This is a genomic window from Flavobacterium panici (assembly GCF_024499525.1).
Lineage (GTDB): Bacteria > Bacteroidota > Bacteroidia > Flavobacteriales > Flavobacteriaceae > Flavobacterium > Flavobacterium panici.
In genome coordinates this window covers 5,882,486-5,940,156 of record NZ_CP100437.1, presented here as the reverse complement: position 1 = coordinate 5,940,156, position 57,671 = coordinate 5,882,486, and the positions used below count along the sequence as shown (strand labels likewise).

Annotated in this window: 50 protein-coding genes (2 of these 50 running past the window's edge); 18 read left to right on the top strand and 32 right to left on the bottom strand. The window is 34.4% G+C overall.

Annotated elements, in window-relative coordinates; all coding sequences use genetic code 11:
- Positions 1–574, top strand: partial view of a cytochrome-c peroxidase gene (locus tag NLJ00_RS24895; protein ID WP_256635816.1) — the 3' end only. It extends 1,205 nt beyond the left edge of the window; only the last 574 of its 1,779 coding nucleotides appear in the window; its start codon lies beyond the left edge, outside the window; the stop codon is at positions 572–574.
- 439 nt (positions 575–1,013) lie between these two features.
- Here the strand turns inward: NLJ00_RS24895 and NLJ00_RS24890 are convergent, their stop codons facing one another.
- The gene (locus NLJ00_RS24890; protein ID WP_180856395.1) at positions 1,014–1,538 is read right to left on the bottom strand and encodes a hypothetical protein; all 525 of its coding nucleotides are present in this window, start codon (positions 1,536–1,538) and stop codon (positions 1,014–1,016) included.
- A 190-nt stretch (positions 1,539–1,728) separates the two neighbouring features.
- Between NLJ00_RS24890 and NLJ00_RS24885 the strand changes: the two genes are divergently transcribed.
- From NLJ00_RS24885 to NLJ00_RS24870, 4 genes are all read left to right on the top strand, one after another.
- The gene (locus tag NLJ00_RS24885; protein ID WP_053474024.1) at positions 1,729–3,114 is read left to right on the top strand and encodes an MATE family efflux transporter; all 1,386 of its coding nucleotides are present in this window, start codon (positions 1,729–1,731) and stop codon (positions 3,112–3,114) included.
- A gap of 151 nt (positions 3,115–3,265) precedes the next feature.
- Positions 3,266–3,493 (top strand): hypothetical protein, encoded by a 228-nt coding sequence (locus NLJ00_RS24880; protein WP_073484329.1) that lies wholly within the window; start codon positions 3,266–3,268, stop codon positions 3,491–3,493.
- A gap of 272 nt (positions 3,494–3,765) precedes the next feature.
- Positions 3,766–5,709, top strand: coding sequence for an LTA synthase family protein (locus tag NLJ00_RS24875; protein WP_256635815.1), 1,944 nt, complete (start codon positions 3,766–3,768; stop codon positions 5,707–5,709).
- Positions 5,710–5,954: 245 nt separating this feature from the next.
- Positions 5,955–6,500 carry a hypothetical protein gene (locus NLJ00_RS24870; protein ID WP_256635814.1) on the top strand — a complete coding sequence of 182 codons (546 nt, stop codon included), beginning with the start codon at positions 5,955–5,957 and terminating at the stop codon, positions 6,498–6,500.
- Positions 6,501–6,528: 28 nt separating this feature from the next.
- Here NLJ00_RS24870 and meaB read toward each other — a convergent pair whose 3' ends face one another.
- The 5 genes from meaB to NLJ00_RS24845 form a co-directional block, all read right to left on the bottom strand.
- Entirely contained in the window at positions 6,529–7,620 is a 1,092-nt protein-coding gene (gene meaB / locus NLJ00_RS24865) for a methylmalonyl Co-A mutase-associated GTPase MeaB (protein WP_256635813.1), read from the bottom strand.
- A 935-nt stretch (positions 7,621–8,555) separates the two neighbouring features.
- Complete coding sequence (locus tag NLJ00_RS24860) at positions 8,556–9,860, bottom strand: peroxiredoxin family protein (protein ID WP_256635812.1); 1,305 nt, start codon at positions 9,858–9,860, stop codon at positions 8,556–8,558.
- Positions 9,861–10,092: 232 nt separating this feature from the next.
- A complete protein-coding gene (locus NLJ00_RS24855; RefSeq protein ID WP_256635811.1) occupies positions 10,093–13,185 on the bottom strand; it encodes an Ig-like domain-containing protein in 3,093 nt (1,030 codons plus the stop codon).
- A 304-nt stretch (positions 13,186–13,489) separates the two neighbouring features.
- Positions 13,490–13,705, bottom strand: a complete 216-nt coding sequence (locus NLJ00_RS24850) for a hypothetical protein (RefSeq protein ID WP_256635810.1) — start codon at positions 13,703–13,705, stop codon at positions 13,490–13,492.
- 64 nt (positions 13,706–13,769) lie between these two features.
- Positions 13,770–13,970, bottom strand: a complete 201-nt coding sequence (locus NLJ00_RS24845; RefSeq protein ID WP_180859655.1) for a hypothetical protein — start codon at positions 13,968–13,970, stop codon at positions 13,770–13,772.
- A 98-nt stretch (positions 13,971–14,068) separates the two neighbouring features.
- Here NLJ00_RS24845 and NLJ00_RS24840 point away from each other — a divergent pair, with 98 nt between their 5' ends.
- The gene (locus tag NLJ00_RS24840; RefSeq protein WP_256635809.1) at positions 14,069–14,446 is read left to right on the top strand and encodes a hypothetical protein; all 378 of its coding nucleotides are present in this window, start codon (positions 14,069–14,071) and stop codon (positions 14,444–14,446) included.
- Between the two features lie 572 nt (positions 14,447–15,018).
- Here the strand turns inward: NLJ00_RS24840 and NLJ00_RS24835 are convergent.
- From NLJ00_RS24835 to NLJ00_RS24825, 3 genes are all read right to left on the bottom strand, one after another.
- Positions 15,019–16,323, bottom strand: coding sequence for a peroxiredoxin family protein (locus NLJ00_RS24835; RefSeq protein WP_256635808.1), 1,305 nt, complete (start codon positions 16,321–16,323; stop codon positions 15,019–15,021).
- 206 nt (positions 16,324–16,529) lie between these two features.
- Positions 16,530–19,664 (bottom strand): fibrobacter succinogenes major paralogous domain-containing protein, encoded by a 3,135-nt coding sequence (locus NLJ00_RS24830; RefSeq protein WP_256635807.1) that lies wholly within the window; start codon positions 19,662–19,664, stop codon positions 16,530–16,532.
- A gap of 288 nt (positions 19,665–19,952) precedes the next feature.
- Positions 19,953–20,165 (bottom strand): hypothetical protein, encoded by a 213-nt coding sequence (locus tag NLJ00_RS24825; RefSeq protein ID WP_256635806.1) that lies wholly within the window; start codon positions 20,163–20,165, stop codon positions 19,953–19,955.
- A 483-nt stretch (positions 20,166–20,648) separates the two neighbouring features.
- Between NLJ00_RS24825 and NLJ00_RS24820 the strand changes: the two genes are divergently transcribed.
- Entirely contained in the window at positions 20,649–21,038 is a 390-nt protein-coding gene (locus NLJ00_RS24820) for a hypothetical protein (protein WP_256635805.1), read from the top strand.
- A 478-nt stretch (positions 21,039–21,516) separates the two neighbouring features.
- Here NLJ00_RS24820 and NLJ00_RS24815 read toward each other — a convergent pair whose 3' ends face one another.
- Together NLJ00_RS24815 and NLJ00_RS24810 are read right to left on the bottom strand one after the other, a co-directional pair.
- Positions 21,517–22,158 (bottom strand): NAD(P)-dependent oxidoreductase, encoded by a 642-nt coding sequence (locus NLJ00_RS24815; RefSeq protein WP_256635804.1) that lies wholly within the window; start codon positions 22,156–22,158, stop codon positions 21,517–21,519.
- A gap of 57 nt (positions 22,159–22,215) precedes the next feature.
- Positions 22,216–22,623, bottom strand: a complete 408-nt coding sequence (locus tag NLJ00_RS24810; protein ID WP_056201713.1) for an RrF2 family transcriptional regulator — start codon at positions 22,621–22,623, stop codon at positions 22,216–22,218.
- Between the two features lie 323 nt (positions 22,624–22,946).
- On the opposite strand from NLJ00_RS24810, the gene NLJ00_RS24805 reads away from it, so the two are divergent.
- Complete coding sequence (locus NLJ00_RS24805; protein WP_319800416.1) at positions 22,947–23,876, top strand: AEC family transporter; 930 nt, start codon at positions 22,947–22,949, stop codon at positions 23,874–23,876.
- A gap of 375 nt (positions 23,877–24,251) precedes the next feature.
- Positions 24,252–24,890 carry a peroxiredoxin gene (locus NLJ00_RS24800; RefSeq protein WP_053473776.1) on the top strand — a complete coding sequence of 213 codons (639 nt, stop codon included), beginning with the start codon at positions 24,252–24,254 and terminating at the stop codon, positions 24,888–24,890.
- A 224-nt stretch (positions 24,891–25,114) separates the two neighbouring features.
- Here NLJ00_RS24800 and NLJ00_RS24795 read toward each other — a convergent pair whose 3' ends face one another.
- The 3 genes from NLJ00_RS24795 to NLJ00_RS24785 all read right to left on the bottom strand — a co-directional run bounded on the left by NLJ00_RS24795 (position 25,115) and on the right by NLJ00_RS24785 (position 29,864).
- Positions 25,115–27,349: a cation:proton antiporter domain-containing protein gene (locus NLJ00_RS24795; RefSeq protein WP_180859670.1), complete on the bottom strand. Its 2,235-nt coding sequence runs from the start codon at positions 27,347–27,349 to the stop codon at positions 25,115–25,117.
- 282 nt (positions 27,350–27,631) lie between these two features.
- Complete coding sequence (purB, locus tag NLJ00_RS24790; protein WP_053473777.1) at positions 27,632–28,978, bottom strand: adenylosuccinate lyase; 1,347 nt, start codon at positions 28,976–28,978, stop codon at positions 27,632–27,634.
- Between the two features lie 196 nt (positions 28,979–29,174).
- Positions 29,175–29,864, bottom strand: coding sequence for an SIR2 family NAD-dependent protein deacylase (locus NLJ00_RS24785; protein ID WP_256635803.1), 690 nt, complete (start codon positions 29,862–29,864; stop codon positions 29,175–29,177).
- A gap of 533 nt (positions 29,865–30,397) precedes the next feature.
- Here NLJ00_RS24785 and cysC point away from each other — a divergent pair.
- The 4 genes from cysC (at position 30,398) to NLJ00_RS24765 (ending at position 33,436) form a co-directional block, all read left to right on the top strand.
- A complete protein-coding gene (cysC, locus tag NLJ00_RS24780; protein ID WP_256635802.1) occupies positions 30,398–30,931 on the top strand; it encodes an adenylyl-sulfate kinase in 534 nt (177 codons plus the stop codon).
- A gap of 117 nt (positions 30,932–31,048) precedes the next feature.
- Positions 31,049–31,732, top strand: a complete 684-nt coding sequence (locus NLJ00_RS24775; RefSeq protein WP_256635801.1) for an aspartyl/asparaginyl beta-hydroxylase domain-containing protein — start codon at positions 31,049–31,051, stop codon at positions 31,730–31,732.
- A gap of 12 nt (positions 31,733–31,744) precedes the next feature.
- Entirely contained in the window at positions 31,745–32,713 is a 969-nt protein-coding gene (locus NLJ00_RS24770; protein WP_256635800.1) for a sulfotransferase family protein, read from the top strand.
- Positions 32,714–32,773: 60 nt separating this feature from the next.
- On the top strand, positions 32,774–33,436 hold the full coding sequence (locus tag NLJ00_RS24765; protein ID WP_053473781.1) for a TrmH family RNA methyltransferase: 663 nt from the start codon (positions 32,774–32,776) through the stop codon (positions 33,434–33,436).
- 209 nt (positions 33,437–33,645) lie between these two features.
- Here the strand turns inward: NLJ00_RS24765 and NLJ00_RS24760 are convergent, their stop codons facing one another.
- From NLJ00_RS24760 to NLJ00_RS24720, 9 genes are all read right to left on the bottom strand, one after another.
- Entirely contained in the window at positions 33,646–34,548 is a 903-nt protein-coding gene (locus tag NLJ00_RS24760; RefSeq protein ID WP_180859638.1) for a YARHG domain-containing protein, read from the bottom strand.
- Positions 34,545–35,180: a DUF2306 domain-containing protein gene (locus NLJ00_RS24755; RefSeq protein ID WP_256635799.1), complete on the bottom strand. Its 636-nt coding sequence runs from the start codon at positions 35,178–35,180 to the stop codon at positions 34,545–34,547. The genes NLJ00_RS24760 and NLJ00_RS24755 overlap by 4 nt, the downstream gene beginning before the upstream one ends.
- A 299-nt stretch (positions 35,181–35,479) precedes the next feature.
- Positions 35,480–37,075, bottom strand: coding sequence for a PepSY-associated TM helix domain-containing protein (locus tag NLJ00_RS24750; RefSeq protein WP_256635798.1), 1,596 nt, complete (start codon positions 37,073–37,075; stop codon positions 35,480–35,482).
- A 116-nt stretch (positions 37,076–37,191) separates the two neighbouring features.
- Positions 37,192–39,351 (bottom strand): TonB-dependent receptor, encoded by a 2,160-nt coding sequence (locus tag NLJ00_RS24745; RefSeq protein ID WP_256635797.1) that lies wholly within the window; start codon positions 39,349–39,351, stop codon positions 37,192–37,194.
- A gap of 99 nt (positions 39,352–39,450) precedes the next feature.
- Positions 39,451–39,828: a hypothetical protein gene (locus NLJ00_RS24740; RefSeq protein ID WP_180859632.1), complete on the bottom strand. Its 378-nt coding sequence runs from the start codon at positions 39,826–39,828 to the stop codon at positions 39,451–39,453.
- Between the two features lie 251 nt (positions 39,829–40,079).
- Positions 40,080–43,427: a preprotein translocase subunit SecA gene (gene secA / locus NLJ00_RS24735; protein WP_256635796.1), complete on the bottom strand. Its 3,348-nt coding sequence runs from the start codon at positions 43,425–43,427 to the stop codon at positions 40,080–40,082.
- A gap of 87 nt (positions 43,428–43,514) precedes the next feature.
- A complete protein-coding gene (locus tag NLJ00_RS24730) occupies positions 43,515–43,736 on the bottom strand; it encodes a DUF2795 domain-containing protein (protein WP_007138072.1) in 222 nt (73 codons plus the stop codon).
- Positions 43,737–43,996: 260 nt separating this feature from the next.
- Positions 43,997–44,566 carry a cob(I)yrinic acid a,c-diamide adenosyltransferase gene (locus NLJ00_RS24725; protein WP_256635795.1) on the bottom strand — a complete coding sequence of 190 codons (570 nt, stop codon included), beginning with the start codon at positions 44,564–44,566 and terminating at the stop codon, positions 43,997–43,999.
- Positions 44,567–44,697: 131 nt separating this feature from the next.
- Positions 44,698–45,384 carry an ABC transporter ATP-binding protein gene (locus NLJ00_RS24720; RefSeq protein WP_053473789.1) on the bottom strand — a complete coding sequence of 229 codons (687 nt, stop codon included), beginning with the start codon at positions 45,382–45,384 and terminating at the stop codon, positions 44,698–44,700.
- Positions 45,385–45,674: 290 nt separating this feature from the next.
- On the opposite strand from NLJ00_RS24720, the gene NLJ00_RS24715 reads away from it, so the two are divergent.
- Complete coding sequence (locus tag NLJ00_RS24715; protein ID WP_053473790.1) at positions 45,675–46,340, top strand: DUF6565 domain-containing protein; 666 nt, start codon at positions 45,675–45,677, stop codon at positions 46,338–46,340.
- Positions 46,341–46,721: 381 nt separating this feature from the next.
- Here the strand turns inward: NLJ00_RS24715 and NLJ00_RS24710 are convergent, their stop codons facing one another.
- The 5 genes from NLJ00_RS24710 to NLJ00_RS24690 all read right to left on the bottom strand — a co-directional run bounded on the left by NLJ00_RS24710 (position 46,722) and on the right by NLJ00_RS24690 (position 51,298).
- Positions 46,722–47,573, bottom strand: a complete 852-nt coding sequence (locus tag NLJ00_RS24710) for an alpha/beta hydrolase family protein (protein ID WP_256635794.1) — start codon at positions 47,571–47,573, stop codon at positions 46,722–46,724.
- Positions 47,574–47,623: 50 nt separating this feature from the next.
- Positions 47,624–48,403 carry a class I SAM-dependent methyltransferase gene (locus tag NLJ00_RS24705; RefSeq protein WP_256635793.1) on the bottom strand — a complete coding sequence of 260 codons (780 nt, stop codon included), beginning with the start codon at positions 48,401–48,403 and terminating at the stop codon, positions 47,624–47,626.
- 21 nt (positions 48,404–48,424) lie between these two features.
- Positions 48,425–48,907: an FKBP-type peptidyl-prolyl cis-trans isomerase gene (locus NLJ00_RS24700; RefSeq protein WP_256635792.1), complete on the bottom strand. Its 483-nt coding sequence runs from the start codon at positions 48,905–48,907 to the stop codon at positions 48,425–48,427.
- A 68-nt stretch (positions 48,908–48,975) separates the two neighbouring features.
- On the bottom strand, positions 48,976–49,341 hold the full coding sequence (locus tag NLJ00_RS24695; RefSeq protein WP_256635791.1) for a four helix bundle protein: 366 nt from the start codon (positions 49,339–49,341) through the stop codon (positions 48,976–48,978).
- A 94-nt stretch (positions 49,342–49,435) separates the two neighbouring features.
- Entirely contained in the window at positions 49,436–51,298 is a 1,863-nt protein-coding gene (locus NLJ00_RS24690; RefSeq protein WP_256635790.1) for an ABC-F family ATP-binding cassette domain-containing protein, read from the bottom strand.
- Positions 51,299–51,835: 537 nt separating this feature from the next.
- Between NLJ00_RS24690 and NLJ00_RS24685 the strand changes: the two genes are divergently transcribed.
- Both NLJ00_RS24685 and NLJ00_RS24680 read left to right on the top strand, forming a co-directional pair.
- The gene (locus NLJ00_RS24685) at positions 51,836–52,267 is read left to right on the top strand and encodes a DUF6326 family protein (RefSeq protein ID WP_256635789.1); all 432 of its coding nucleotides are present in this window, start codon (positions 51,836–51,838) and stop codon (positions 52,265–52,267) included.
- A gap of 15 nt (positions 52,268–52,282) precedes the next feature.
- A complete protein-coding gene (locus NLJ00_RS24680; RefSeq protein WP_256635788.1) occupies positions 52,283–52,972 on the top strand; it encodes a DUF4386 domain-containing protein in 690 nt (229 codons plus the stop codon).
- Here the strand turns inward: NLJ00_RS24680 and NLJ00_RS24675 are convergent.
- Together NLJ00_RS24675 and NLJ00_RS24670 are read right to left on the bottom strand one after the other, a co-directional pair.
- Positions 52,956–53,927: a T9SS C-terminal target domain-containing protein gene (locus NLJ00_RS24675; RefSeq protein WP_256635787.1), complete on the bottom strand. Its 972-nt coding sequence runs from the start codon at positions 53,925–53,927 to the stop codon at positions 52,956–52,958. The two genes, NLJ00_RS24680 and NLJ00_RS24675, sit on opposite strands and share 17 nt — an antisense overlap.
- Positions 53,928–53,953: 26 nt before the next feature.
- Positions 53,954–54,691, bottom strand: a complete 738-nt coding sequence (locus NLJ00_RS24670; protein ID WP_256635786.1) for a tyrosine-protein phosphatase — start codon at positions 54,689–54,691, stop codon at positions 53,954–53,956.
- 127 nt (positions 54,692–54,818) lie between these two features.
- Here NLJ00_RS24670 and NLJ00_RS24665 point away from each other — a divergent pair, with 127 nt between their 5' ends.
- Positions 54,819–56,006, top strand: a complete 1,188-nt coding sequence (locus NLJ00_RS24665) for a DUF5009 domain-containing protein (protein ID WP_256635785.1) — start codon at positions 54,819–54,821, stop codon at positions 56,004–56,006.
- 249 nt (positions 56,007–56,255) lie between these two features.
- On the opposite strand, the gene NLJ00_RS24660 is transcribed toward NLJ00_RS24665, so the two are convergent.
- Both NLJ00_RS24660 and NLJ00_RS24655 read right to left on the bottom strand, forming a co-directional pair.
- Positions 56,256–56,600, bottom strand: coding sequence for a hypothetical protein (locus NLJ00_RS24660; protein WP_256635784.1), 345 nt, complete (start codon positions 56,598–56,600; stop codon positions 56,256–56,258).
- 50 nt (positions 56,601–56,650) lie between these two features.
- Positions 56,651–56,830 (bottom strand): hypothetical protein, encoded by a 180-nt coding sequence (locus NLJ00_RS24655; RefSeq protein ID WP_256635783.1) that lies wholly within the window; start codon positions 56,828–56,830, stop codon positions 56,651–56,653.
- Between the two features lie 120 nt (positions 56,831–56,950).
- Here NLJ00_RS24655 and NLJ00_RS24650 point away from each other — a divergent pair, with 120 nt between their 5' ends.
- Positions 56,951–57,671, top strand: partial view of a BamA/TamA family outer membrane protein gene (locus NLJ00_RS24650; RefSeq protein ID WP_256635782.1) — the 5' portion only. The gene runs 461 nt beyond the window's last position; the window shows 721 of its 1,182 coding nt (coding positions 1–721); the start codon lies at positions 56,951–56,953; the stop codon falls past the right edge of the window.

Genomic DNA, 57,671 nt, shown 5'->3' with positions numbered 1-57,671 from the left:
CAAAAAAGCTTTTCCAAAAGGGGAAATAAACGAATTTGCGATCAAAAATGCTTTGGCATCTTATATTCGTTCTTTGAGTCATTATGATTCAAAATTTGATGATTATATGCAGAATAAAACAACTTTTACGGCAGATGAAAAAGCAGGTTTTAATTTATTTGCCGGAAAAGGGAAATGCGCAACCTGTCATTTTATTCCGTTAACAAACGGAACTGTTCCGCCAAATTTTGACAGATCTGAAAGTGAAATTCTTGGTGTTCCTGATAAAAGTAAAAAACTAGATGGTGATTTAGGGAAGTTTGTAATTACTCAGGCTGCTATTCACAAAAATTCGTTTAAAACACCAACGATACGAAATATCGAACTTACAGCTCCTTATATGCATAATGGTGTTTATAAAACGCTGGAAGAAGTTATAGATTTTTATGATCAGGGTGGAGGAGTAGGTTTAGGATTTGATGTACCAAATCAAACACTGCCCGAAGACAAATTGAATTTATCTGATAAAGAAAAAAAGCAGCTGATTGCTTTTATGAAAACGTTGACGGATAAAAAGTTTTTGAATGAGAATTAGATAATGTGTCAATTTGATAATTAGATAATTGGTTTAACTTTAAAATTTATACGCACCTATCTTTGTCAAAGTTTAAAACTTTGACAAAGATTTCTCAATCAAAATCTTACCACGATCAACAACAAACCCGACAGGTTTTTAAAACCTGTCGGGTTTGTTGTAGGAAAGCAGAAACCTGTATTGTGTTATTTTTGCCACAGATTAAAGGATTTTCACTGATTGTTTTTTTAGAATAGCCTTTGCAAAAAATCTTTTTAATCTTTTTAATCTGTGGCAGAAAAATAAACGGAACAGTAATAAACTATTTGGTCTATGATAATTGAATGGAGATTTTTATAAAGTATTTTTTTCGATACTTTAATAAAATACAAAACCCGGAAGACTATGAAAACTTCCGGGTTTGTTACCAAAAACAAAAAAATAAAATAAACCTTTCTTTTTATAGATCAAAACCATACGCTAAACGAAGCGCAATTTGATTGGTATTGAACTTGTCGTAGTCCTCATAACGGACACTCACGTCAATGTATTTGTTGGCATACCCAATTCCTGGAGCCCATAAAAATGTGGTGTCATTGTACCCGTTTGTTACTGCAAAACCGGCACCTACTTCACCCAGAACATAAAATTGGTCTTCCCAGAAAAAAGCTTTAAAACCAGCTTTTGCAGGAATAAATCCTAGATCTTTTATGTTATTTCCTAATTCATCTTTACCCCCCACAAACAAGTTTGTAAAACCTGTAGTTAATGTCAAAGATGTTCTTTTAGATAAGTCATATTGTAAACGAACGTCTCCACCAAGTGAAAAATCATAATCGTCAGTATCAGTTGGGATACCTCCGTTTAAACCAATTCCTAACCTAAAACCCTGATCGTAATTTGTTGCTGCATTATCTTGAGCAAAACTGGCATTTGAATAAAAAAATGCGAATGCAGCGAGGCATATAAACTGTAATTTTTTCATGGCATATATCTTTGAATTATTAATAATGTAAAAGTAAAATAGAGGTCTTTTGGAGTTGTTATATAATTTTTAGAAATCGTTATATAATATTACGATATGCTAATTTTAGCCTTAAAATTGGCTTATCTTTTTATTAATAGGATAGAATTCGAAGCTTCTCATTATCTTTGCCCACTAAAAAAGCAGTAAAGTGAGTTTAAAGCAGTACACCAAAGAGTTTTCGTATAATTTCAGACTAGCATATCCTATTATATTAGGCATGGTTGGGCATACCTTAATAGGTATTGTCGACAATATAATGGTAGGGAAATTAGGAAGTACAGAATTGGCGGCAGTTTCACTTGGAAACAGTATGATTTTTATTGCGATGTCATTAGGAATTGGTTTTTCGACTGCTATTACACCTATTGTAGCCGAAGGCGATGCCGAAAAAAACGATGGCAAAATTCGTTCTGCATTTCATCACGGTTTGTTTTTATGCGCCATTATCGGGTTATTACTTTTTACTTTAATTGTATTGGCAAAACCATTAATGGAATTGTTAGAACAGCCTAAAGAAGTAATTGTACTCGCAAAACCATACTTAGACTGGGTTGCTTTCTCACTGATTCCGTTAGTAATGTATCAGGGTTATAAACAGTTTGCCGACGGAAAATCGATGACTAAATATTCGATGTACGCCATGATTATGGCAAACGTACTTCACGTAGGAATCAATTATGTGTTGATTTACGGTATTTGGATTTTTCCTAAAATGGGAATTATAGGTGCGGCACTTGGTACTGTTATTTCGAGAATATTTCTGGTTATGTTCATGCATATTATGCTGTCAAGAAGAAATGACTTAAAACATTTTTTCAAGAATTTCAGCTTCAGCGAAATTAAAAGCGCAACGCTTAAAAAAATAATAAACTTAGGATTTCCGTCTGCTATGCAAATGCTTTTTGAAGTCGTATTGTTTACCGCTTCCATCTGGCTTTGCGGAAATATTGGTAAAACCAGTCAGGCGGCCAATCAAATTGCGTTGAGTTTATCTTCGCTTACTTTTATGTTTGCGATGGGATTAAGTGTAACGTCGATGATTAGAGTAAGTAACCAAAGAGGATTGCAGGATTATAAAAACCTCGTTGTTGTGGCGCGTTCTATATTTTTGCTTGCCATTGTAATCGAAACATTTTTTGCATTTCTGTTTGTCGTTTTCCATGATTTTTTCCCACACATCTTTTTAAATATGGAAAACAGCGGACAAATTTTAGACAATACCGAAGTAATCGAAATCGCTTCAAAATTATTATTGATCGCTGCTATTTTCCAAATTTCAGATGGAGTTCAGGTTGTAGTTCTGGGCGCATTACGTGGTTTGCAGGATGTCAAAATTCCCATGTATATTACTTTTGTAGCCTATTGGGTTGTTGGTTTTCCTATTTCGTATTATTTAGGAGAATATACAGACTGGAAGGCGCAGGGCGTTTGGATAGGGCTTTTAGCAGGATTAACCACAGCGGCAATTTTCCTGTACATGCGCTTTCATTACCTCACAAAGAAATTAATCTCAAATTCATTTGCAAATAACTAAATTTGAGGTTTAAAATATAGGCCACAGATTTCACAGATTAAACAGATTTACACTGTGCATTATTTGAATAAAATCTGTTTAACCTGCACAATCTGTTTAATCTGTGGGCCAAAAATAAACATTATAAATTAAAAAAATAAACATATATAAAATGGACTTACCTAAATTTTTACTTGGCGATAATACTGATTTTCCAGATGATATTTTCATCATTCACCTTGATTATCCAAGATTTATAATCAACTTAAAAGATGATGAGGTTGAATTTATGGAAGAAGCCGAAGATCTTGATGAAGCAGAATTAAATGCCGAAATGGAAGGTCTTATTGTTAAAGCCAATGAATTTTACGACAGAGAAATAAACCGTTACGAAGAGTAAAAACGCATATGTAGAAACGTACATGTAGAGGCGCACCTGTAGAGACGCACTGCAGTGCGTCTCCTATGTTTCCAAGTTTTTTTAAAGTCTTTTATTCAGCAACGAAAATTGCTCGCAAAGTCGCAGAGACGCAAAGTTTTATTTGAAGACTTAAAAAACAAAAACTTCGCGACTCTGCGACTTTGCGAGATTAAAAAATAACAGAATAAAACAAAAACTTAGCGAGTTAACATCTTCTCATATTCTCACCAAAAACTAATATAAATCATCTAATGAAAAAATTAAGTTATTTAAAACCTATTTTCAATTTTATATTAATCGGATTACTGATTACAACCTTAAGCCGAATATTTTTATTTTTCCTTTTTAAAGAAAGGGTAGAGCAGACACCAGATTTCTGGTATATTTTTCCAATTGGTTTGCGAATGGATTTAATTTTACTGTGTTATTTGTCCTTTCTGCCGGCTGTTTTAATTACTTTTCTGCCAAATAAATGGTTGAAATTCACCAATAAGTTTTTAGTAATTTATAGTTTCTTATTCCTGTTTCTGATTCTTTTTGTAGAATTAGCTTCGCCTGATTTCGTAAAACAATACGACACACGTCCCAATAAGATTTTCTTAGATTATCTGATTTATCCTAAAGAAGTAGTTGGAATGCTTTTAAAAAGTTACCTGACTTCCATCATTGTGACTTTCATGATTTTGGGAGTTGTGATTTATTTCGCCTTCAAAAAAGGAAAAAAATATTTTTATACAACGAGTACCGAATATAAATTCAAACTAATCGCTTTTCCATTAGTAGCATTTTTATTGTTTTTTGGAGCACGTTCAAGTCTTACTTCAAAACGTCCTATTAATGCCAGTAACGCTGTTTTCTCGACAGATCAATTGACAAATACTTTAGGGTTAAATTCATTTTACACGGTTGCTTTTGCTGCTTATTCAATTAAGAATGAAGGAAACACAAAAATGTATGGTAAAATGGATGAAGCCGAAGCCATTGCTCGTGTAAAAAAATACATGATCGCCGGCCCAACAGATTTTACAGATGCCGAAATTCCGTTTCTGCATGTACAGCAGCCGGACTCGGTTAAGAAAAAACCATACAATTTGGTGATTTTTCTACAGGAAAGTTTAGGCGCAGAATATGTTGGAATTTTAGGCGGAAAACCTTTAACGCCGGAATTTGATAAATTATCAAAAGAAGGTTTATTGTTTACCAATTTATACTGCACCGGAACCAGAAGTGTTCGCGGAATCGAAGCTGTTGTAACCGGATTTTTACCATCGCCGTCTGAAAGTGTGGTAAAACTTGGAAACTCGCAACAAGGGTTTTTTACGCTTGCCGATGCTTTAAAACAAAAAGGATACGATACGAGTTTCATTTATGGCGGAATGGCAAACTTTGATAATATGGCTTCGTTTTTCAACGGAAACGGTTTCAGCGATATTGTAGATCAGGAAGATTTTGAATCAGATGGAAATAAATATGCTTTTAAGGGAACCTGGGGTTATTCTGATGAAGATTTGGTTACGAAAGCCAATAATTATTTCAAATCAAAAGGAGATAAACCATTTTTCTCTTTAATGTTTTCGACTTCAAATCACGAACCATTTGAATATCCGGCGGGAAGAATAAAACAATTTGATAAAAAAGCAGCAACGGTAAACAACGCCATGAAATATGCCGATTTCTCGATTGGGAAATTCTTCGAAATGGCTAAAAAAGAGCCGTATTTCAAAAACACAATTTTCATCGTAATCGCAGATCATAACACGAGAACCTACGGAAAGAATTTAGTACCAATAAATAAATTCCATATTCCGGCCTTTATTATGGGGCCCGGAGTTCCAAAAGGCGCAGTTTATGACAGACTGGCAAGTCAAATCGATATTCCGCCAACGTTATTAAGTTATTTAGGACTTCCGTTTGAAACACCAATGGTGGGAAGAAACCTGAGTAAATTAGATCCGAAAGTGCAGGGGAGATCGATTATGCAATTCAACGATATCAACGCTTTTAGAGTAGAGAATCAAGTTGTGATTATGCAGCCAAATTTAAAACCGCTTCAATTCGAAATCAAAAACGATACGACTTTAATTCCCGTTAAATTAAACGAGGAATTAGCAAAAGATGCCTTAGCGCACGTTATAACCGCAGGTAATTTATACAAGGAAAATAAATATAAGCTTAGAGGAAAAGGTTCTAAGTAGCTAAGATTCTAAGTTGATGAGTTTAAATAACAACATGTAGAAAACCTTAGCAACTTAGAACCTCAGTAACTTAGTAACTTTAAAAAAAGCTGTTAGGTATGTAATTTCATACTTAGCAGCTTTTTTTTGTGTTAAAATTCAAACAAAAAGGGTAACAAAAAATAAATTTAATTGATCTATACTAAACCAAAAGGCGTAACCTGAAAAGCCAATAATAGAGTAGGGATCAATTAAATTAATTTATTATGAAAAGTTTACAACAAAAAAAAATTAAAAAATCTAAAGTATTAAAAGTGATGTTAGTTTTTGTGTTTGCAGTTTTTTTTATAAGCTGTAACAACGATTCAAGTGAAGATCAAAATGCTGAATCATCAAAAACAGAACAGCAAAATCAACCAAATACTCATAGATATTTACCGCACTATGAAGGTGTTATTGTGCATGCTTGGGGAGCACATAATATTGACTGCAGTCAGCCGGAAGGGTTTTGTAATTTTGTTTTTTACGATTGGAAGACCTATGGTTTTTCTAAGCCAAACACTGATGGAACACCAGTGCGTGTTACAAATGAAGCCGAGAAATTTGTCATGACAATTCAAAAAAGTGCTTTAACAGAAGAACATAAAAAAGGATTATTACGTAATGGTGAAGTTTATTTAATACCGGAAGGACAAACTATAGCTCCGGAATTAGTTAAACCTTTAAAATTCAATTCAGATATTTTAGTTCCTGGTAAATATCCTATTCAGGAAAGTGAAGAGACTTATACAATTTCAATTAATGTAAAATAAATGAAATAGTAAAAAAAGCTTTAAGAAATTAGAAGCTCTTTTTATATTGATTTAATAAAAGCTGAGCGGCTGCAAAAGGTGATATTTCATTGTTTTGCACCGCTTTTTTATTTTGTTCCAATAATGAAATAATTTCGGGCTGATTGTAGAAATTTTGTTTCAATTGTTCGTTGATCGTTTCCATCATCCAAAACTGGTTTTGTTCGTTTCTTTTTTCCTGAAAGAAACCCGTTTCTTTCGTCAGTTCAAAATAATCAGAAATGGTATTCCAGATTTCAGAAATTCCCTCTTTGGTAATAGCACTGCAAGTCGTAACTTTTGGCTGCCAGTTTGATTTTTTTGGCGGAAATAAATGCAAAGCCCTGTTAAATTCCAGTTTTGCCTGATTCGCTTTTTTTATATTATCCCCGTCGGCTTTATTGATGACAATTGCGTCTGCCATTTCCATAATACCGCGTTTAATACCTTGAAGTTCATCGCCCGCACCAGAAATTTTTAATAATAGAAAAAAGTCTACCATACTGTGAACAGCAGTTTCACTTTGTCCCACGCCAACGGTTTCAATAATTATCGTGTCAAAACCTGCAGCTTCGCATAAAATAATCGTTTCACGGGTTTTACGGGCAACGCCGCCCAGATTTTCTCCAGAAGCACTCGGACGGATAAAAGCATTTTCATCTTTTACCAGTTCCTCCATTCGGGTTTTATCACCCAGAATACTTCCGTGGGAAATCGAACTGCTGGGATCAACAGCCAAAACAGCGACTTTTTTTCCCGCCTGAGTCAAATAAGTTCCAAAAGCCTCAATAAAAGTACTTTTTCCAACACCGGGAACACCCGTAATTCCTATGCGGATTGATTTATTAGCATGCAGAAGACAGCCTTTTATAATTTCATCTGCTTTTGCGGCATGTTCGGGATTTGTGCTTTCAACAAGTGTAATGGCACGGCTCAGTGCGGTTATATTTCCGGAAAGAATTCCAGAGATTAATTCAGAAGCAGAAGGCTGCTGTCTGCGTTTGTTTTTAATTTGATTGATAGCCGAAACATTGGTGATTTCAGGAGATGAAATCCCAGCTTTTTCAGTTAAACTGCTTGATTGTTTTTTTAAACTTGACAAAATACTTTTTTAGTAATGTAAAAGTACTGAAAACAAAAACAGTTTCAAAAAAAGGATTTCTTTGAAATTGTGAGTTGTTAGGTTTGCCACAACCCGAGCGATAGCGAACAGGCGAAGCAATTGCACGAATTTGCACGAATTTTTATGTCATTGCGCACGTACGGATCTTTGTCAAAGTTTTAAACTTTGACAAAGATTACTTAACGACAACGTTTGTCATCCTGAGCGAAGTCGAAGGACACGCAAGAAGCTCTACAAAGATTGGCGATTTAGTTTGTGGAGTTACTTGTGCAGATCCCTCGTTCCTCGGGATGACAAGATTGGGTAGAGAGAATTTCTGCATCTTTTGTGTCATTTCGACCGAAGGGAGAAATCTGCGCAAGAAGCTCGACAAAGATTGGCGATTTAGTTTACGGAGTTACTTGCGCAGATCCCTCGTTCCTCGGGATGACAAGATTGTGGAGAGACGAGAGTTTGTCATTTCGACCGAAGGGAGAAATCTGCGCAAGTAGCTCGATAAAGATTGAAGACATACTTTACGGAGTTACTTGCGCAGATCCCTCGTTCCTCGGGATGACAAGATTGTGGGCAAAGATTAACTTAACGACAACGTTTGTCATCCTGAGCGAAGTCGAAGGACACGCAAGTAGCTCGACAAAGATTGTATAACCGCACCGTTTTAACACAAAGAGACCCGACAGGTTTTTAAAACCTGTCGGGTCTGAGTTATATTGCGGAGTTACTTTGCGCCCTTCGACTTCGCTCAGGGTGACACTAATAGTATTAATCACGCCGTTTGTCATTTCGACCGAAGGGAGAAATCGCACTAGTAACTCGACAAAGTGATTAACCAATCTTTGTCGAATCCCGCGTGCGATTTCTCCCTTCGGTCGAAATGACAAAAAGATTCACAATCAACAATCAACAACTCACAATTAATTAAGTATTCCCGTATCAATTAACCTCGCATATTTCCCTGTGATTATACCTTTTTCATCTATGGTGAAAAAAGTTGGGGTTCCTATTATGGCGTAGGTTTGGAAGTTTGGGCCTGCGAAACCTTTGTAATCGCATAATTGTGCTGCCCACGGAAAGGCGTGATCGTGTCCGTCTCCGGTATTTTTGGTCATGTCTGCGGCTATGCTTATTACTTCGTAGCCTTTGTCTTTTACGATTTGGTAATTGCCCAGTAACTGGTGAATTTCATTCTCGCAGTTGTTGCAGCCCGATTCGTAAAAAAATAACAAGGTTTTTTTATTGACTGTTTTTTTGCCCGACGGAGTTTCTAATACTGGTGCTTTTGCACCAACTACCGGAGCATTAATAGTATTTGTTAATTTCTTGCTCGGTTTTTCTAATTTTCCTGATTTTGCGGCATATTCGCTTATTGCTGTTACCAGATCATCTTTTCCTTCTTTAGTAAACACGGTCACGATTTTTTCTGTAAAGGCAGTATAAATTTCTTTGCTTTTTATACGTGACAGGATTTGTTTGGTATCTGCCAGTAAAATGGCATCATCTTTAATTACCTTTTGCTGTAAATCTGCCCAGCCTTCTATGGTTTCGTTCCAGAAACCACTGTTATAAAGTGCCTGCATATCGAGTTTTTCTTTTACAAAAAGATTTAACTCTTTTGCTTTTTCTTCTTCTGTCTGGTTAAAACTGCTGCCTATGCCCATTAAAAAACGGTATATTTCTATAAAACGCGCTGCATATAAAGTACTTTTTGCAGTTTCGTTTCTAAGTGCGGTAAACTGCTGCTGCAGGTTTTCGTTTTCTTTTTGGAAAGCAGCATGGATAGGTTCTTCTTTTTTATATAAATTAAGACCGTACTGCACAAAACCAACTTTGTCCAGAATTGCTTTTTGCTGCTTTATTTTTTGATTTAAAAAATCATTTTCAGGGGAACCTGTATATTTTGTATTTTCAAAATTAGGCTGTTCTTCAAGGCAGGAAATAGTAAAATTCTCGTTGTTTACAATAAAATCCATTCCTCCACCGTCTGTAAGGGCAAAATGCGAAATTCCTGCATAGCCTTTTTTGGCTGCCGGGATAGTGAGTACTGTTTTACCTTCTGTATCTAATTTTCCTGTGGCGATGGTATCTTTTTTGCTGCCTTTTTCCAGCATGTATATATATTGTTTTCCTGCATAATGCGAAAAATGCACGTTTATGGTTTGTGCCTGCAAGGCTGCTGAAAGCAAACCTAACAAGACAACCATTGCTCTTGTTTTTTTCATAGTTCTCTTTTTATAAATGTTTGCTATTATTTTAAAACTTTTGTAAAATAAGGATACGTTTTTCTTTCCTGCCTGAGAGCAGGAAATGAAAAACGTAAATCCTTTCTATTTTAAAAGCTGTTTAATTTTTGTTGTTTATTACAGCCTGAAAAAATATTTATATTAGGAAGAAAAAACTTCTCTCCCTCTTTATTACAACTCCTTATATGTATTAAAAGGAGATGAACCCCCGTTAGTTGTTTGAGGTTGACATACAGCGCACACCCATTTTGGCATTAAGAGTTCCTGGCCCAGAGGTAGTAAGACCGCTTATAGATGTTGTAGAAGTCCTAAGTATTACACCATAATTTATATCATACCCCGTATTCAGTGTAGAAGTCCAATAACCTAAATAATAACCAGAAGGCGCATTATTTGGAAGCATTAAAGCATTCCCAATCATTGCACCTCCCATTCCTTTAGTGGTTATTGTTCCCACATATGCCACAGAAGCATTATTATTAGTGTCCAGTACTTGTCTCCATTCTGATTCAGTTGGTAGTCGGTAACCTGCCGGACAGGGATCATTCGCTGTTGTCCAGACAACCCCTGGAGCATGTGTAGTAGCTGCAGGATTTTTATCTCCCAATATATAAGTATTTCCAACTAATGCTAAGCTTGGTTTAAGAGGATCTGCAGACGTATCAGCACCTAGGTTATGGCACATAAATTCTTTCCATACCCTACCATTTATATAAGCTCCACAACACATACAGTCTTTTATCTGAGCTGTTATCTTTACAGATTTTTGTGCACCTGTTCCATCCTTAAAAACAGCATATATACTTACAGAAAATGCATTTGCAGTATTCAGACCTTTTGCCGTACCTTGCGGCCCGCTTAATGTCGTTTTGTATTTTACTGTTACAGTATTATTACCATTATCAGTAAATGTTTCAACAATTTTACCTGCACCCACATTTTCTATATATTCAAAACGAAGATTTGTTACCGTACCGCTTGGTGTAAAAGTATAAGTAAATGTATTGGTAAAATCTACTTTTTGTGATGCACGGGATGCCAATGTACCACAATCAGCTCCTCCTTCTGTTTCTACAATATCAAAACAAGTTTTTCCGCTTAAGGTTCCGCTTCCTGGCTGCATATCTTCCGGGCTATCATTTACGGTAACCATTGTTGTTGCTGATGTTGCTGACGGAGTCCCTTCACAACCATTTGTAACAATACAGTAAAAATAATATTTCCCTGTTGTAAGTTGATTTGTACTAAACGAAACCCCGGTTCCTACCGGAGTACCCCCTATAGTGCTGTCAGTTGTATTTTGAAACCACTGATAGGTTGGTGTATTTGTTTTGTCTGTCGAAATGGTTATTGTAACATTTGTTTTTGCTATTATAGTCTGCGCACCCGATATTGAATTAATAACAGGAGTAGGGCACGCACTATTCATTGTTATTTCATGGGTTAATGTTTTTTCGCCACATTCATTTTTTGCCGTTACTGCAATTTTTGCTATTTGATTGGCAGTTCCACTTGTTGGAAGAGGTATTGTTGCCGTTTTTCCGGTATAAGAAAGTTTAACCCCATCCAAAGTCCAGCTATAAGTAGAATCGTATGTATTGTCAACCGTAAGAGTTATCGACGAACCAAAAGTTGCCGTATCAGGAGGAATTGTTTTAGAATTCCAGTCAATATTAGGTCCGCTTGAGTTTCCTGAAATTTTTACCTCTGTCATTGGGCTTATACAGCCGGTTGCATTTTTTATAGCAGCTCCATAAGTACCTTCAGAATCTATCTTAAGCTCATTACTTGTTTCTCCTGTTAATACAGCACCATTTTTATACCAGATGTAAGTATATTCTTTTTCCTGATTTGTTAAAAGCCCTTTGCCATCACAAAGTGTACTGGCTGCAATAACTTCTGGTTTACCAGGAGTACTTCCTTGTATTACAGCTGCTTCTAATTTGTTCTGTTCAGCAGGACATTTTGCCCCGCTGTTATCTGTTGCCACTACACGAAGTGACATGGTAGTTTGAGATGTTGGAACAATATAAGGATTTGTAGTTATTACATCATTTCCGTTATACCACGTATAGATAACATTGCTTATTTTATTGGTAATGTTTAAATCTAAACTTCCTCCCGCACAAAATGCTGTAAAAGTACTTAACTGAACACCATTTACCAGTACATCAGTAGCAGGAAGAGATAACTGTGTTGATGCGGTTTCACTTTTTGTTACCTGAATACTGTTTGAAGGTTTAGAATAACAATTACCATCTTTAGTTGCTGCAAACCATTCTCCCACGCTGCTGTCACCGCTAATATCTACAGAGTCTCCTGTTTTTTCTTCTTTACCATTATGAAACCAAACAACAGAAGCAGTACCGTTTCCTGATACCGAAAGTGTTACTTTGCCTGTACCGCAAATTACCCCATTATTAGAGGCTAATGCCGAAAGTGTAACCGGTGTTACAGAACCAGATTCTGTAATGGTGCGTTTGTTTGAATCACTTGTGTTACATCCAACAGCTCCCATAGAAATATTATATTCTCCTTTTTGTGTGGCGAAAATATAATTTCGACCTCGTGCTCCGTCTATTGGCTGGCCATTACGGGTCCATATTAATTTATCAAGGTTTGGTGTATTGGCAGGAACCGATAAATATACCGCACCGCCTACACATAAATCTAAAGCTGTACTTGAAGGTGATATACTTGGTGCTGTATACGGCATAGAAGTACAGTCTACCCCATTTTGAGAGAATAAAAATTCTTTATACAAACTGGTACAAGTACTTGTTACGCGTACTAATACGGTATGGATATTTACTGTTTCGTTTTGGAAAAAGTTAATTTTAAATTTTCCGTTTGTATTGTCTATATCGCTTAGTGATGCATACTCACCGCCTGCGACAATAGCAATATTAAAAGGTCCGTTAGGGCAGTCAACGTCATCAACAGTAAATGTCTGGTCGCATCCTGTACCGTCTGCAGCTACATTTACACATGGCTGAGGGCTTATTACAGTTTGTGATGTTCCCTCACATAAACTTACCCAGCGTGTTTTGTTCCAATACTCCACACAATCTGTTGTTTTATTGTAAATAGTAAGTCCGTTACCTTTATCATTATTTTTTACAGCAAAAGCGTTACGCTCTGCTGTTGTCATTTGAGGCAGTCTTAATCCGCCTTTGTTAAGAAGCTCCAGAACCGAGAAAGCCTCTGGCTCTTTTTTACCCCCAATGGTCATCTGGGCTTCCGTGTTTACCGTAAATAATATGGCCAAGAATGCCAGCCACATACAAAATAGATTTTTCTTCATTTTTTAAATTGTTTTAATTATTTAAAGTGGCATACTTTTAACTATCGTTTCTTGAAACAACTAATTAAAAGGCATGCCTAGTCGATACCCTTTTGGGATATGCATATATATTTTTGTGGTATTCGTGGTATTTTGTAAAAAAAAATAGGCGCTATTGATGGTATTCAATACGGCTTATAGTGATGAAAGTCTGTCTGTTTATTAATAAAAGACATATATAGTATAATCTGCTTATAAAACTTGGGGCTTTAAGGCTGATAAGGGAGTGTAATAACTTTTTGGGTTTTCTGATATATTGATTTGATTATTTAAGTGTTGTCTGAATAAGATTCATAATAACATCTTTATGGGCTTTTTCCATAGTTTCATAGTCTTTTTTGATACAATCCGGCGTTATTCCATGTACGGTTCCGTTTACGCATTGACGTATGTAATATTTTGATAATCCGTACTTTACAAATAAGGCTTCCAAAATATTTGCATCATAGGAGTGGTAAACTTTTGTCTTACTTTTATCCATTGTCGTGCTTATTTCATTGTTAATGATTTTAATTTACTCTGGCGGCAGTACTTGAAAAATTAGTCTATATCGCCTTATTTGTTCTGTTTTGAAATTCTTTAATTAAAGCCTCTCGGTTTGCAATGATTTTAAGCAGGGCTTTTTTTGCAATTTCATCTCCTCTAAAGAACCTCATTTTTGCCGCAGGGGCATTTATACCCATAACCTGACCAAGCAAAGTGTAATCACCGTATAGGGTTTTTTCCTTAATTTGTTCGATTGTCATAACAAAAGGTTTATCTTTGAATCCTAAATAATGTGCAAATATACACAAAATTTTGTGTAAAAACTTACAAAAACACAAAAAACTGTAATTTTTCTATAATGAACGATGTAACTTCCAGATTTCTAGCTACTTATGAATATCTTAAAGAAGCGAAAGTTGTGTCAAATATTAAAAATTTCGCTACGGAGCTCAATATCAGCACTTCGCTTATTACAGAAATCTGTAAAAAAAGAAGTAATGCAGGAATGGTTCCTATATCAAATTTATTAATGAAGTATAAAGATATTGATGCAAACTGGCTTTTAACCGGCGAAGGATCTATGATAAAAAACCGCAATACGAGTGTGAATATCAATTATAAAGAATTGGCAGAAGCAAGGCATGAAATTAATGAACTTAAAGATGAACTTATTAAGCTTAAAGATGAAAAAATTGAATGGCTTAATAAGGAACTAAAAGAATTGAAAGGAGAGTAGTTTTATGTGCTTTGCTGAGGATTACAAAGATTGCGTAACTGTACCGTTTTAACGAAAAGAGACCCGAGAGTCCTGATGTATCGGGACTCTCGGGTCTGAGTTTTATTGTGGAATTACTTTGCGCCCTTCGACTTCGCTCAGGGTGACAGGATTGGGTAACCGTACAGTTTGTCATCCTGAGGAACGAAGGATCACACTCGCTGATCGGCAAAGATTGGCGACATGCGTTGTGGAATTACTTTGCGGAGTTTCTTGTGTGATCCTTCGTTCCTCAGGATGACAAAGAATGCGTGGAATTACTTTGTGGAGTTACTTTGCGCCCTTCGACTTCGCTCAGGGTGACAAGACTAAAGAAAAGTAACCGTACAGTTTGTCATCCTGAGGAACGAAGGATCACACTCGCTGATCGGCAAAGATTGGCGACATGCGTTGTGGAATTACTTTGTAGAGTTTCTTGTGTGATCCTTCCTCCGTCAGGATGACAAAGAATGCGTGGAATTACTTTGCAGAGTTTCTTGTGTGATCCTTCGTTCCTCAGGATGACAAAAAGATTCACAATCAACAATTCACCATTAATTAAGAATCCCCGTATCAATTAACCTCGCATATTTTCCTGTGATTATTCCTTTTTCATCTATCGTGAAAAAAGTTGGGGTTCCTATTATGGCGTAGGTTTGGAAGTTTGGGCCTGTGAAACCTTTGTAATCGCATAATTGTGCTGCCCACGGAAAGGCGTGATCGTGGCCGTCTCCGGTATTTTTGGTCATGTCTGCGGCTACGCTTATTACTTCGTAGCCTTTGTCTTTTACGATTTGGTAATTGCCCAGTAACTGGTGGATTTCGTTTTCGCAGTTGTTGCAGCCCGATTCGTAAAAGAATAACAAGGTTTTTTTATTGATTGTTTTTTTGCCCGACGGAGTTTCTAATACTGGCGCTTTTGCACCAACAACCGGAGCATTAATAGCGTTTGCTAATTTCTTGCTCGGTTTTTCTAATTTTCCTGATTTTGCGGCATATTCGCTTATTGCCGTTACCAAATCATCTTTTCCGGCTTTGGTAAACACGGTCACGATTTTTTCTGTAAAGGCAGTATAAATTTCTTTGCTTTTTATTCGTGACAGGATTTGTTTGGTATCTGCCAGTAAAACAGCATCATCTTTAATTACCCTTTGCTGTAAATCTGACCAGCCTTCTATGGTTTGGTTCCAGAAACCACTGTTGTAAAGAGCCTGCATATCGAGTTTTTCTTTTACAAAAAGGTTTAACCCTTTTGCTTTTTCTTCCTCAGTCTGGTTAAAACTGCTACCTATACCCATTAAAAAATTATATATTTCTATAAAACGCGCTGCATATAAAGTACTTTTTGCTGTTTCGTTTCTAAGTGTGGTAAATTGCTGCTGCAGGTTTTCGTTTTCTTTTTGAAAAGCAGCATGCATAGGTTCTTCTTCTTTATATAAATTAAGACCGTATTGTGTAAAACCAACTTTGTCCAGAATTAATTTTTGCTGCTTTATTTTTTGATTTAAAAATTCATTTTCTGCCGAACCTGTATATTTTGTGTTTTCAAAATTAGGCTGTTCTTCAAGGCAGGAAACAGAGAAATTTTCATTGTTTACAATAAAATCCATTCCTCCGCCTTCTGTAAGGACAAAATGTGAAATTCCTGCGTAGCCTTTTTTGGCTGTAGGGATAATGAGTACTGCTTTTCCTTCTGTATCTAGTTTGCCTGTGGCGATGGTATCTTTTTTACTGCCTTTTTCCAGCATATATACATATTGTTTTCCAGCATAATGCGAAAAATGCACGTTTATGGTTTGTGCCTGTACAGAAGTAAGTATACCAAAAACAGCAAGGCTTTTTAAAAGTATATTTTTCATATTTTTATTTTATTTATTTATCATTTATTTCATTTCGTAAAACACCGAAACGCCTTTCATTTCTGCCTACGACAGGAAATGAAAAGCGCTGCGGGCTTTTTGATAATTTTATGGTACTTGCTTATTGCTAAACAAGTACCAGTAAACTATTTACCTTAATCCTGAAAGTAAACTGTCTTTAGGATTTAAGCTTTATTTTAAAACTATTAAGGTTGTCCCCCTTCACCTGGTGCTTTCTCAATACAACGTACAGGCATAGCGTTGGATCTACCAGCATAAGAAGCTGCATACATACTTGTAGAAGATGTGGCACTAAAATAGTTTGAATTACCAGGGTTGTATACTGTCGAAGATTGGTAGTAAGCCTGTGATTGCGTAGCACTAGACGATCCTGACGTGACAATTCCTGCAACAGGTAGCGGTAATGAAGGACCAACAACTATTGTTCCTTTGTTAAGCGCAAAAGAACCATATAGTTTTGTAATAACATTATTACTAACTACTCCCTGCCATTCTGTTCTAGTTGGTACTCTATAGCCCGCTGGACAAGGATCATTTGTATTTTTAACGTTATCTGTCCAAAGACCAAGAGTTAGACCGCCGCTAGCGTTATAAGGATTTTTATTACCAAAAATATAATAATTTCCTGATAATCTTGCGTCAGCACTAAAAGGGTTAAGAGATTCATCAACACCTATGTTATGACACTTAAATGCTCTCCATTCTGTAGCGCTAATTTTTGCGCCGCAGCACATACAATCTTTTATTTCTGCTTTTAGTTTTACGGCTACTTCTGCACCCGTTCCGTCATTAAATATGGCATAAATAGTTACATAAAGCGGGTCTGTACTTGTTTTACCTACAGCCGTGCCCTGCGGACCGCTTAAAGCGCTATTGTACGTTACCGTTACTGTGTTGCCATTAGGTTCAAATTTGCTGACAATTTGATTAGCATATCCTGATTTTTCTACATATTGAAAATGAAGATTACTTATGGTGCCCTGCTGTGTAAATGTATATACTTGTGTATTTACAGCTGTAGTAGTAAAATCTGCTTTTTGCGGTAAGCGGGATGCCAATGGTCCACAAGTATCACCACCTTCTGTTTGTGCTATATCAAAACAAGTTCTTCCGCTTAAACTTCCGCTTCCCGGATTAATAGAATCTGGGTTTTTACTTACCGTCACTGTAAATGCTGGCGAATTTCCTGTTGGATTCCCTGTACAGCCATTTGTTACTTGGCAATAAAAATAATAAGTACCTGCTGCTGAAGGCGTGTATGTATATGATGCTGTAGTTGCACCAGGGATCTCAGTACCTCCTGCATTACTGTTAGTAGTATTGCTATACCATTTATATGTAGCCTGAACTGCTGTTGCTGCAGTTACTGATGCTGATAGTGTTACAGCAGAACCTGTTATGGTAGTTTGAACTGTATTAGATGCCGTAACTTCAGGAGTAGGACATACATTGTTTACTGTGATTTCATTAGTCTTTGAAGCTTCTCCACAGTCGTTTTTAGCTGTTACTGTAACTTTTACTTTTAGTCCATCTAGTCCGTTGGCAGGAAGCTGTACAGATACACTTGCTCCAGAACCCGTAATTACTGCACCATTGTCAGCGGTCCATGAGTAAGATGTCGCGGCAGGTGTGCTGGATGCTTCCATATATACTTTCCCGCCAAAATTAGCGGTCGCAGGATTAGAAAGCCATGAAATTACCGGTGTACTTGAAACAGTTGATGATACATTTTTTACCGCCATTGTACTGGTACAGCCTGTTGTATTTGTAACAGTTGCATTGTATGTTCCTCCTTCTGAAACCGTGATGGTTTGGGCTTCACTAATTTTTACATTATCCTTATACCATGTATATGTATAAGTACCTGCTGTTTCCGGTACAATTGTTAAATCTGTGCTCCCGTCGCAAAGTACAGTTTTACCTGTTATGCTTGGCTGTCCGGGAGTGTTTCCACTGGTAATACTTTTCTCTAATACATGTGTTTCCGCTGGACATTTTGCATCGCTGTTGTCTGTAGCAATCATACGAAGCGACATTGTAGTTTGACTACTTGGTACTATAAATGGGTTAGTCGCTATAGGATCATTACCATTATACCAAGTGTACGTAATTCCTGCTTGTTTATTAGCAATGCTCAAATACAATGAACCGCCAGAACAGAAAGATGTAAAAGTATTTAGCGGTTTTCCGTTTACCAGTATATCAGCATCATCAATAGTTATCTGTCCGCCAGCATTACTTTTCTTAACCTGAACGATGTTAGATTGTTTAGAATAACAGCTTCCGTCTTTTACTGCTGCAAACCATTCGCCCACGCTGCTGTCACTGCCTATTTCTATTGATGAGCCAGATTGTTCTTGTACTCCGTTATGAAACCATACAATTGTACCACTGCTGTTTCCTGATGCAGTAAGTGTTACTTTGTTTGTACCGCAGATTTCCCCATTATTTGAGGCTAATACAGAAAGAGTAACCGGTGTTGCAGTGCCAGATTCTGTAATGGTACGCTTGTTTGAATCATTTGTGTTACATCCAACAGCTCCCATAGAGATATTGTATTCTCCTTTTTGTGTAGCGATATAGTAATTTACACCACGGGCTACTTCAACACCATTACGGGTCCAGATTAATTTATCAAGGTTTGTTGTACTGGCAGGAACCGATAAATACACAGCACCCCCGGCACATATAGTCGTTGCAGATGCCGTTATTGTTGGCACAGCATACGGCATAGAAGTACAGTCTACCCCGTTTTGAGAAAATAAAAATTCTTTAAACAAACTGGTACAAGTACTGGTTACACGTACTAATACGGTATGGATATTTACTGTTTCATTTGGGAAAAAGTTAATATTAAATTTTCCGTTTTCATTTTCTACATCACTTAATGATGCATATTCAGACCCTGCCACAATAGTAATATTAAAAGGCCCGTTAGGACAGTCAACATCATCAACAGTAAATGTCTGGTCGCATCCTGTACCGTCTGCAGCTACATTTACACAAGGCTGCGGGCTTATTTTAGTTTGAGATGTTCCCTCACATAAACTTACCCAGCGTGTGGCGTTCCAATATTCCACACATTTAGTATCAATATTATAAATTGTAAGTCCTTCACCTGTAACTTTACCCTGCACAGCAAATGCGTTACGTTGTGCCGTTGTCATTTGAGGCAGTCGAAGCCCGCCCTTATTCAGAAGTTCCAAAACGGAAAAGGCTTCTGGCTCTTTTTTGCCCCCTATGGTCATCTGGGCTTCCGTGTTTACCGTAAATAATATGGCTAATAATGCCAGCCACATACAAAATAGATTTTTTTTCATTTTTTAAATTGTTTAATTATTTTAAATAATATACCCCTGCCTGACATTAAAAAATGACAAGATTAAAAGGTATAGTGAATGAGTACCCTGTCGAGTATTCCTATAATAGATGTGGTATTTGTGGTATTCTTGCGGTTTGTATTAAAAGTTGGTATTAACTTTTAATAGGGCGTATAATGATGAAGGTGATTTCTGATTTAATCAGATTCTCACAAGAGGTTTAGGTTGGCAGGTCTTTTAGTTCAAACCTTTTTTAATAATATTATTTTTCTAAATATTATTGTTTGCTTACAGTGTCTTCATAAGAAGATTCATGACGGTTTCTTTGTTTGCTTTCTCCATGGTTGCATAATCTTTTTTAATTCTGTCCGGCGTTAATCCATGTACGGATCCATTTATACTTTGACGGATGTAATATTTTGAAACATTGTATTTTAAAAACAAGGCTTCTAAAATATTAGAATCGTAGGATTTGTAAACTTTTGATTTACTATTTTCCATAACTAATGTTGTTTTAAAATTCGCAACAAAGGTAGATTATAATCTTCAATAAACAAAACAATTTTAGTGTATTTTCTTACTTGTTAAGCTTTTTAACAGAATATATTGTTTGTAATTAATTGATTATCATGTATTTATGTTTTTATTTGTGATAATTTTTGGTAGTTTTAAAACGTCATTTTTGATTGTAAAATGTTGATTTTTAACTGTATATGAAGAAAATATGAGTGATATTTTGAATTAAATTGTCTTCATTTTCTGTAAAAAAGCTTCATATATAAAATAACAGGTTACAGGTGAATTATTTTTTTTTAAAAGTATGTTTGGGTTTTTAGCTAAAATGCCATTTTTCAAGCGTAGGAAATTGTAGGAATTGTAGTTTTTTGTTTTACTTTTGCCTATTGATTAATTTGTTTCAAAATTTAAAACATCAAATCCTTAACTAAATGTAAATCATTAGTTTAAAAGGTAACTTCCTGTAAAATGAATATTATAATACAAAACATTAAGCGAATTGCTAACAATGAAGGAATTACTATAAGCAGGCTGGAACATATTATTGGTGCCAGTAAAGGTGTCCTGTCGCGTGCAGTAGGAAACAACAGCGATATACAATCTAAATGGATACTAAAAGTGATTGAAATTTATCCTCAATACAGCTGTGAGTGGCTGCTAAAAAATGAAGGGTCAATGATAAAAACTCAAAAATCAAATAATTACCAACCTTCAATAAAAAAAACGGAAGACGAGTTGAGCTACAAAAAACTCGCAGAAGCGCAAAAAGATACTATTGATAGTCTGAAAAAAGTAGTTTTTCATTTAGAAAAAGAGATTTCACATTACGAAAAACAGGAAAGTAAGATAGAATCTTGACTGTAGGGTTTGAGTTTTATTGCGCCCTTCGACTTCGCTCAGGGTGACAAGATTGGGTAAAGATTACGTAACCGTACAGTTTGTCATCCTGAGCGAAGTCGAAGGACACGCAAGTAACTCTACAAAGATTGGCGATTCAGTTTGCGCCCTTCGACTTCGCTCAGGGTGACACTACTAAAGAGAATTAACCGCACAGTTTGTCATCCTGAGCGAAGTCGAAGGACACGCAAGAAGCTCTACAAAGATTGGCGATTCAGTTTGCGGAGCTACTTGCGGAGATCCCTCGTTCCTCGGGATGACAAGATTGTGGGTAAAGATTGTATAACCACACCATTTTAACACAAATAGACCCGACAGTCCCGATGCATCGGGACTGTCGGGTTTGAGTTTTATTGTGGAATTACTTTGCGCCCTTCGACTTCGCTCAGGGTGACAAAAAAACGGACTATGCGTGCCGATATTTGTTAAAGTTTAAAAATTAATACGCCGCAGTAAATCGAACCTGATGGTGTTTTGGGGTTTCGGTTTCATCAGCAATAACGACTGCTAAATCTTCTACAGATAAAATGCTTCTTTGTTCGTCGTTAAAAACCGGATTTTCTAATCCTAAACGGTATTTTCCTGTTCTTCCGGTTGTAATGCCCTGGTGCATTTCGAAAGCGGGACTAAAAAATGCCCAGTCTAATTCTTTTTCGTCTTTTAAAATATTTAAATAATCTCTTGCAGCTGTAGCTCCGGCATAAAATTCTTTTGGAAAATCTGGTGTATCAACGGCTTGTAAACCCGGAGCGACAAATAAACTTCCAGCACCACCAATGGTGATATAACGTTTTACCCCCGATTTTTTTACGGCTTCCTGAATGGCTTTTGATCCTGCAATAAAATCATCGTAAATATTAGGGTTTGTCCATCCTGAATTATACGCATTTATAACAGCGTCGTTTCCTTTTAAAATTGCTGCCAACTCGTCTACATTAAAAATATCAGCACTTTTCCAGTTAATGCCAGCGGTGTCTTTTGGGTTTCTTGCAATAGCAGTAATATCGTGGTTTCTGCCTGCTAATTCGTTTAAAATTGCTGAGCCTACAAATCCTGTTGCTCCAATGATTGCGATTTTCATAATATATAAATTTATTTAGTAATAAAAAATGTTACAGTTTTGTGTAAAAAAATAGCTTTAAAACTGATTCGAAAAATCTTCTAAAGAAATTCCCTGTAATTGGGCGCTTACTTTTTGATTCATATCGGCATATAAAGCATCCAGATTCTGGTTGATTTTTTTTCCAACAGGGCAATCCGGATTGGGCTGATTTTTAGCATAACCGAGATTGATGGTTTCAAAAGTCATTTCAAAAATTTCTTTTAATGTCAGTTTTGATGAATCTACGGCGAGTTTTGTACCGCCGTTTTTTCCTTCTTTACTTTCTACAATATGATGTGCTTTGAGGTTTGCAATTTCTTTTCGAACCAAAACAGGATTCAGGTTAATGCTTCCTGCAATATATTCTGATGATAAATAATCATTGGGGAATTTATTGAGCAAAGTAAGAATGTGAATCGTTATGGCAAATTTACCTGAAAGCATACTGTAATAAAATATGTTACAAATATAGTGAGTTTTTATAACATAAAAATTAATTTTAACGATTTTTTTATTTGAGCAACTAATTGTCAGTAATTCAATATGTACCGTTAGGTACATAATATCGGTAGGAAAGGATAAGTTGAAAATTAATTAAGCGTGCCGTAGGTACGCAATATTATCGCGTACCTACGGCACGCCAACGGTTTTAAATACATTGACTACCGATATTATGTGCCTAACGGCACGATTTTAAATTGACAAACTTTTTTTATATTATTTACTAAATGATTAATCGCTTCTCGCTAAAATATAAATTCCTATTTTTGTCACTAACCCTTGATATGAACAACTTTATTATAATATTCTTCTTTTTATTTTTAGGATTGCTTTTGCAGCATGTAAAGCGGTTTCCAACTCCTATTTATAAAACGATTAATAAAATTGTTATTTATGTCTGTCTTCCGGCGATAACTTTATATCATATTCCGAAGATAAAATGGAGCAACGAATTATTGTTCCCAATAGGAGCGGGGTGGATTAGTTTTTTCCTGGCTTTTGTATTTTTTCATTTTTTAGGACGACGACTGGGCTGGTCAAATAAATTAATTGGCTGTTTGATCCTGACTGCGGGATTGAGTAATTCATCTTTTTTAGGATATCCTATTGTTGAGGCTTTGTTTGGAAAAAAAGGTTTAGAAACGGCTGTATTGGTAGATCAGCCGGGAACTTTTGTGGTGGTTTCGACTTTGGGTGTTTTTGTGGCGGCTTTTTATTCTAAAGGAAGCCCGGATTTTAAAAGTATTGCAAAGAAGATTTTTTTGTTTCCGCCATTTATTACCTTCGTCGCGGCGTGTTTGCTCAATGTTTTTGATTACGATTTAGATTCGAATATTCAGCCTTTTTTATTAAAACTGGGAAGTTTGGTTACGCCTTTGGCTTTATTTTCGGTTGGGTTACAATTGACTTTTGATCGAAACAGCAAACACTGGAAATTTCTTCGTCTGGGACTTTTCTTCCGTCTTATTGTAACACCGCTTATTATTTTTATTCTTTATGTTTTTGTTTTTAACCAGCATTCTGAAGCTATAAAAATTACGATTATTGAAATCGCCATGGCGCCCATGATTACAGGCGCAATTCTGGCTTCGACTTATGGGTTAAAACCAAAATTAAGCAGTATGATGATCGGTTTTGGGATTCCTGTTTCGTTTGTAACGCTTGCTATTTGGTATTTTGTTGTGGGGTTTATTTAAATGCTTATTTTTTTAATCTCGCAATCCCGATAGCTATCGGGAGCGAAGACGCTAAGATTTAATTTTTTTTAATCTCGCAAAGTCGCGAAGCCGCAAAGCTTTTTCTTTTTTTGAGTTTTACTTTTTTAAGTTTTCTTTATAAAACTTTGCGTCTTTGCGACTTTGCGAGCAATTCCTGCAGTTTGAAGAAAGAGACTTAAAAATAATTCCGTAAACATTACAAAAAGCTATGTTTCTATGTGTTAAAATTAATCTTCAAATGAATTTAAAATACTAACTAGATAGAGAATGTAGAATTTTAACTTTTTTTTAATTCTTACGTGTTTTCTAAATGTATTTTTTAGTTAATTTTAGAGGAACTAAAAAATATAAATTATGTCAACATTAAGATTAGGCGATATAGCTCCGGATTTTCATGCAGAAACCACACAAGGACCAATCAATTTTCATGAATGGTTAGGAGATTCTTGGGGCGTTTTATTTTCGCATCCAGCAGATTTTACTCCGGTTTGTACTACTGAATTGGGAACTGTAGCGAACTATGTTCCGGAATTTACCAAAAGAAATACTAAGGTAATTGCTTTGAGTGTAGACGGTTTAGAGTCGCACAAAGAGTGGATTAAAGATATCAACGAAACTCAAAATACAGAGGTTAATTTTCCAATTATTGCCGATGAGGATAAAAAAATAGCGAATCTATATGATATGCTTCACCCAAATGCGAGCGATAAATTTACAGTGCGTTCTGTTTTTGTTATTGGGCCTGATAAAAAAATTAAATTAACATTGACTTATCCGGCTTCAACGGGAAGAAATTTTGACGAATTGCTTCGTGTTATTGACAGTTTGCAATTAACGGCAAATTACAGCGTAGCTACTCCGGCAAACTGGAAAGACGGTGAAGATGTAGTAATTACGCCAGCTGTTCCTGACAGTGATATTCCGGCAAAATTCCCAAAAGGACATACGCCTATTAAACCTTATCTGCGTTTAACTCCGCAGCCGAATAAATAATTTTCTAAGTTGCTAAGATTTTTTTAAAGATACTAAGGTGCTAAGTTTCTAAGTTTTTTGAGAGGTTAAACTCTTAGTAGCTTAGAAATTTAGCACCTTTTTTAAGATATATTCGTAAAGAAAAAAACTTAGCATCTCAGAATCTTAGATTCTTTTTTTAAGATATATTCGTAAAGAAAAAAACTTAGTATCTCAGAATCTCAGAAACTTAGCCTCTCAGAAGTTTAGCCTCTCAGAAGCTCACTCATCTTTCTTCTGTCTCCTACAACCCATATAATGTCATTTGGCTGTAAAAGTAAACTTGATTCAGGATTTAAAATACGATTTCCGTTTCGTTCAATTCCTACGACCATTGCTCCGGTTTTTCCTCTAAATTGACCAATGCTTTTTTGCGTAAATTCTTCCTGGGAAACTTCTAACTGACGTAAAACAATTTCAGTTTCTTCAACTGCTTTTGGGGCTTCATTTTCATTTTGTGTCAGGTATTTCGTGAACTCGGTAATTTGAGCATCGGTACCAATTACAGAAATTTCATCACCGGGAAACAGGCGTTCATTTTTTGAAGGAATTGGGATTGTAACTTCACCGCGTCGTATATACGCAATATTAATTCCCATGAGTTCTCTAATTCTTAGTTCTTCTAAAGTTTTTCCGACAATGTTCGATTCTTTCCCAATCTCAAAAATAGACATGTGACCGTCCCACGGCATTAAATTGGCATATCTTCTGTCTATTTTTTTGTTTTCACGATCGTTTAGGTTTTTCAAAAAGTGATTTTCTATCCTGTGATACTGCTCATTTAATTTTTTAGGGAATATTTGATAAACTCCAATAGCAATTACCAATGCTACGAATGCGACCAAAGGAGAAAAGAATATATTTAATAAGAAACCAACAAAAAATAAACCAAGACTCATGCGTATTAAAATCATCATTAACAGCGCACCTCGGTATTTACGTTCTTCCCATAATAATTCGACTTCTTCGGCAGCTATACGACGAAGTGAAAGTGCCCATAAAAATGGTGCAATAACTACCAGCGTAATAAGCGCGGCCAAAGTGTTTCCAAATCTGGTATCGGCCACTAAAGGAGCTACAAATTTTGATGATAACAAAATAATTGCCGTAATGATAGCGGTATGAAGTATAATTTGAATTACATAGGCATTTAATACTTTCTGCCAAATACTGACTGATTTTATTGCCTGCGCGTTCATACTGTATCGGTTGATATTTTTAACCCATTTTTTAGGCAGTTTTTGTTCTAAGAAATGAGAAAAAGGCACGGCATATTTTACCATAAACGGAGTTGTAAAAGTGGTTATTGCCGAAACAGCTACAACAACAGGATATAAAAAGGAACTGGTAACATTTAATGTCATTCCTAATGTTGCAATAATAAACGAGAATTCACCAATTTGAGACAAACTCATTCCCGTCTGCACCGATTGTTTAAGGGGCTGTCCTGCCAGCAATGCGCCTATTGTTGAACTTACAGATTGTCCTAAAATAGTCACGACAGTTAATATAGCTACCGGAACAGCATGCGTATACAACATTTTAGGGTCAATTAACATTCCCACAGATACAAAAAATATTGCGCCAAATAAATCCTTAACCGGTTTTATTAAATGTTCAATATGTTCAGCTTGTGTTGTTTCGGCAATTATCGATCCCATTATAAAAGCACCTAAAGCTGGAGAAAATCCAACATTTGAAGCAAAAATTACCATAGTAAGACATAATGCGATAGAAATAATAAGCAGCATTTCATCTGTCAGTAAATGTTTTGCTTTTTTAAGAAGTGTGGGAATAAAAAAGATACCGCCCAAAAACCAAACAGTAAGGAAAAATATAAGTTTTAAAACCGACATTAATAACTGGCTTCCTGAAAATTGCTGGCTTACTGCAATTGTAGAAAGCAATACCATCATTAAAATGGCTACAATATCCTGTACAATTAAAGAGCCAATAACGATTCCGGCAAATTTTTGCGCTTTAACGCCCAGTTCATCAAAGGTTTTTAAAATGATTGTTGTGGATGAAATCGATAAAATTACGCCTAAAAAAATGCTGTCCATTTGTGACCAATCCATCCATCGTCCTACCAGATATCCCAGTAAAACCATGGTTATAATTTGCGTACTGGCTGTAATGGAGGCCGTTCCTCCAACTTTCATTAATTTCTTAAAACTAAATTCGAGTCCTAAACTAAAAAGAAGAATGATTACACCAATTTCTGCCCAAACCTCTACACTTTTCATTTCTGTAATTGATGGGAAAAAATCAAAGTGGTTTCCGGCCAGGAATCCTGCAATCAGGTATCCTAAAACCAGCGGTTGTTTCATTTTTTTAAATAATAGTACGGCAATTCCCGCAGTCATCAGGATTAATCCCAGATCACTGATTAAAGGTTGTAAATGATGTGTAGTTTCTGCAGCGGCATTTAAGGCAATCATAAAGTGGTATTTTTTCAGGAGCTTAATCCAGCTTTCCATTTCAAGCTTTTACTCAAAACGCCTATTTTTTAAGCAGTTTCAGGAGCTTCCGTTGGTCGCTCTTCAACTACAAAAAAATATGGCTTTTTTCGCAAAAGGCTTTTCATTGCAAATATATTCACTGAACTCCTATAAAAAATAAAAGTTAGGTGAAGTAGTCTGGGCTAAAAACTTCCCGAGTTAAAATAAAAAAAGCTATCTCGATAAAGATAGCTTTTTTTGACAAAATATTTTAGGTTTTCTTTAAATTCCTGTGTAATTACTAGGTGTTATCTGCATTAATTCGGCTCTAACAGCATCAGAAACTTCTAAAGTCGCAATAAAATTATGAATTGCGTTTTTATCAATAGCTTCGTTAGTTCTTGTTAAACCTTTTAAGGCTTCATACGGATTTGGATACGCTTCGCGACGTAAAATAGTTTGAATAGCCTCGGCAACAACTGCCCAGTTTTTCTCTAAATCTTCAGCAAATTTGCTTTCGTTTAGTAATAATTTGTTCAAACCTTTCAGTGTAGCTTCAAAAGCAATAATTGTATGCCCAATTGGCACACCAACATTACGTAAAACTGTACTATCTGTTAAATCACGCTGTAATCTTGAAATTGGAAGTTTAGCAGATAAATGTTCAAAAATAGCATTAGCGATTCCTAAGTTTCCTTCTGAGTTTTCAAAATCAATAGGATTTACTTTATGCGGCATTGCCGATGAACCAATTTCGCCTGCTTTGATTTTTTGTTTAAAATAATCCATTGAAACATACGTCCAGATATCACGATCTAAATCGATAATGATATTGTTGATTCTTTTTAAACCATCAAAAAATGCAGCAAAATGATCGTAATGTTCGATTTGAGTTGTTGGGAATGAATGTTGTAAACCTAATTCATTTTCAACAAAATTAGTTCCAAATTTTTTCCAGTCAATTTGCGGATATGCCACATGATGTGCATTAAAGTTTCCTGTTGCACCGCCAAATTTAGCTGCAAAAGGGATATTGAATAACAAACGCATCTGCTCTTCTAAACGCTCTACAAAAACCAAAATTTCTTTTCCTAAACGGGTAGGAGAAGCCGGCTGTCCGTGCGTGCGTGCCAGCATTGGAATATCTTTCCATTCAACGCTTAATTCTTTTAATTTAGAAATTACAGCAATTAATGATGGAGTATAAACCTGCTCAAAAGCTTCTTTTGTAGAAAGCGGAATAGCAGTATTGTTGATATCCTGAGATGTTAATCCGAAGTGAATGAACTCTTTGTATTGCGATAAACCTAATTTTTCAAAAGCATCTTTAATAAAATATTCAACCGCTTTTACGTCGTGGTTGGTTACTTTTTCTGTTTCTTTAATCCAAAGCGCATCTTCGGTAGAGAAATTTTTGTAGATATTTCTTAAACTGTCAAATAAGTCTGCATTTACGCCAGAAAGCTGAGGTAAAGGAATTTCGCATAAAGCGATGAAATATTCAATTTCAACCAGTACGCGGTATTTTATTAAAGCTTCTTCAGAAAAGAAAGGTGCTAAATTTTGAGTTTTATTTCTATATCTTCCGTCAATTGGCGATATAGCATTCAATTCGTTTAGAGTAGTCATTGTTATGTTGTTTTTCGAAAGGTGCAAATATAAACAGAATTTGCGGATTTAAAGTAATCACAAAGTCAATTGAAGACAATTTAAAAAGGGCAAAACACGAATTTCACGAATTAGCACGAATTTTTTAATTTATGGATAAGTAAATAAATTCAAAAGAAATAATATTCGTGCTAATTCGTGTTCAATAATTGTGTTCTTAAATCGATTTTAATTTTTCTCTTAATTCTGCAACGCCTTCAGATGCAACTTTTGCAATAACTTCCACTTTATTTCGAATATTGGGAATTGAAATAGGTTTTGGATCAATATAAAAAACAGGCGTTGTGCTGGGAGCATAAGAAATCAAACCTGCCGCAGGATAAACCTGTAATGAAGTTCCAATTACGGCAAAATAATCTGCTGTTTCGGTTATATCAATAGCTTCTTCCAGTGCCGGAACTTCTTCTCCAAACCACACAATATGCGGTCGTAACTGATGTCCGTTTTCATCTAAATCACCCGTCAGTAAATCGGCTGTCCAGTCTAAAATTAAATTTTGATTGCTGACACTTCTCACTTTTAATAATTCGCCATGCAAATGCAAAACTTTGGTACTTCCGGCACGTTCGTGTAAATCGTCAACATTTTGAGTAATGATATAAACGTCGAAATCTTTTTCTAATTCGGCTAAAATTTGATGTCCTAAATTGGGTTGTACCTCCTTAAGCTGCTGGCGTCTTTTATTGTAAAAATCGAGAACCAATTCCTGATTTTTGTTCCAGCCTTCGGGAGTTGCTACTTCCATAACGTCGTGACCTTCCCATAAACCATCGCTGTCACGAAAGGTTTTAATACCGCTTTCGGCACTAATTCCGGCGCCGGTTAAAACAACAAGTTTCTTTTTCATGCTTATTTTATTAAAAGATAAAAATAGCAATTTATGCCAATATTGAGTGTGCCGTCAAGGACTAAATATCGGTAGAAAATTAGGGATGGAAAATAATTTAGCGTGCCGTAGGTACGCAATAGTTATTGTTATGTTGCGTACCTACGGCACGCGAACGAACACCGAATTCTAAATATCTACCGATATTATGTGCCTAACGGCACGTTTCTTTTAGTACTTGAAAATAATGATTTTTGTGAGCCACTTAAAAATGTATGCTTTGTGCCGTCAGGCACTGAATATCGGTAGAAAATTAGGGATGGAAAATAATTTAGCGTGCAGTAGGTACGCAATAGTCATTCTGTTGCGTACCTACGGCACGCCAAAATCAATTTAAACTTTTGTTTCTACCGATATTTAGTGCCTATCGGCACATTTGTGCGATTATTTTTTTTAATATTTTTGAGAGACAATAAAACCGTAATTATACTTATTGTTTTGACCTTGCAGATTATTTAGTTTTAATGCCTCATAAAAAACAAAAGAAATTCTAAATGATTTTAATTCAGTTTACAGGATTATCGGGTTCAGGAAAAACGACATTGGCTCAAAATGTTCGGCATTTATTAATCGAAAACGGTTATAAAGCTGAAATTGTTGACGGCGATGTGTACCGAAAAACGATTTGTAAAGATTTAGGATTTTCTAAAGAAGACCGCTGTGAGAATGTAAGACGCCTTTTTGATGTGGGACGAAATTTTGTTGCTGAAGATACCATTACTTTAATGTCAGTAATAAATCCATACGAAAGTCTGCGAAATGAATTAAGAACACACGAATTTGTGCGAACTGTTTTTTTAGATTGTTCGATAAATAATTTGATTAAAAGAGATCCGAAAGGTTTGTATAAAAAAGCTTTACTGCCGGAAGATGACCTTAACAGAATTAAAAATTTCACCGGAATAAGTGATGTTTTTGAAACTCCCGAAAAAGCAGATTTAGTCTTAAAAACCGATTTAGAAACGGTGTCTTTTTCAACAAATAAACTTTATGACTTCATTATTGATAATTTAAAGAAAGAACTTTAATCTTAAAAAACGGATTCCTGAATTTGTAAAATTTTGCTTATCTATTTGATAATTGGGTTGGTGTATTTTATATATTTACAGGACCAAAACAAAAATCTCAAATTTAACCCTAAGCTTATGAATCCTTCGTCAAGCAGACTTCCTATTACCTTTTCGATTGAAAAACTGCAGCAAGAACTTACAATTTGCGAAAATGATTTATGGACCCCGCATTTTAACACCAACCGGTATGAGGGAAATTGGACAAGTGTTTCTTTACGATCACAATCGGGTTTGGTAAACGATATTACCTCTTTCTCAAATAAGGAATACCAAAATACGCCGCTGTTGGATCGCTGTCATTATTTTAAAGAAATTATGGATTGGTTTCAATGCGAAAAAGAAGCTGTGCGATTACTTCGGTTAGGGCAAAACAGCGAAATCAAAGAACATGTGGATAATGATACTTCTTATGAAGATGGATTTTTTAGAATTCATGTTCCTATCATTACAAACTCTGAAGTCTTTTTTTATGTGGATAAAAAACTCGTTCCTATGAAAATGGGAGAGTGCTGGTATGCTAATTTCCAGCTCCCGCACAGTGTTGAAAATAAGAGCGCCGAACCGCGAATTCATCTTACACTGGACTGCATTCGGAATGATTGGTCGGATAAATTATTTGCCGAAATGGGTTTTGATATTCATGCTTCTTCCAATAAAAATGAATATTCTGATGAGGTAAAACAACAGATTATTGCTGAGCTTTCGCGGAATCCATCAGAAATGACAGCAAAAATTATCGCAGATCTTCAGTCAAAATAAAATAAATCACCAATGGAAAACATACTTCATCCTCTTTCTAACTGGATTCCTTATAAATTGCTTGAAAAAAATAATGAAATCTATTTTGAATGGATTTATGTGGGAGATTTAAAATATGCCGAACCTTTTTTTGAGGAAACAATTTTAAAATGCAGAAAACACGAATACAATTCAAAGTCGTTTAAAGTAATAAGTACTCCTGAAAATCTTGTAGAATGGTCTGAAGAAATAGTTTCGGTCGATTTAAAATCTTTGGTATTTCACGTTTCAAGATGCGGTTCTACCATGCTGAGTCAGTCTTTAGCCACTTCAGCAGAAAATATTATGGTTTCTGAAGCGCCAATCGTGGATGAAATTTTGCGAAGTAATTTGTTTGGTTTAGACAAAAAGTCGGCACTTTTAAAAGCGGTTATTAAATTATTAGGTCAGAAAAGATTTCCGGAACAAAACAATTTAATTTTAAAACTGGATGCCTGGCATATTTTTAATGCGGGTTATTTAAGAAGCATTTTTGCTGAAACACCTTTTGCGCTGCTTTACAGAAACCCAACAGAAGTTTTGAAATCGCATCAAAAAAAGATGGGAATGCATATGGTTCCCAATTTACTGCCGCCGAGTGTTTTTGGAATTACGGCTCAGGAAATAAATAGAATAAGTTTTCAGCAATATGGGGCTTTGGTTTTAGAGAAATATTTTGAAGGTTTTCTGAGTTTTTACGAAACAGATCAGAATGTTACGGCTCTTTATTATAATGACGGAATGAAACAGGTTGTAGAAAAATTTATTTCGTTTATCAAAGTCAATTATGACTACGCCGAACTTGATAAAATGTATGAGCGTTTAAATGCCCATTCTAAAAACGAAAATGAGGCTTTTAACGGAGATTCTTTTAAAGAAGAAGAATTAGAAATTAATTTTACAAAGCTTAATCTGCTGCACGAAAAATTAAACAACACGTTTCTGGAACATCAGGAAAACTAAAATACACATGAATTTACTTTTTATTGATTTATATGTATTTTTGCGCCAAATACAAACAAAATGATTGATTTAGATTACCTGGCATTTCTCGAAAATATATTGACAGACAACCGAAAAGAGAAGTTTTTAAAAGTATTAGAAAACCGAACCAAACATTTTACTATTGCGGTCGAAGATGTTTTTCAAATGCATAACACGAGTGCCGTAATGCGCAGTTGTGAGGTTTTTGGAATTCAGGAACTTAATATTATCGAACAGCGTTTTGGTAAAAGAATAGATAAAGAAATTGCTTTAGGTGCACAAAAATGGGTTGATATTAACCGTTTTGATAGTGTCGAAGGCTGTGTTTCCTCTTTAAGAAATAAAGGATATCAAATTATTGCGACAACACCGCATGAAAACGACTGTATGATTCAGGATTTTGATATTACAAAACCAAGTGCTTTGTTTTTTGGAACTGAAAAAGACGGTCTTTCGCCGGAAATTTTAGAAAAAGCTGATGGATTTTTAAAAATTCCGATGGTAGGTTTTACAGAGAGTTTGAATATTTCTGTTTCTGCTGCTATCATCATTCAAAACCTTACCAACAGACTACGAAATTCAGATATTGACTGGCATTTATCTGATGAAGAAATATTAGAAAAACGTCTGTTGTGGGCTAAAAATTCAATTAAAGATATTAAGCGAATCGAAGCACGTTATTACGAAGAAAACCCGAGATAGCGATTTCCTGCAAGGTTTCCAAAACCTTGTAGGTATTTAAGAAAAGTTTTCCGCCACGAATCCACTTATACAAATACATTCGTGAATTCGTGGCGAAAAAAAAACTTAAGTCTTAAAATGTTATACCTACAAGGTTTTGGAAACCTTGCAGGAGAGTCGTTGAGAAAAACTTAGAATCTCAGCAACTTAGAATCTTAGCACCTTATAAACTACCTTCCAAAAGAATCATAATTATCTTCGGCGTATTTTTCAAAACGTTTTAATAATACAATATTTTCTTTTTCTACAGAAGTTAATTGATCGTCAACATTAGTCGAAACCGGAATATACCATTCAACGTCATCAAAAAACTGGCGTACCGTTTTCGTTTTAAAAGAAAATCCGTGTCTGGCAAAAATGGTATTTCTAAGAATTTCCAGATCGATTTTCTTTAAGTTTTTAACATCCGATTCTTTTAACTTTTGTGTAGAAGAATTGATTTTTAAAATATTTTCAGATGCCATTCTGTATACATTCTCAAAATATGTTTCAGTTTTTGTAGAGTCTTTTGTTTCTTCGCCTTCATTCTCCTCTTCATAAGTTACTTCCTCTTCTTTTGGATTTTCATAATCAACATACATATCGTTATCCGGAAGCATTACTGTAGGATCATATTTAAACTGTTTTTTAGTTAGTTCAAATTTTCTTTTTTGAACTTCTTTTTTCGGATTATTTGCTGTCCATGTTCCTTTTAAAAGAGTATCATTTTGTATTTCGAAAGTAAAAACACCATCGTTTTTATCATCGCCCGGTTCTTTTAGTGTAAAAGAAATTGTATTTCCGGTTCTTTTCATTGTACCTGTAAGCGGTCTGTTATTACCTGCAACAATACTTTGTCCTGTAACTTCTGTTTCGGTAATTTTTTTGATAACGATATTAATCTTATTACTATATCTTTCTTTTTCCGGCTGGGTTGTGTCACGTTCTGCAACAACAAAATCGCCAACCCATGAGCCGTATAAATCAGTTCGAATTTCTTCGGGCATTTTGTTATCACTGATTTTTGGTTGTTTTTCTTTAGAATTACAAGAAAAAAGGGAAACGGCTAAAAATAAATAAAGAAGGTTTTTCATTTTTTTGATTGATGATAAAGATAATATTCGATGATTAATAAATTCGGAATCCAGCCTAACCAGGCAATAATTTGATATAAATCCATTGGCGCAGGATGAAACAAATATACAAGAATCACCTTCCAAAAACGTAAGGTAACGGCAGAAAATGTTAAAGCAAAACTTCGGAACATAAAGGCCTTGTGCTGCTTGATATTTTTGTTTTTAATGAACAGAAAACCTTTTAAAGTAAAGTAAAACCATAAAACGGATAAAGAGATAAAAGATATTTTAGAATAAAATCCGCCATTAGCAAAAAAGCCAATAAATAACCCCGAAGGCGCACTTAAAAACAGAATTACAAAAATATATAGTTTTCCGAGATTCCGATGCAGAACGGGATATTTCTTTAAAAGAGTATTATTAAACTGGAAAAATCCCGAAAACAAAACAAAAATCGCCGAATATACATGAATGTAAAAAAAGGTAATGTAATAGGGGATTTCAGAAACTTCGGTTTGTTTGATTTGAAGAAAAGCAGCGTCGTTTTTTAGCGGAATGTACTGCAAAGTCAGCTTCAGCATTAAGATAAAGAAATAACTAAAAAGGATTGCCCAAATTAGTAATAACGAAAACTGAATCTTTTTTCTCAACTCTTTATTGTAAAAGGTTTATTAGTCATCAAATATAAAAAATCCCCAGCCACTTTTGGTAGTTGGGGAGAGTTTTCTGCCACGAATTACACGAATTAGAAATCACGATATCCTGCAAGGTTTTCAAAACCTTGTAGGTATTTTGGTGTAACATTACACACAAACAGGATAAAGTTTTCGCCACGAATTCATGAATTTTTATACAAATACATTCGTGAATTCGTGGCGAAAAAAGACTAGATATTAAAAACTTAAAACCTACAAGGTTTTGAAAACCTTGCAGGTTGTTGTGGAGTTGTTTACTTTTTTAAGAATAAAATAAAACCTAAAATGCTGACAATTAAAATGCTCAATGCAGCTAAAACTGTGGCTAAATCACGAATGTTTTTTCCTGCCCAATCCATGAATAAAAATTTATGCAATATCGCAAAAGAATAACCTTCTACTTTATCTGCATTTTTAACTACAGCCGCCAGTCTCGAAGTTGAAGTTTCAATAAAATACGTTGTTTTTTCCGGAGTATCGTATGCTAGTTTTACAACAGGCAGACGTTTATTTACAAAACCATATTCCCTGCTTTCAAAGTCAGTCAACACTTTTGATTCTAATAATTTTACATTTTCTAATGATTCTTCAGGTTCATCAGAAGTTTCGATCATTTCGCAGCAAGCCGCTTGCGGAGCTCCGCCAGTAAAATAGTAAGCCAAATATTCGGCATAATGAAGATCAACATTTGGGACAACTTTATTGGTTGTAGCATTAATGTAAATCACTTCCGATTTTTGATCTTTCTTTTTATTCCATTTTGAATTAGAATCTACTTTTGAAGTCTTGAATTTACTTTTTTCAAGTAATTGACAACGAAAATAAGTGGTATCGTTTAAAGTAATAATACTGGCATTTTGAAAACGAGTCCAGTCTAAATCCAGCGTATTATTAGCTAACGGAATTTCTTTAGTCACAAATGTAGGTTCATAAACCATTTGCGATAAAGTATAAGGTGCCCATTTTGTTGTGGCATGATATCCTCCGCTAAAAGCAAAAGTCAAAGTGAAAAGTGAAACCCAAATCCCAATTTGGCGATGGTATTTTCTAAGCCCTTTTTTAGGAGCCGCATTATCTGTTTTTTTGAATTGTTTCCACAATAAACCGTAAATCAATATGCCGCTTAAAGCAGAAAATCCAATAATTGACAATAAAAAAATCATGGTAATAATCCTGATACTATTGTTGGATATAGCATCTATAAAAGACCAATTATGAAAAGTATCAAAAAACCAGATAAAAGCCTGTCTTGAAGTTGGATTGTAAGTGGCCAGTTTACTGGAAGATGTTTCTACATAAACTTCCATAGCATCAGGACGCTCAAAAGTTAGTTTGTAAACCGGTAAATAACGATTTACATATTTGTATTGTGATGTAAATTCGGTTACAACTTCACTCTTTTTTATGGTGCTTTTTTGATCATCCAGAAAATAACGAGAAAGCCATTCTGCATATTTTTGATCTCCGTCTTCCAGTTTTTTTCCGTTTGAAGCATCATAATACCACAATTCACCAAAAATTGTTTTTACCTGATAATAATTAATATTATTAAAAGTGACGATTCGGAAATTCTTGAATTGAGTGATTTCGTTTTTTTGTAATACTTCCTGAATAGATAATTTCAGCTGGATTTTGTCGATTATTTGCTGCTCCAATTTTTCGTGAGCAATTTCAGGTTTGAAAAAATGCGCCATAAAAGGGTGCATTAAACCAGACAGCGTCCAGAAAATAACAGGAACAATGGTAATTAAGCCAATAACACGATGCCATTTGTACATGTGCTGCTTGATTTTTTTTACGATTTTAGAATCTTTCTTTTTAGAAGATTTTTTCTTGATTTCTTTACTCATAATTGAGTTGTTTTTGTTTTTATTTTTTTTGCCACAGATTACACGGATTAAAATGATTTTTTTATTTAAACTCTGTGATTAATCCTTTTAATCCGTGTAATCTGTGGCAAATAATTTTATTTTTTTAATGAAAAATTGTACTGAATTCCAAATACAAATGTTCTTGGAGCTGCCGCCGTATATGTTGGCTGTGCGTTTGTGGTATTGGCTCTCGAAACATTGTAGGCGTATAATTTATCAGTTAAGTTCATTACGTTTCCATATACTTCAATGCCTTTCCACTGATAACCCACTCTTGCATTGAAAATGTTGTAACCGTCGTATTTTACCGTATTGATCTGATCTTGGTAATAACTTCCCACAAGCTGCCATTCAAGAGAAGTTCTTAAATTAGGAAGCCAGTTTGGATAATAACTTACCTCTGAATTTCCCGACCATTTTGGTGCTGCCGGCATTTCTTTTCCGTTTAAATCCTGAACAGGATCGCTTGGTTTGTCCGAAAGTTTAAAATCGATATACGTATGCTGTGCGTAAGTTCCGCCCAAGCGAATATTAAATTGCTGTGAAGGACGATATGAAGCTCCAAATTCAACTCCTTTATGACGCGTTTCTCCTGCCGAACGATAATCTGTTGAGTTATCCGGAAGTTTAATATTTAACAGCTCGTTTTTACCTTCCATATAATAAAAGGCATAATCAAAATTTAATTTGTTTTCAAGCAAAGAAAACCATCCTCCAAATTCAACATTATCAAAAGTGGCAGGTTCTAGGTTATAATAAAAATCAGCCGGAACACCTGTTGTGCCTCCAGTTCCGGGTTTGGTTCTAAAAATAGAGGTAATTCCCGGAGGAGCAAAACCTTGAGAATAATTAGCATAAATGCCAGCAAACTCAAAAGGATTGAAATTTATACCCGTTTTATAAGTTGTTTTATCATACACTTTGCTTCCGGTAGATTTGTCTAAAGCATTATTATAATTTACTTTCATGTTATCATATCGAGCGCCAGTTGTAATAACTAATTTTTCGATAGGGCTAAAACTAAATTGAGCATATTGAGCATAATTATAAATATCTGCAGTATAATCAGCTAATTTTGAATCTGGATGTTCTGCAATAATTTCATAAGAATCAACGGTTTGTTTACCCGCTTCTCCCGGATTTAGGTTCGCTTTTAAGTCAATTACATAGGACCAATAGGTTACGGGAGAATAATCGTATAAAGCTCCGGCAACAAGTTTCATATTAAGTAAATTAAATTTTTGAACGTGTTGGGCAATTGCTCCGTAGCTTTTAAAGTTATTTGAATTTACTTCGCCTTTAGCAGTTGTAGGATTTACAGTTGGGCTCCATTTAATTCCATAAGAAGGATTTTGTCCTAATTTATTGTCGCGCAAATAAGCTGTAATATAACTGTTTGAATTACTGTTCCAGTTGTGTTCCAGCGTTAAGCGGGTTCTTAAAGCATCAGATTTTCTATAAGTAAAATTTGAAGTGCTTTTGTATGTTCTGTTGTTGAAAGCGTCTTCGTTAACCGTTCCGCTCATATCCGAATAATATTTTCCATACATCGTATTGTTTATTAATCGGGTAGAAGGAGAGATGTTATAATCGATTCTCGCATTCAGATTATCTTTGTTATAATCAGAATAAGTCATCCATCCGTTTTCCTGTAAACTTGAAATTCCGGCAATATGAAAACCAACTTTTCCTACGGTTGCACCGCCGGCAGCCTGAAATCTTCTGTAACCATAATTATCTGCCTGAACTCCAAATTTAAATTCTGGATCAACAGGTGGTTTTATTGAAATTAAATTGATTGTTCCGCCCACAGCTTCAGGGCCGTATAAAGAAGAAACCGGACCTTTAACTACTTCAATACTTTGTAAATTATATTGATTGATTTCTAATAAAGCATTGTGATTAAAAATTCCCATTGGACGAATTGGCAAACCATCTTCTAAATACAAATAATAAGCATTTGTTGTCATTGGCTGACGAATAGACATCATGTGCTGTTCGTTTCCTAAATTAACCATTAAAACTCCCGGCGTTTTGTTTATAATTTCATAAACGGCAGTAGCTTTTGCTTCGTTAATGGTTTTGGCTGTTATTTTGCTAATTGCAACAGGAGTTTCCTTGCGTTTAGTGGCAGTTCTGTTGGCAGTTATAAAAACGTTTTCAAGCTCTTGAGATTTTGTTGTGTCTTTTTCTACCTTGTTCTGCGCAAAGACAAATTGTCCTATAAGTAATAGGATAATGTATATTTTTTTCATTTTAAATTTATATAAATTTTAAAGTAACGTGTGCTTTTCCTGACTTTATGACAAGAAAAAAATCTTTTCAAAAACTATTGAAAAGCGGTTATCAGAAATTTATATAAAATAGGATGGAGGTCGAAACGTAGTGTTTGAAACCGAGATTGGTTTTGTATCAAAAGAAGCAAAGATTTTTGCTCTTGATTCGATTGGTGTAACTAATTTAAAATTAGTTGTGGTAGTATTTTGAATGTAAACAACTTCTGCTTTTTCTTTCAGGTTGTTTTGCATTCTTTTTTCGTTATCAGCGTATTTTTTTAAACTTTTTTGAAGTTCACATCGACCGTTACAGGAATTAAAAACCATTTTTCGCTGTACGCAAATCGTTTTTGAAATTTCTTCCTGATTAAGTTTGAAAGAAGTGTAAACAAAGAAACTGCCAAAAGAGGGCAGTAAAAGTGTACATGAAAGCAATATGATCAAAAATCGTTTCAAAACGCTGTTTCTATGTTTCGAATGCAAAAATACATTTAATTCGCATTTATTACCAAGAGTTTGTGGAAAAAGTTTTTTTGAAAAAGTTTTCAGTCTCAGTCGCAGTTTTCAGTCACAGTCTGTAAACTGAATACTGAAAACTGCGACTGAATACTGTAAACTAAAAACCCGACAGGTTTTTAAAACCTGTCGGGTTTGATATGTAATTCGTCTAGTCTGTAAACTGAAAACTGCGACTGAATACTGAAAACTTATTCTTTAACAATAACCCAAGCTCCAGAAGCTAAAAGAATTTCTGCTTTTTTAAATTTCATTGTTTCTGTTTTACCAGTTGCAACTTCCTGAACTGTTACAGTATCATTACGATTGATTTTTGGCATATCTCTTACAATCGTTTCTGTCACCTGACGCTGTTGTGTTTCTCCAGCTTCGCGGTTGATGCTTTCACTGTTAGGAATTTCGTCTTTGCTTAATTGTAAATTTTCTTTTTGACGAACTTCTCTTGCTTCGTGAATTTCAGAAGTAACGTTTTGAGCTGGTAAATCACCTTTAAACAAGAATGAAATAACTTCTTTATTAACGTTGTCAAGCATTCCTCTAAACAAATTGAAAGCTTCTAATTTGTAAATAAGCAATGGATCTTTTTGTTCGTGAACGGCTAATTGAACAGATTGTTTCAATTCGTCCATTTTACGCAAGTGTTTTTTCCAGGCCTCATCAACAATCGAAAGTGTGATGTTTTTCTCGAAATCAGCAATTAATTGCGCTCCTTCGCTTTCGTAAGCTTTTTTCAAGTCTGTAACAACATTCAAAGTTTTGATTCCGTCTGTAAAAGGAACTACAATTCTTTCGAAATGATTGTTTGGCTCTTCATAAACTCCTCTAATAATAGGGAAAGCTTCTCTTGCGCTTCTTTCTGTTTTTTCAGTGTAAAAAGCCAAAGCTTCTTTGTATACTTTTCCAGTGATTTCAATGTCTGATAATTTTTGGAAATCAGCTTCTGAAATTGGAGAAGTAATTCCAAAATAACGAATTAAGTCAAAATCAAAACTTTTGAAATCATTTGCCACTTTATTGTTACTTACGATTAATTCGCAAGTATCATAAAGCATATTCGCGATATCCAGTTTTAAACGCTCGCCAAACAATGCGTGACGACGACGTTTGTAAACTACTTCACGCTGAGAGTTCATAACGTCATCATATTCTAATAAACGTTTACGAACACCAAAGTTGTTTTCTTCTACTTTTTTCTGAGCACGTTCGATAGATTTAGTCATCATAGAATGCTGAATAACTTCACCTTCTTTCAATCCCATTCTGTCCATCACTTTTGCAACTCTTTCAGAACCAAATAAACGCATTAGGTTATCTTCAAGAGAAACATAAAATTGAGAACTTCCCGGATCTCCCTGACGACCAGAACGACCACGTAACTGTCTGTCAACACGACGTGAATCATGACGTTCTGTACCCACGATTGCTAAACCTCCTGCAGCTTTTACTTCTGGAGATAATTTAATATCGGTACCACGACCAGCCATGTTAGTTGCAATAGTTACAACTCCGGCTTTACCAGCTTCTTCAACGATTTGTGCCTCTTGCTTGTGCATTTTAGCATTCAATACGTTATGCGTGATTCCTCTCATTTTAAGCATACGGCTTAATAATTCTGAAATCTCTACAGAAGTTGTTCCAATCAATACTGGTCTTCCAGCGTTTGATAATTCGGTAACGTCTTCAATTACAGCGTTGAATTTTTCACGTGTAGTTTTATAGATATAATCTTCTTTATCTTGTCTTAAAATTGGTCGGTTGGTTGGAATTTCAACAACGTCCAGTTTGTAAATCTGCCATAACTCGCCAGCTTCTGTAACCGCTGTACCCGTCATACCGCCTAATTTGCTGTACATTCTGAAATAATTCTGTAATGTAACGGTTGCAAAAGTTTGGGTTGCAGCTTCAATTTTTACATTTTCTTTAGCTTCGATCGCTTGGTGTAAACCGTCAGAGTAACGACGACCATCCATAATACGACCTGTTTGCTCATCGACAATCATAATTTTGTTGTCCATGATAACGTATTCTACATCTTTTTCAAAAAGAGCGTACGCTTTTAAAAGCTGAGTTAAAGTGTGAATACGCTCGCTTTTTACTCCAAAATCCTGGAATAATCTTTCTTTAGCTTCTGCTTCAGCATCTTTATCCAGTTTTTGTTTTTCGATAGCAGCGATTTCAGTTCCAATATCTGGAAGTACGAAAAAGTCAGCATCTGTATCTCCAGAAAGGTATTGAATACCGTTATCTGTTAATTCAACCTGATTGTTTTTTTCTTCAATCACAAAGTATAAAGCTTCATCCACTTTATGCATTTCGCGATTGTTATCCTGCATGTATTGATTTTCAGTTTTTTGAAGTAATTGTTTAATTCCTTCTTCACTTAAAAATTTAATTAATGCTTTATTTTTAGGTAAACTTCTGTAAGCTCTTAATAATAAGAAACCACCTTCTTTAGTATTTCCTTCTTTGATTAATTTTTTAGCTTCTGCCAAGAAACCATTCGCCAACTGACGCTGTTGTGCAACTAAGTTCTCGATTTTTGGTTTTAATTCGTTAAATTCATGACGATCTCCCTGCGGAACTGGTCCTGAAATAATAAGCGGTGTTCTTGCATCATCAATTAAAACAGAATCGACCTCGTCGACAATAGCATAATTGTGTTTTCTCTGCACTAAATCACTAGGCGAGTGTGCCATGTTATCTCTTAAGTAGTCAAAACCAAATTCGTTGTTGGTTCCGTAAGTGATATCAGCATCATAAGCCTTTTTTCTAGCTTCTGTACTTGGCTGGTGATTATCGATACAATCTACAGATAAACCGTGGAATTCGAATAAAGGCGCTTTCCACGTGCTGTCACGTTTTGCTAAGTAGTCATTCACCGTTACTAAGTGAACTCCGTTTCCTGTCAAAGCGTTTAAATATAATGGAAGTGTAGCTACTAAAGTTTTACCTTCACCCGTTTGCATTTCGGCAACTTTACCTTCGTGCAAAACCATTCCACCAATCAACTGAACATCATAGTGAATCATATCCCAAGTGATGTCTTTTCCGGCAGCATTCCATTTGTTAGCCCAGATAGATTTTTCGCCGTCAATAACAATATATGGTTTTGTTGCAGAGAATTCGCGGTCTTTTGCAGTTGCAGTAACCTCGATATGAGAGTTTTCTTTAAAACGACGTGCCGTTTCTTTTACTACAGAAAACGCTTCCGGAAGAATTTCCAATAAAGTTTTTTCAGAGATTTCATAAGCTTCTTTTTCAAGAGCGTCTATTGCATCATAAATATCTTCTCTTTTGTCGATATCCTCAATATTTTCAACTTCAGCTTTTAGAGAAGCGATTTTAGCATCTTTATCTGCCCTTGCTTCTTTAATTTTTTCTTTAAAATAAGCGGTTCTCGCTCTTAGTTCGTCATGAGATAAACTCATTAAACTAGTTTCGAAAGTCTTAATTTTGTTTAAATAAGGTTGTAAAGCTTTGACATCTTTTTGAGATTTATCACCTACAAAGACCTTAATGATGCTATTTATGAAACTCATAATTTATTTGTATTTCTTTATTATATAATATGTATTTGAACCAAAAAAAAAGCCTCTGTGATGAGACTTTTTCCTTTGGTTTATTTTTTAATATTCATCCTCATTCCAAAGATAATCTTCGTCTGTTGGATAATCAGGCCAAATTTCTTCCATTGATTCATATATCTCGCCTTCGTCTTCTATTGACTGAAGGTTTTCTACTACTTCTAATGGAGCACCAGCTCTAATAGCGTAGTCTATAAGTTCGTCTTTGTTAGCAGGCCATGGCGCATCACTTAAATAAGATGCTAATTCTAATGTCCAATACATCTGTTATCTGTTTAGTTTGTGCAAAAATAAATTTTTTACTGAAAAAGACAAGTAAAATTTGATTTATTTTAATAAAATTTAAGAACGTCTCTTGTTAAATTCCAATTTTTAAATTTCAAATCTCAAAAAAGACACTTGAAATCTCAATATTTAAATTCAAAATTCCAATTTTTGGAACTTTATTTCGCTTTAAAAATTCGAAAGAATTTAATTTTTTCTTTGGAATTTGGGATTTCAAAAATTTGGAATTTGCAGAAAATTTATTTTCTAGGTATCCATTTCACTTCCTCCGCTTTTAAGTCAAACGACAACTTCCGTGCCAAGACAAAAAGGTAGTCAGAAAGTCGGTTTAAGTACATAATTGCGATTTCAGGAACGTGTTCATTATGACTTAAATGTACTGCCAAACGCTCTGCACGGCGGCATATACAGCGGGCAATATGACAATGTGACACGGTTGGATGACCGCCCGGCAAAACAAAATGAGTCATTTGTGGAAGACTTTCTTCCATTTTATCTATTTCGTTTTCGAGTAATTCGATATCCGAATCAATTATTCCGAGATTTTTTAAGCGGAGTTCTCCGTTTTTTAAAACTTCTTTTTCCTGTGGAGTTGCCAAAATGGCGCCTACAGTAAAAAGACGATCCTGAATTTCTATTAAAATAATCTTATAATGTGAATCAATTTCCTGATCGCGAATTAATCCTATATAGGAGTTTAATTCATCAACAGTTCCATAACTGTCAATCCTGATATGATCTTTAGGTACACGCGTGCCTCCAAAAAGAGCTGTTGTTCCTTTATCGCCTGTTTTGGTGTATACTTTCATGGTTATTTGAGATTGTAGATTTATGATTTTAGATTAAATGTTAGAGTCGTAAATTTTAGATTTAGAAAACAATCTAAAATCTAAAATCAGAAATCTAAACTGAAAGGCAATCTAAAATCAGAAATTTAAAATTATTTAGTGGTGTCGCTTTCAATCAATCCGTCTCTTAAACGAATTACGCGGTGTGCGTAGGCAGCGATATCTTCTTCGTGCGTTACTAGAATTACAGTATTTCCTTGTGCATGAATATCTCCAAAAAGTTTCATGATTTCTACAGAAGTTTTACTGTCTAAGTTTCCTGTTGGTTCATCGGCTAAAATAATCGAAGGTTTATTGACTAAAGCGCGGGCAATGGCAACACGCTGGCGTTGTCCTCCAGAAAGCTGATTTGGCTGGTGATCCATTCTATCGGCTAGATTTACTTGTGCTAAAACCTCTGTTGCTCTCGCATTTCTGTCAGATTTTGAATATCCAGCGTAAATCATTGGTAAAGCTACATTGTCTAAAGCCGTGGTTCTTGGTAAAAGATTAAAAGTTTGAAAAACAAATCCGATTTCTGTATTACGAATTCCGGCTAATTCGTCATCACGCATTTGGCTCACATCTTTTCCATTTAAAACATAACGTCCGGAAGTTGGCGTGTCCAAACAACCTAATAAATTCATTAAAGTTGATTTTCCAGATCCCGAAGGTCCCATTAAAGCAACATATTCGCCTTTGTTGATTTCTAAATTAATTCCTTTTAAAACATACACGATTTCATTACCAAGTACAAAATTTCGTCTTATGTCAGTTATTTTAATTAATGGATTTGCCATTTCGTTTTACAATTTTGGATTTAAAAGTACAAAACACTTTTCATAAAAATGATAAGTAGGTTAGAATTGAATTTTGTTACAAAAGCTTTTTAATAGATATGTATTAAAATAAATATGGTTTTTAAAGCAGAAATAGTTATATCATTTTTGATTGATTTTGCATAATTGTCATTATTTTATGAATTTTATAGTATTAAAATGTTTTTAAATTTTCAAACATGACAATAATGTAATTTGTTTGATTGGCTATTTGGTAAATTTGATTATAATTAATTAAAACAATCAGTATTATGAAAAATATTCAAATGGTATTAGGAATCGCATTAATTGCATTAAGCTTTACATCGTGTAAAGATGAAAAACAAGAACAAGCTCAGAAAAAAGTTGACGCTTATGTAGCATACGTCGATTCAGTTAAAAATGTTTCAGCAGAAAATTTAAAAGCAGACTGGAAAGCAGTTGATGCTGAATATGACAGAAGATCTCAGGAAGCTCAGGCAGCACTGGCAGACTTAAAAGATAATTCGGCTGCTACTGAAAAAATAAATGCCAGCAAAGTTAAATACGAAGAGTTTAAAAATGAGATGTCCACCGTTTTTGCCCCTCCAGCTCCGGCTCCAAGTCCAAAACAACAATTAAGAGATGCTTTGTTTGGTGCAGGAAAAATTGGTGATGATATGAATTTTAGCTGGGTAAATGCCCAAAATATTCACAGCGTTTACCAACAATTCGTTCACACTGTTGAAGATAATAAAGATAAATATTCAAGAGAAGACTGGGATGAAGTTAAATTAATGTATGAAGCACTTGACAGCCGTAAAAATACAGTTGAAAAAGAAGGACTTACATCTGAAGATAACAGAAAAATTGCCGGTTTAAAAATTAAATTTGCACCAATGTATACTGTTAACAGAATGGGTGCAAAATCTGAAGAAAATAAAGACGCTAAAAAATAATTGTAGATATTTTGAATTAGTAAAAAATGACAATCAGAAATGGTTGTCATTTTTTTTATGTTTTAATGTAAACTATTTTAATGTAAACTTATACTTGCCATTTTTTATACAGTTTCATTCCATTAGGAATGTTTCGTAGGTAGAAAGAATAGAGGTTAGACACGATTACGTTCCGTAGGAACGTTTGATATGCCAGATTTTAAATAGCGATGTTAAAATGAAACGTTCCTATGGAACGTAACGATGGTGAAAATATAATTTTCTACCAATGAGATGTTCCTACGGAACAAGAAATATGTAAAATAAAACGATGCTACTCTGACTTTTGAGATGCCTTTTTTTATTTTTAATGGGAGATAATATATCTCAATTTTGAAGATCCTAATTCTCGAATTTCCTTAAATCCTCTAAAAACACGTTCCAAATACTGTCTTTAAATTTATTTTTAAAGAAGCCAAAATGGCCAATGTCTTTTACTCCAAAGTCTTCGGCTTTTAAATGCGTTCTGGTAACATCAGCGTTTTTAAATTGTGATGCAATCCAGTTTACTGCCGGAACAGTTGCATAAAAATCATTGTCGATACTATAAGAAATAATTTTGCATTTAATTTTATCATAATGCTCTTTTACATTGTCAATACAATCAAAATGATAATTTGGTTTTTTGCACCATTTTGCCCATTCCAGAGCCATTTCTTTTGGTAAATCTTCCATACGGGTAAAATGACTGGAAGGTAAATAATTGAAAATTCTGCAAAATAAAGGTATAGTAACATACCACAAAAATTGCATTTTTAGTCTCTCAAATCCTTTCCAGTGAATCCAGCTTCCAGATTGTGAAACAGCCATGATTACGCCGTCAAATAAATTATTTGAAGGAACTAAACCAATAAGCTGGCCACCAATACTGTGCGTTATAATGAATATTTTGCTGTCGGGCTTTTTGCTTTTAACATATTGAACCACACTTTCAAAATCATTTTGTGCCCAATTTGTTGCGGTTGTAGAAAATTTCTTTAGAGATTCTGGTTTTGAATCGCCAATTCCGCCATAATCAAAGGTGAAAACAGAATAATTGTTATGAGATAAAAACTTTGAAAAATTGTGATAATAATTTTGCTTAACTCCTGTGGCAGAAGCAATAATAACACAATTAGCATTTGGATTGTCTGAAAGAAATTCAGTTACAGCTATTGAATATTGTAGAGGTGTATCAATTTTTATTGCATTCATATAAACTTCGTATAGTAACAAATGTAATAAAAATTGTATACTGAAATTTGTTAGGCGCGAATCACAAAATGTTCTTTTTCCTGTTCGTATCTAAAAAATACAAAACCCCATTGAAAAGTATCAATCGTAACTTTTACTTTTGGGTGATTTTTTATAATCTCCCAAGCTTCTTCCATTTCCGGAGACCAATGAATGTCATCAAAAATCCAAACAGAATCGTTGTTTATCGTTTGTAGTAAAATTTCAAAATAAGTTAAAGTCGCTTTTTTTGAATGATTTCCGTCGAAATATATTAGATCGTAATTCTTAGAATCCAGATTTTCTGAAATTAAAAAAGATTCAAATTCTGAGATTATATTTTCGACATTTTTGCAGTCAAATTTATCTAATTGATTTTGTGCCGTATTTGCCGTATTTGGACAGCCTTCAATTGTAATGACTTTTGCATCAGTATTTCCAAGGGCAAGAGCGGCAGTTGCTAAACCTAAAGAAGTCCCAATTTCAAGAATGTTTTTTGGTTGAAAATAATTAGTGACGCGAAATAATAATTCAGCCCGTTTTGGAGAAATTCCGGCTGTAGATGCGATTTTAGAAATCTGTCTTCTGTTTGATTTAAAAACTTTAGAGCCAGCACCAAAATCAGTTACTTCAATGAAATTTTTATTTTCAAGAAGTGATTTTCTATAGTTTTTTAGAATTAAATATTCACGTTTCGGCTTCTTATCATAAAAGCATTTGGTCAATAAACTAAAAACAAAAGGCGAATGAACACCGTGCTCGTTTTTAGAATTCCAAAGAAATTTTAGATAAGATTTGATTTGAAAAAGCATGCCGAAATTTTGAAAAATATCTTAATTAATTGATTTTAAAGTTATATCAAATACCAAAACAGATCCGCCTGGAATTCCGTTGTAATCTCTGCTTCCGTAACCTAAATGCGCGGGAACTAAAAGAACGCCTTTTCCTCCTGGTTTAAAAAATCGGATTCCTTCTTTCCAACCTTGAATTACCTGACTTAAACCAAATGCAACTCCTTTTTTGTCAGCTTCATCTACATTTTTGTCGCTTTCATCAAATACATTTCCGTTTGTGAAATAACCTTTATAAACAACCGTTACATTTGCGTTAGGTTCAGGAAAATCTTCACCTTCGCCCGGTTCATTAATAATATAATACAACCCAGAATCTGTTCTTGTTGCAGTTAAGTTATTTTTAGCCAGATAATCTTTAATTTCCTGTTCATTCTGAGCCGTATAATCTTTAACTTCATCTTTATCTTTAGAACAAGAAACGAAAAGGGTCAATGCAAGTAACGCTGTTAAAAGTTGTTTCATTTTTTATTTTTTAAAATGCTAATTTAATAAAAGTTTTCAGTCGCAGTCTCAGTTTTCAGTCTGTGTGTTTAACTGCAGCCAAATCTATTTGGATTGTTAATCATATAATTAATTAGTTTTCCAATTTCAATGCTCTTAATATTCAATTGATCAAACGATTCTTGATTTATGTATTTGCATTTAAGAGAAAATTCCAGCCAAGTACTAGTTTCTGAGTTTTCAGCGTCACTATCTGTTAATTTACTTATAAAATGATTTACGTACCTTCTTTTTCTATATGATTCTGCAATGTTTGCGGTCACACTTCTTGATGAGCGACGTATTTGATCAGTTAAGGAATAAGTTTCTTCTTTTGGAAAAGTTTTTGAAATCTCAAAAATTTCCATCGCAAGCTCAAATGATTTTTTATAAGCCAGTAATTCTTTAAAATCCATTTTTTATTTTTCTACAAGAATAATAAAAAAAGAAGGAAAAAGTTTACTTTTAAGCAAAAAAAACTGAAAACTGAGACTGCGACTGAAAACTAATCTATCCTTCGATTTTAGCAGAAAGTTCAAACCAACGTTCTTCTTTCGCTTCAATTTTATTTATAATACTTTGAAGTTCATTTGCCTTTTTCTCGATATCCGCATCAGCGACTTTTCCGTCAGCAAATAATGTTTCGATTTTAGTTTTTTCGATTTCTAAATCTTTGATTTCTCTTTCGATTTTTTGATATTCTTTTTGCTCATTAAAGCTTAAATTTCCGGTTGGATTATTTTGTTTCCAGTCTTTCTTTTCCGCTTTGTTTTCTTCTTTTTGAGCCACATCGGCACTGTCTTCATAAGCACGGAAATCAGAATAGTTTCCTGGGAAATTTTCGATTTCGCCTTGTCCTCTAAAAATAAATAAATGATCGACAATTTTATCCATAAAGTAACGGTCGTGCGAAACCACCAATAAACATCCCGGATAATCTAAAAGAAAGCTTTCCAAAACGTTAAGCGTTACAATATCCAAATCGTTTGTTGGCTCATCGAGAATCAAAAAGTTCGGGTTTTGAATTAAAACTGTACATAAATACAAACGTTTTAATTCTCCTCCGCTTAATTTTTCAACATAATCGTATTGTTTTTTCGCATCAAAAAGAAAACGCTCTAACAATTGCGAAGCCGAAATAATTTTTCCTTTTGCAAGCGGAATATATTCGCCGTATTCCTTAATAATATCTATAACACGCTGACCCGGTTTTGGATTAATTCCAGATTGTGTATAATAACCAATTTTAATGGTATCTCCTTTTACAACGCGGCCGCTGTCTGGCGGAATTGTCCCTGTAAGCAGATTTAAAAATGTAGATTTTCCGGTTCCGTTTTTACCAATAATCCCGATTCTTTCGCCACGTTGAAAATCAAAACTAAAGTTATCCAGAATCACACGGTCTTTGAATTTTTTAGAAAGTTTATGAAGCTCAATAATTTTGCTTCCCATTCTTTCCATATTAATTTCAAGCTCGACTTTATTTTCTTTACGTCGGCTTTGCGCTTTTTCTTTAATTACATAAAAGTCATCCTGACGCGATTTAGATTTAGTTGTTCTCGCTTTTGGCTGGCGGCGCATCCATTCTAATTCTTTAACAAATAAGTTTTTAGCTTTGTCAATACTCGAATTTTCAGAAGTAATTCTTTCTTCTTTTTTCTCTAAATAATAAGAGTAATTTCCTTTGTATTGATATAATTTTCCGTTGTCTAATTCGATAATTTCGTTACAAACGCGCTCTAAAAAGAAACGGTCGTGCGTTACCATAAACAACGTAATATTTTCTTTGGCAAAATAACTTTCTAGCCATTCGATCATTTCTAAATCTAAATGGTTGGTTGGCTCATCAAGAATCAATAAATCAGGACGATTGATTAATATGATTGCCAATGAAAGACGTTTTTTTTGTCCTCCCGAAAGATTTTTTACTTTTAGTTTAAAATCTTCCAGTTTTAATTTGAATAAAATTTGTTTGTACTGCGTTTCAAAATCCCACGCATTATGCTGATCCATTCCGTCAAAAGCCTTTTGATACGCTTCTTCGTCATTTGGATTTTCTAATGCTTTCTCGTAAGCTTCAATTATTTTAAGCGTTTCATTATCAGATGCAAAAATGCTTTCTTCAATTGTAAGTTCATCCTGCAGATTATTGTCTTGGGAAAGAAAAGCCATTCTAATTCCTTTTCTCAAAACAACTTGTCCCGTATCTGGTTCGTCTAAGCCATTAATAATGCTCATAATGGTGGTTTTTCCAGAACCATTTTTGGCAATAAAAGCGATTTTTTGGTCTTTGTTGATTCCAAATGAAATGTTGTCAAAAAGGACTCTTTCGCCAAATGACTTCGATATATTTTCTACAGATAAGTAATTCACTTTGTAAATTGTAAGTTATAAATTATGAGTTATGAGTATTTTGGAAAACATAACTTTTTGCAAAAGTAAACTTTTATCTTACGATTTGCGAATTGTTAATCTTATTTAAGCTTTAGAATAGGAAAATTAGAAGAACCAGTCTCAAAAGTTGAGACAGCCTCTTTGTTATTTTACCTATTTGTTCCGTAGGAACATTTCATTGGTAGAAAACATTTCATTGGTAGAAAATTATATTGTTATAATGGATTACGTTCCGTAGGAACGTTTGATTTATATTGCTTTTAATAATCTGATCTATCAAACGTTCCTACGGAACGCAAATGCGGCTGATTTTTTTTTCTACCTACGAAACATTCCTATGGAATGATAAATTGGATATCAAAAAGCGATCAATTAAGTCACTAAAAAAACAAACAAAATAGTTATGGTATAACGGGTGCCTCGACTTTTGAGACAGCCTCTTATCTTTTAGAAAAAAAACAAATTGTAACATTTTAGAACTATCTCCGACATATTTAAAAACTTAATTCCTTAAATATGAGTGAGAAAGAAATAAACACCAATGGTTTTGAAGATTTTAAAATAAACACAAAAATTAAACTTGCAGCATTGTGGACTTCCGTAATGTTTTGTTATATGTATGGAGATTATTTCTCGCTCTATGTTCCAAAAAAAGTCGAAGATTTTATAAGCGGAGATACATTGCTGGATTCTCCCATGAAATTATTTCTCGCGACACTTTTAATGACAATTCCGGCCTTAATGATTTTTGCATCTGTTATTTTAAAACCAAAAATAAACCGCTGGCTTAATCTCATTTTCGGAATTATTTATACTGTCATAATGCTGCTAATAGCCTTTACAACAACTGGAGCCTGGTGGAGTTTCTACATTTTTCTGGCGTTAATAGAAAGTATTTTGACTTCAATAATATTTTGGACTGCACTTAAATGGCCAAAGCAAGTTTAATTTAAAGATAAAAGTATGAATCAAGAATCAAAACTATCGTTTAGAAATACAGGCAGAATCGCAGGTTTACTATATTTAGTAGTCGTAGTAACCGGGATTTTTAGTTTAGGATATGTTCCTTCTTTACTAATTGTCTGGAATCATCCTGATATAACTTTTAGTAATATTGTAAACCATGAATTTCTTTTTAGACTTGGTATTATAAGCGGATTAATCTGTTACACTTTCTTTTTGTTTCTGCCTTTGGTTTTGTACAAATTATTAAAACCCGTTCATAAAACGTACGCCATATATATGGTTATTTTAGCGATTGTAAGCGTGCCAATTTCTTTTATAAACATGCAGAATAAATTTGCAGTACTTTCTATAATTAATTCAGGCGGAGAGGAAAAAGATCTGGTAATGTTTTATCTGAATCAATATGATTACGGAAATTTAATCGTTCAGGTTTTTTTGGGACTTTGGCTGTTTCCGTTGGGATATTTAATTTTTAAATCAGCAATAATCCCGAAATTTTTAGGAATATTATTAATGCTTGGCTGTGTGAGTTATTTAATAAATTTTTTCGGAAATGCATTGTTTTCAAATTATGCTGACCTCGGAATATCCTCTTTTGTAAGACTTCCGGCAACTCTTGGCGAAATCGGAACGTGTTTATGGCTTTTAATAATGGGAGCGAAAAACAACATTATTGCTGCCGATTAACATATTGATTTAAAACGGAACTCAAATCTAAATAATGAATTTGCTGCGGATTATTTAAAATGGGTTTTCGAACCAAAGATTCATTGGTAATAAAATAATGAAGACCATCTTTTGTCGCAATTCCTTCTATTTGATGAAATGGAAGCTTAAGATCGATTTTTCGTTTATTTCCCGATAAAAAATCATTGTCTTTAAAATCATATAAAAGATAAAGAAATGTTTTTCCCGTTTTAGAATAACCGCAAAGAACTACGATTTTCTTTTCTTCAAAATACGTCGCGCCCGTAACTAAACCTTTAGTATCTAACGTATTTTTAAATTGTGCAATATGATTTCCGGATTGATTAGGTAATACGTAAATACTTGTTTTAGATGATTTCCATTGTTTGGTAAACAAATAAATACTGTCTTTAGAAACTACAAAAGCTTCACAGTCAAAATCGGTCGAATTTGGTTTTTGTGCTGAAATATCAGTTTGGTCAGCATATTGAAATAAGATTTTTTCGATAATGGGATTTCCTTCTAAAAACGATTTTTTTTCAATTTTCAGGATATTTAAATCCGTTCGATTTCCGCTATAATTATTTCCGAAATCTCCAATATATAAATACGAGCTGTCTTGCGAAATCTCTTCCCAGTCATGATTTACAACCTGATCCAGAATAATTTTCTTTTTGATTGTTCCTAAAGAATCTAATCCGTAAATCGTTTTATCGTGATCATCATTATGAGTCCACAATAAACCACCAAAAGCAATTAAACCCGAAGTTTCTTTAATAGAATCGCTAAGTCTAATCGAATATTCAGGTCTCAGTTTTAAACTTTCATAAATACAGCTTCCGTCATTTTGCACAGCATTTGGATTGTAATTTTTTGAAAGCACATCTTTACAGCCTGAAGTTTGGGCTTTAACTGAAAAAACAGACAGAATAAAAAATAGTAGGATCCGTAGCATCTTTTATGCTTTAAATTGGAAAAAAATTAGAATCTAAAAAACTGATTATTGGCAATAACTTCCTTTAAGTTTTCAACTGAATCAATTTTTATTTTTTGATGTAAAGATTCGATATGATTGCTGTGATGCACATCGGTTCCCGAAAAATCATACATTCCTTTCTTTAATAAAAGCGCAGCAGTTTTAGTGATTTCGCTGCCATAATAACCCATAACAGCCAATAAATTCAGCTGAAATAAACATCCCGCTTTCTTTAGTTTTTCATACTCTACAAAGTTATTATGAAAATATAAATACCGTTCCGGATGTGCCAAAACCGGAATATATCCTGCAAGTTGTATCTCAAAAATAATCTTATATAAGTTTAAAGGCGCACTTAAATACGATATTTCAACTAATACATAATTCTCTTTTAAGGTTAAAAGTTTTTCTGTTTTTACATGATTTTCAAACCAGTCGTCCATAAAATACTCAGATGCTGCCTTAAACGGAATATTGATGTTTTGTTCTTTCAGTAAAACTTCAGTTTCTTTTTGTCTGTCTAAAATATCCTGTTCAGCATTATCCCAGACAAAATGATTAATGTGCGGCGTAGTAACAAACTGAGAAATTCCCAATTCCTGAAATGCCTTTACAAGTTTGATTGTTTTTTTGATAGATGATGCGCCATCATCAATTCCCGGAAGCAAATGGGAGTGAATATCGACATAATCGCCCGCCAGAAGGTCTTTTAAAAAAGGTTTTGATTTAAAGAATGATAGCATAACTGCAAAAGTAAAGAATTGATGTTGTTTTTATTTCTCTTTAAGAAAATATTGCAAAAGAAAATTTATGTAACAATGTAACCGACATTTTAGAATTATATTATATTTGATAAAAAAGTAATATTTTATGAAAATTAAAGAGAATTTGTATAATCAAAGGATTATTTCGATTGACGCTTTACGCGGAATTACCATTTTTGTAATGATATTTGTAAATGAACTCGCAAGTGTCAAAAATGTGCCGCAATGGATGAAACACATGCCCGCAGATGCCGATGCAATGACCTTTGTCGATTTAGTTTTTCCTGCTTTTTTATTTATAGTCGGAATGTCAGTTCCGTTTGCCTTTAATGCCAGATTAATAAAAGGTGACACGCCAAAAGTAATCTGGACACATACTTTAAAACGTGCTGTAGCTTTAATCATAATTGGTGTTTATATGGTAAATGCCGAATATGGTTACGACGCTTCAAAAATGATAATCGCGCCCGCTTTCTGGGGACTTTTGGCTTATGCAATGCCAATTCCGATTTGGAATAAATACCCAAAAGATTTTTCAGTTTGGTTAAAATACATTCTGCAATATGGCGGAATACTGGTTTTAATTGCACTTTACTTTTTATACGTTCAGGAAGAAACCGGAAAAACCGGAATCACGCCAAAATGGTGGGGAATTCTGGGTTTAATTGGCTGGGCTTATCTTATTTCGGTAATTTATTATTGGCTGGTTTCAGGCAGATTATGGACAATGATTGCTTTTCTTGTAGTTTGTGTTGCCGCAAATTCGGCTAATTTGACAAAAGGTTTAGTTATGCCGGAATGGCTGCATTTTATTGCCGGACATTTAACTCATGTAACTTTAGTAATCGCCGGAATAATAATTTCATTACTCTTTTTTGACAAGAAAATTGAAAATAAAATCAATTGGCCCGTAATAGGATTTATTGTTTTGTTTTTCGCCGTTGGATTTTTCCTTCGACCACATTACGGAATCTCAAAAATACAAGGAACGCCTTCATGGACATTGATTTCTGCCGGAATTTGCACCGTTTTATTTTACTTTTTGTATTGGTTAATGGAAGTTAAAAAACAAACCAAATGGAGCGATTTTTTCATGCCTGCAGCAGCAAATCCGTTATTGATTTATATTTTGCCGGGTGTTATTTATTATTTTAATCTCGCATTCAAAATTCACATTATACCAGAATATTTTAGAGAAGGAGTTCCGGGAATTATTTGGTCGCTGGTTTTCTCAACAATAATGTTATTCGTAATGAAAATCTTCAATAGGTTTAAAATTCAGCTTCATTTGTAGTTTTGAAAAAAGTTTCAGGTTTCAAGTTTCAGGTTCTCTCTGAATGAATTATTTTTAACGCAAAGCTCGCAAAGTTTTTTCGCAAAGTGCACAAGGTTTTTTCTAAGTGAGTTTTTCAAACTGCAAAGTTCTCAAAGCTTTGTATTGATAAAGCTTTGAGAACTTCAGCTAATTTTTAGCTGCAACTTAAAAATCTTTGCATTCTTTGCGAAAAAAACTTAGCGCGCTTTGCGTTAAAATATCCTCATTTCAATTTAGAATAACTGATTTTATTTCTAATGTCGCACCTGAAACTGGATTGTAATTCACAAAATTGAACTTGCAGAGATTATGAATATCTAAAGACTTTCCGTTTGGATCGCCGTCTTGTTTGAAATCCGTCCACGGAATTTTTATAGTTGTGAACTTTTTAGCAGAAACAGGTAAATCTATTCTTGGATGCGAGCCGCCGTGCACACATCCCGTTCGTTCTGCATTTCCTTCACGTGCCTGCAATTTTATAAGATGTGATGATTTATACGTAATACTTAGATATTTTGAACTTTCAGACAAATTTGTTGGTTTGCCATCGTTTGAATCAGATTCTGTAAGCATCACATTCAGCTCAATTTCTCCAACCGGATTATCTTTTGCTGTAACTTTAATTATCCCTTTTTCTTTCTATTAATTGTTTCCTGATTTTCTTTGGCAGAACCAGCAATAAACCAAGTTGAGGTCTTTACCAAATCTGTATTGGAATTCGAAACTTCTTCCGCGGAAGCGAAACTTAAAATTGCAAACACAAAAAGGAGAGAACCAATTAAAACAACTGCTTTGATTTTCATTGAAAAAGAGATTTTGATTTACTTCAAAAATAGAATTTTCTTTTTATTTATTTTGAAAGAAGCGTATATTCTGAATAAAATTTTAAATTTGTAAGAAGTTGTATCTGAAAAACTTACGTCATGAAAAATGCAAAACTTCTATTAGGTTTCTTTTTCTTTTTTCAAATGCATTTCAGCTATTGCCAAAACGATACTATTTCACATAATAATAAAGATATACTGGATGTTTTGTACAAGCTTTTTAATAAAAACGATTCTTTAAGAAAGAATCAGGATAAAAAAATAGCTTTTTCTTTACTTCCGGTTCCAATTGATGCTAATAAAAATACCGGTTTAGTAGTTTCTTTTTTGACCACTTTTTATCTCGGCGACAGCAACACGACCAAAATGTCTCAGGTTTCGTTTTCACCTTATTTTAGTTTTACCAAACAATATGTTTTTCCCATTCAAACCTATATTTATACGAAAGATAATTACTGGAATTTTATAGGTGATTATCGCTATATGATTTATCCTCAAGATACGTACGGTCTGGGCGGACATAATACAGATAAAAAAATGTCAACTCTGGATTATCAACAATGGCGTTTTTATCAATTTGCCACCCGAAAAATAATCGGGAATTATCGATTAGGATTAGGTTTATTGTTTGATAATTATCAGAATATTTCTGAAGAATCGTATATCGATGAAGAAACAGATTATTCTAAATATATGAATGGGGATTTTTCAGATGAAACTTCCTTCGGAATTGCCATTCAGGGACTTTATGATTCCAGAGAAAATAATGTAAATCCCGAACAAGGTTTGTATGTCGAAGCAGATTACCGAATCAACACGA

Excerpts from the sequence above, each read along its gene's own strand:
- NLJ00_RS24890 (WP_180856395.1), bottom strand. The coding sequence starts at position 1,538 with ATGAAAAAATTACAGTTTATATGCCTCGCTGCATTCGCATTTTTTTAT.
- NLJ00_RS24880 (WP_073484329.1), top strand. The coding sequence starts at position 3,266 with ATGGACTTACCTAAATTTTTACTTGGCGATAATACTGATTTTCCAGAT.
- NLJ00_RS24875 (WP_256635815.1), top strand. The coding sequence starts at position 3,766 with ATGAAAAAATTAAGTTATTTAAAACCTATTTTCAATTTTATATTAATC.
- NLJ00_RS24870 (WP_256635814.1), top strand. The coding sequence starts at position 5,955 with ATGAAAAGTTTACAACAAAAAAAAATTAAAAAATCTAAAGTATTAAAA.
- NLJ00_RS24860 (WP_256635812.1), bottom strand. The coding sequence starts at position 9,860 with ATGAAAAAAACAAGAGCAATGGTTGTCTTGTTAGGTTTGCTTTCAGCA.
- NLJ00_RS24855 (WP_256635811.1), bottom strand. The coding sequence starts at position 13,185 with ATGAAGAAAAATCTATTTTGTATGTGGCTGGCATTCTTGGCCATATTA.
- NLJ00_RS24850 (WP_256635810.1), bottom strand. The coding sequence starts at position 13,705 with ATGGATAAAAGTAAGACAAAAGTTTACCACTCCTATGATGCAAATATT.
- NLJ00_RS24845 (WP_180859655.1), bottom strand. The coding sequence starts at position 13,970 with ATGACAATCGAACAAATTAAGGAAAAAACCCTATACGGTGATTACACT.
- NLJ00_RS24840 (WP_256635809.1), top strand. The coding sequence starts at position 14,069 with ATGAACGATGTAACTTCCAGATTTCTAGCTACTTATGAATATCTTAAA.
- NLJ00_RS24835 (WP_256635808.1), bottom strand. The coding sequence starts at position 16,323 with ATGAAAAATATACTTTTAAAAAGCCTTGCTGTTTTTGGTATACTTACT.
- NLJ00_RS24830 (WP_256635807.1), bottom strand. The coding sequence starts at position 19,664 with ATGAAAAAAAATCTATTTTGTATGTGGCTGGCATTATTAGCCATATTA.
- NLJ00_RS24825 (WP_256635806.1), bottom strand. The coding sequence starts at position 20,165 with ATGGAAAATAGTAAATCAAAAGTTTACAAATCCTACGATTCTAATATT.
- NLJ00_RS24820 (WP_256635805.1), top strand. The coding sequence starts at position 20,649 with ATGAATATTATAATACAAAACATTAAGCGAATTGCTAACAATGAAGGA.
- NLJ00_RS24815 (WP_256635804.1), bottom strand. The coding sequence starts at position 22,158 with ATGAAAATCGCAATCATTGGAGCAACAGGATTTGTAGGCTCAGCAATT.
- NLJ00_RS24810 (WP_056201713.1), bottom strand. The coding sequence starts at position 22,623 with ATGCTTTCAGGTAAATTTGCCATAACGATTCACATTCTTACTTTGCTC.
- NLJ00_RS24800 (WP_053473776.1), top strand. The coding sequence starts at position 24,252 with ATGTCAACATTAAGATTAGGCGATATAGCTCCGGATTTTCATGCAGAA.
- NLJ00_RS24795 (WP_180859670.1), bottom strand. The coding sequence starts at position 27,349 with ATGATTGCCTTAAATGCCGCTGCAGAAACTACACATCATTTACAACCT.
- purB (WP_053473777.1), bottom strand. The coding sequence starts at position 28,978 with ATGACTACTCTAAACGAATTGAATGCTATATCGCCAATTGACGGAAGA.
- NLJ00_RS24785 (WP_256635803.1), bottom strand. The coding sequence starts at position 29,864 with ATGAAAAAGAAACTTGTTGTTTTAACCGGCGCCGGAATTAGTGCCGAA.
- cysC (WP_256635802.1), top strand. The coding sequence starts at position 30,398 with ATGATTTTAATTCAGTTTACAGGATTATCGGGTTCAGGAAAAACGACA.
- NLJ00_RS24775 (WP_256635801.1), top strand. The coding sequence starts at position 31,049 with ATGAATCCTTCGTCAAGCAGACTTCCTATTACCTTTTCGATTGAAAAA.
- NLJ00_RS24770 (WP_256635800.1), top strand. The coding sequence starts at position 31,745 with ATGGAAAACATACTTCATCCTCTTTCTAACTGGATTCCTTATAAATTG.
- NLJ00_RS24765 (WP_053473781.1), top strand. The coding sequence starts at position 32,774 with ATGATTGATTTAGATTACCTGGCATTTCTCGAAAATATATTGACAGAC.
- NLJ00_RS24760 (WP_180859638.1), bottom strand. The coding sequence starts at position 34,548 with ATGAAAAACCTTCTTTATTTATTTTTAGCCGTTTCCCTTTTTTCTTGT.
- NLJ00_RS24750 (WP_256635798.1), bottom strand. The coding sequence starts at position 37,075 with ATGAGTAAAGAAATCAAGAAAAAATCTTCTAAAAAGAAAGATTCTAAA.
- NLJ00_RS24745 (WP_256635797.1), bottom strand. The coding sequence starts at position 39,351 with ATGAAAAAAATATACATTATCCTATTACTTATAGGACAATTTGTCTTT.
- secA (WP_256635796.1), bottom strand. The coding sequence starts at position 43,427 with ATGAGTTTCATAAATAGCATCATTAAGGTCTTTGTAGGTGATAAATCT.
- NLJ00_RS24730 (WP_007138072.1), bottom strand. The coding sequence starts at position 43,736 with ATGTATTGGACATTAGAATTAGCATCTTATTTAAGTGATGCGCCATGG.
- NLJ00_RS24725 (WP_256635795.1), bottom strand. The coding sequence starts at position 44,566 with ATGAAAGTATACACCAAAACAGGCGATAAAGGAACAACAGCTCTTTTT.
- NLJ00_RS24720 (WP_053473789.1), bottom strand. The coding sequence starts at position 45,384 with ATGGCAAATCCATTAATTAAAATAACTGACATAAGACGAAATTTTGTA.
- NLJ00_RS24715 (WP_053473790.1), top strand. The coding sequence starts at position 45,675 with ATGAAAAATATTCAAATGGTATTAGGAATCGCATTAATTGCATTAAGC.
- NLJ00_RS24710 (WP_256635794.1), bottom strand. The coding sequence starts at position 47,573 with ATGAATGCAATAAAAATTGATACACCTCTACAATATTCAATAGCTGTA.
- NLJ00_RS24705 (WP_256635793.1), bottom strand. The coding sequence starts at position 48,403 with ATGCTTTTTCAAATCAAATCTTATCTAAAATTTCTTTGGAATTCTAAA.
- NLJ00_RS24700 (WP_256635792.1), bottom strand. The coding sequence starts at position 48,907 with ATGAAACAACTTTTAACAGCGTTACTTGCATTGACCCTTTTCGTTTCT.
- NLJ00_RS24695 (WP_256635791.1), bottom strand. The coding sequence starts at position 49,341 with ATGGATTTTAAAGAATTACTGGCTTATAAAAAATCATTTGAGCTTGCG.
- NLJ00_RS24685 (WP_256635789.1), top strand. The coding sequence starts at position 51,836 with ATGAGTGAGAAAGAAATAAACACCAATGGTTTTGAAGATTTTAAAATA.
- NLJ00_RS24680 (WP_256635788.1), top strand. The coding sequence starts at position 52,283 with ATGAATCAAGAATCAAAACTATCGTTTAGAAATACAGGCAGAATCGCA.
- NLJ00_RS24675 (WP_256635787.1), bottom strand. The coding sequence starts at position 53,927 with ATGCTACGGATCCTACTATTTTTTATTCTGTCTGTTTTTTCAGTTAAA.
- NLJ00_RS24670 (WP_256635786.1), bottom strand. The coding sequence starts at position 54,691 with ATGCTATCATTCTTTAAATCAAAACCTTTTTTAAAAGACCTTCTGGCG.
- NLJ00_RS24665 (WP_256635785.1), top strand. The coding sequence starts at position 54,819 with ATGAAAATTAAAGAGAATTTGTATAATCAAAGGATTATTTCGATTGAC.
- NLJ00_RS24660 (WP_256635784.1), bottom strand. The coding sequence starts at position 56,600 with ATGCTTACAGAATCTGATTCAAACGATGGCAAACCAACAAATTTGTCT.
- NLJ00_RS24655 (WP_256635783.1), bottom strand. The coding sequence starts at position 56,830 with ATGAAAATCAAAGCAGTTGTTTTAATTGGTTCTCTCCTTTTTGTGTTT.